Annotated in this window: 60 protein-coding genes and 1 riboswitch (1 of these 61 cut by a window edge); of the genes, 24 read left to right on the top strand and 36 right to left on the bottom strand. The window is 62.2% G+C overall.

The features are described 5' to 3' along the window. Positions 1-110: 110 nt before the first annotated feature. From ACI2KA_RS08415 to ACI2KA_RS08395, 5 genes are all read right to left on the bottom strand, one after another. Positions 111-1202, bottom strand: coding sequence for a bifunctional transcriptional activator/DNA repair enzyme AdaA (locus ACI2KA_RS08415; protein ID WP_404501000.1), 1092 nt, complete (start codon positions 1200-1202; stop codon positions 111-113). 109 nt (positions 1203-1311) lie between these two features. Beyond that, positions 1312-2037 (bottom strand): polysaccharide deacetylase family protein, encoded by a 726-nt coding sequence (locus ACI2KA_RS08410; RefSeq protein WP_404500999.1) that lies wholly within the window; start codon positions 2035-2037, stop codon positions 1312-1314. Between the two features lie 62 nt (positions 2038-2099). Beyond that, complete coding sequence (locus ACI2KA_RS08405) at positions 2100-3008, bottom strand: dihydrodipicolinate synthase family protein (protein ID WP_404500997.1); 909 nt, start codon at positions 3006-3008, stop codon at positions 2100-2102. Positions 3009-3113: 105 nt separating this feature from the next. Next, positions 3114-3515, bottom strand: a complete 402-nt coding sequence (locus ACI2KA_RS08400; protein ID WP_404500995.1) for a DUF930 domain-containing protein — start codon at positions 3513-3515, stop codon at positions 3114-3116. Next, positions 3485-3751, bottom strand: a complete 267-nt coding sequence (locus tag ACI2KA_RS08395) for a hypothetical protein (protein ID WP_404500993.1) — start codon at positions 3749-3751, stop codon at positions 3485-3487. Before ACI2KA_RS08395 ends, ACI2KA_RS08400 begins: the two co-directional genes overlap by 31 nt. Here ACI2KA_RS08395 and ACI2KA_RS08390 point away from each other — a divergent pair. The 5 genes from ACI2KA_RS08390 to ACI2KA_RS08370 all read left to right on the top strand — a co-directional run bounded on the left by ACI2KA_RS08390 (position 3738) and on the right by ACI2KA_RS08370 (position 10278). Continuing rightward, on the top strand, positions 3738-5837 hold the full coding sequence (locus ACI2KA_RS08390; protein WP_404500991.1) for a S9 family peptidase: 2100 nt from the start codon (positions 3738-3740) through the stop codon (positions 5835-5837). The two genes, ACI2KA_RS08395 and ACI2KA_RS08390, sit on opposite strands and share 14 nt — an antisense overlap. Positions 5838-6333: 496 nt before the next feature. Next, positions 6334-7344, top strand: a complete 1011-nt coding sequence (locus tag ACI2KA_RS08385) for an ABC transporter substrate-binding protein (protein ID WP_404500989.1) — start codon at positions 6334-6336, stop codon at positions 7342-7344. A gap of 244 nt (positions 7345-7588) precedes the next feature. Next, positions 7589-8497: an ABC transporter permease gene (locus tag ACI2KA_RS08380; protein WP_404500987.1), complete on the top strand. Its 909-nt coding sequence runs from the start codon at positions 7589-7591 to the stop codon at positions 8495-8497. Then, the gene (locus ACI2KA_RS08375; RefSeq protein WP_404500985.1) at positions 8490-9614 is read left to right on the top strand and encodes a glycine betaine/L-proline ABC transporter ATP-binding protein; all 1125 of its coding nucleotides are present in this window, start codon (positions 8490-8492) and stop codon (positions 9612-9614) included. Before ACI2KA_RS08380 ends, ACI2KA_RS08375 begins: the two co-directional genes overlap by 8 nt. A 376-nt stretch (positions 9615-9990) precedes the next feature. Beyond that, on the top strand, positions 9991-10278 hold the full coding sequence (locus ACI2KA_RS08370; RefSeq protein WP_404500983.1) for a hypothetical protein: 288 nt from the start codon (positions 9991-9993) through the stop codon (positions 10276-10278). Positions 10279-10288: 10 nt separating this feature from the next. Here ACI2KA_RS08370 and dmeF read toward each other — a convergent pair whose 3' ends face one another. After that, on the bottom strand, positions 10289-11287 hold the full coding sequence (dmeF, locus tag ACI2KA_RS08365) for a CDF family Co(II)/Ni(II) efflux transporter DmeF (RefSeq protein ID WP_404500982.1): 999 nt from the start codon (positions 11285-11287) through the stop codon (positions 10289-10291). An 82-nt stretch (positions 11288-11369) separates the two neighbouring features. After that, a complete protein-coding gene (gene dmeR / locus ACI2KA_RS08360; protein ID WP_404500978.1) occupies positions 11370-11642 on the bottom strand; it encodes a Ni(II)/Co(II)-sensing transcriptional repressor DmeR in 273 nt (90 codons plus the stop codon). 127 nt (positions 11643-11769) lie between these two features. On the opposite strand from dmeR, the gene ACI2KA_RS08355 reads away from it, so the two are divergent. The 5 genes from ACI2KA_RS08355 (at position 11770) to ACI2KA_RS08335 (ending at position 14942) form a co-directional block, all read left to right on the top strand. Continuing rightward, positions 11770-12117, top strand: coding sequence for a hypothetical protein (locus ACI2KA_RS08355; RefSeq protein ID WP_404500976.1), 348 nt, complete (start codon positions 11770-11772; stop codon positions 12115-12117). A 109-nt stretch (positions 12118-12226) separates the two neighbouring features. Further along, complete coding sequence (locus ACI2KA_RS08350; protein WP_404500974.1) at positions 12227-12640, top strand: helix-turn-helix domain-containing protein; 414 nt, start codon at positions 12227-12229, stop codon at positions 12638-12640. 82 nt (positions 12641-12722) lie between these two features. Continuing rightward, positions 12723-13670: a prolyl aminopeptidase gene (pip, locus tag ACI2KA_RS08345; RefSeq protein ID WP_404500972.1), complete on the top strand. Its 948-nt coding sequence runs from the start codon at positions 12723-12725 to the stop codon at positions 13668-13670. A 195-nt stretch (positions 13671-13865) separates the two neighbouring features. Next, positions 13866-14354 carry a GNAT family N-acetyltransferase gene (locus ACI2KA_RS08340; protein WP_003509304.1) on the top strand — a complete coding sequence of 163 codons (489 nt, stop codon included), beginning with the start codon at positions 13866-13868 and terminating at the stop codon, positions 14352-14354. Between the two features lie 21 nt (positions 14355-14375). Continuing rightward, a complete protein-coding gene (locus ACI2KA_RS08335; RefSeq protein ID WP_404500970.1) occupies positions 14376-14942 on the top strand; it encodes a type 1 glutamine amidotransferase family protein in 567 nt (188 codons plus the stop codon). 169 nt (positions 14943-15111) lie between these two features. Here the strand turns inward: ACI2KA_RS08335 and ACI2KA_RS08330 are convergent, their stop codons facing one another. The 6 genes from ACI2KA_RS08330 to ACI2KA_RS08305 form a co-directional block, all read right to left on the bottom strand. Further along, a complete protein-coding gene (locus tag ACI2KA_RS08330; protein ID WP_404500969.1) occupies positions 15112-15426 on the bottom strand; it encodes a hypothetical protein in 315 nt (104 codons plus the stop codon). 4 nt (positions 15427-15430) lie between these two features. Then, a complete protein-coding gene (locus ACI2KA_RS08325; RefSeq protein ID WP_404500967.1) occupies positions 15431-16144 on the bottom strand; it encodes a CbtA family protein in 714 nt (237 codons plus the stop codon). A 10-nt stretch (positions 16145-16154) separates the two neighbouring features. Then, complete coding sequence (locus tag ACI2KA_RS08320; RefSeq protein ID WP_404500965.1) at positions 16155-16337, bottom strand: CbtB domain-containing protein; 183 nt, start codon at positions 16335-16337, stop codon at positions 16155-16157. 159 nt (positions 16338-16496) lie between these two features. Next, a riboswitch (cobalamin riboswitch) is annotated at positions 16497-16736 on the bottom strand. A gap of 200 nt (positions 16737-16936) precedes the next feature. Further along, on the bottom strand, positions 16937-17857 hold the full coding sequence (locus ACI2KA_RS08315) for a c-type cytochrome (RefSeq protein WP_404500963.1): 921 nt from the start codon (positions 17855-17857) through the stop codon (positions 16937-16939). Between the two features lie 87 nt (positions 17858-17944). Beyond that, on the bottom strand, positions 17945-18379 hold the full coding sequence (locus tag ACI2KA_RS08310; RefSeq protein ID WP_404500961.1) for a c-type cytochrome: 435 nt from the start codon (positions 18377-18379) through the stop codon (positions 17945-17947). A gap of 117 nt (positions 18380-18496) precedes the next feature. Further along, complete coding sequence (locus tag ACI2KA_RS08305; RefSeq protein WP_404500959.1) at positions 18497-19126, bottom strand: LysE family translocator; 630 nt, start codon at positions 19124-19126, stop codon at positions 18497-18499. A 133-nt stretch (positions 19127-19259) separates the two neighbouring features. On the opposite strand from ACI2KA_RS08305, the gene ACI2KA_RS08300 reads away from it, so the two are divergent. Continuing rightward, on the top strand, positions 19260-19979 hold the full coding sequence (locus tag ACI2KA_RS08300) for a helix-turn-helix transcriptional regulator (protein ID WP_404500957.1): 720 nt from the start codon (positions 19260-19262) through the stop codon (positions 19977-19979). 229 nt (positions 19980-20208) lie between these two features. On the opposite strand, the gene ACI2KA_RS08295 is transcribed toward ACI2KA_RS08300, so the two are convergent. The 3 genes from ACI2KA_RS08295 to ACI2KA_RS08285 all read right to left on the bottom strand — a co-directional run bounded on the left by ACI2KA_RS08295 (position 20209) and on the right by ACI2KA_RS08285 (position 21994). Beyond that, positions 20209-21060, bottom strand: a complete 852-nt coding sequence (locus tag ACI2KA_RS08295; protein ID WP_404500955.1) for a metallophosphoesterase — start codon at positions 21058-21060, stop codon at positions 20209-20211. Between the two features lie 109 nt (positions 21061-21169). Then, the gene (locus tag ACI2KA_RS08290; RefSeq protein ID WP_404500953.1) at positions 21170-21772 is read right to left on the bottom strand and encodes a superoxide dismutase; all 603 of its coding nucleotides are present in this window, start codon (positions 21770-21772) and stop codon (positions 21170-21172) included. Between the two features lie 93 nt (positions 21773-21865). After that, the gene (locus tag ACI2KA_RS08285; protein ID WP_404500951.1) at positions 21866-21994 is read right to left on the bottom strand and encodes a hypothetical protein; all 129 of its coding nucleotides are present in this window, start codon (positions 21992-21994) and stop codon (positions 21866-21868) included. On the opposite strand from ACI2KA_RS08285, the gene ACI2KA_RS08280 reads away from it, so the two are divergent. Further along, positions 21993-22349 carry a hypothetical protein gene (locus ACI2KA_RS08280; protein ID WP_404500949.1) on the top strand — a complete coding sequence of 119 codons (357 nt, stop codon included), beginning with the start codon at positions 21993-21995 and terminating at the stop codon, positions 22347-22349. The two genes, ACI2KA_RS08285 and ACI2KA_RS08280, sit on opposite strands and share 2 nt — an antisense overlap. A 64-nt stretch (positions 22350-22413) precedes the next feature. Here ACI2KA_RS08280 and ACI2KA_RS08275 read toward each other — a convergent pair whose 3' ends face one another. Beyond that, entirely contained in the window at positions 22414-22956 is a 543-nt protein-coding gene (locus tag ACI2KA_RS08275; RefSeq protein WP_404500947.1) for a GNAT family N-acetyltransferase, read from the bottom strand. A gap of 96 nt (positions 22957-23052) precedes the next feature. Here ACI2KA_RS08275 and ACI2KA_RS08270 point away from each other — a divergent pair, with 96 nt between their 5' ends. Beyond that, positions 23053-23934, top strand: coding sequence for a LysR family transcriptional regulator (locus ACI2KA_RS08270; RefSeq protein ID WP_404500945.1), 882 nt, complete (start codon positions 23053-23055; stop codon positions 23932-23934). A gap of 217 nt (positions 23935-24151) precedes the next feature. Here ACI2KA_RS08270 and ACI2KA_RS08265 read toward each other — a convergent pair whose 3' ends face one another. Together ACI2KA_RS08265 and ACI2KA_RS08260 are read right to left on the bottom strand one after the other, a co-directional pair. Then, positions 24152-26509 carry a methyl-accepting chemotaxis protein gene (locus ACI2KA_RS08265; protein ID WP_404500943.1) on the bottom strand — a complete coding sequence of 786 codons (2358 nt, stop codon included), beginning with the start codon at positions 26507-26509 and terminating at the stop codon, positions 24152-24154. A 168-nt stretch (positions 26510-26677) separates the two neighbouring features. Further along, a complete protein-coding gene (locus ACI2KA_RS08260) occupies positions 26678-27559 on the bottom strand; it encodes a branched-chain amino acid aminotransferase (protein WP_404500941.1) in 882 nt (293 codons plus the stop codon). 499 nt (positions 27560-28058) lie between these two features. Between ACI2KA_RS08260 and tam the strand changes: the two genes are divergently transcribed. After that, positions 28059-28829, top strand: a complete 771-nt coding sequence (gene tam / locus ACI2KA_RS08255; protein WP_404500939.1) for a trans-aconitate 2-methyltransferase — start codon at positions 28059-28061, stop codon at positions 28827-28829. Positions 28830-28997: 168 nt separating this feature from the next. Here tam and ACI2KA_RS08250 read toward each other — a convergent pair whose 3' ends face one another. Next, positions 28998-29366, bottom strand: coding sequence for a VOC family protein (locus ACI2KA_RS08250; protein ID WP_404500937.1), 369 nt, complete (start codon positions 29364-29366; stop codon positions 28998-29000). 48 nt (positions 29367-29414) lie between these two features. After that, entirely contained in the window at positions 29415-30122 is a 708-nt protein-coding gene (locus ACI2KA_RS08245; RefSeq protein WP_404500935.1) for a helix-turn-helix transcriptional regulator, read from the bottom strand. Positions 30123-30338: 216 nt separating this feature from the next. Between ACI2KA_RS08245 and ACI2KA_RS08240 the strand changes: the two genes are divergently transcribed. Beyond that, positions 30339-31166: an aldo/keto reductase gene (locus ACI2KA_RS08240; RefSeq protein ID WP_404500933.1), complete on the top strand. Its 828-nt coding sequence runs from the start codon at positions 30339-30341 to the stop codon at positions 31164-31166. A gap of 24 nt (positions 31167-31190) precedes the next feature. Here ACI2KA_RS08240 and ACI2KA_RS08235 read toward each other — a convergent pair whose 3' ends face one another. From ACI2KA_RS08235 to ACI2KA_RS08225, 3 genes are all read right to left on the bottom strand, one after another. Next, positions 31191-31802 carry a LysE family translocator gene (locus ACI2KA_RS08235; protein WP_404500931.1) on the bottom strand — a complete coding sequence of 204 codons (612 nt, stop codon included), beginning with the start codon at positions 31800-31802 and terminating at the stop codon, positions 31191-31193. A 280-nt stretch (positions 31803-32082) separates the two neighbouring features. Next, a complete protein-coding gene (locus ACI2KA_RS08230) occupies positions 32083-32889 on the bottom strand; it encodes an AraC family transcriptional regulator (protein ID WP_404500929.1) in 807 nt (268 codons plus the stop codon). 70 nt (positions 32890-32959) lie between these two features. Beyond that, a complete protein-coding gene (locus ACI2KA_RS08225; protein WP_404500927.1) occupies positions 32960-33718 on the bottom strand; it encodes an SDR family oxidoreductase in 759 nt (252 codons plus the stop codon). Positions 33719-33821: 103 nt separating this feature from the next. Here ACI2KA_RS08225 and ACI2KA_RS08220 point away from each other — a divergent pair, with 103 nt between their 5' ends. Then, positions 33822-34253, top strand: coding sequence for a winged helix-turn-helix transcriptional regulator (locus tag ACI2KA_RS08220; RefSeq protein WP_404500925.1), 432 nt, complete (start codon positions 33822-33824; stop codon positions 34251-34253). Between the two features lie 144 nt (positions 34254-34397). Here ACI2KA_RS08220 and ACI2KA_RS08215 read toward each other — a convergent pair whose 3' ends face one another. Then, complete coding sequence (locus tag ACI2KA_RS08215; RefSeq protein WP_404500923.1) at positions 34398-34790, bottom strand: hypothetical protein; 393 nt, start codon at positions 34788-34790, stop codon at positions 34398-34400. Between the two features lie 315 nt (positions 34791-35105). Between ACI2KA_RS08215 and ACI2KA_RS08210 the strand changes: the two genes are divergently transcribed. Both ACI2KA_RS08210 and ACI2KA_RS08205 read left to right on the top strand, forming a co-directional pair. After that, positions 35106-36677 carry a helicase HerA-like C-terminal domain-containing protein gene (locus ACI2KA_RS08210; RefSeq protein WP_404500921.1) on the top strand — a complete coding sequence of 524 codons (1572 nt, stop codon included), beginning with the start codon at positions 35106-35108 and terminating at the stop codon, positions 36675-36677. A 517-nt stretch (positions 36678-37194) separates the two neighbouring features. Further along, positions 37195-38709: an ABC-F family ATP-binding cassette domain-containing protein gene (locus tag ACI2KA_RS08205; protein ID WP_404500919.1), complete on the top strand. Its 1515-nt coding sequence runs from the start codon at positions 37195-37197 to the stop codon at positions 38707-38709. Positions 38710-38766: 57 nt separating this feature from the next. Here the strand turns inward: ACI2KA_RS08205 and ACI2KA_RS08200 are convergent, their stop codons facing one another. The 3 genes from ACI2KA_RS08200 to ACI2KA_RS08190 form a co-directional block, all read right to left on the bottom strand. Then, positions 38767-39546, bottom strand: coding sequence for a VOC family protein (locus tag ACI2KA_RS08200; RefSeq protein WP_404500917.1), 780 nt, complete (start codon positions 39544-39546; stop codon positions 38767-38769). Positions 39547-39641: 95 nt separating this feature from the next. Next, the gene (locus ACI2KA_RS08195) at positions 39642-40136 is read right to left on the bottom strand and encodes a DUF1579 domain-containing protein (RefSeq protein WP_404500915.1); all 495 of its coding nucleotides are present in this window, start codon (positions 40134-40136) and stop codon (positions 39642-39644) included. Positions 40137-40162: 26 nt separating this feature from the next. Then, positions 40163-40891: a DUF899 domain-containing protein gene (locus ACI2KA_RS08190; protein WP_404500913.1), complete on the bottom strand. Its 729-nt coding sequence runs from the start codon at positions 40889-40891 to the stop codon at positions 40163-40165. A gap of 149 nt (positions 40892-41040) precedes the next feature. Here ACI2KA_RS08190 and ACI2KA_RS08185 point away from each other — a divergent pair, with 149 nt between their 5' ends. Further along, positions 41041-41487 (top strand): MarR family winged helix-turn-helix transcriptional regulator, encoded by a 447-nt coding sequence (locus tag ACI2KA_RS08185; protein ID WP_404500911.1) that lies wholly within the window; start codon positions 41041-41043, stop codon positions 41485-41487. Positions 41488-41588: 101 nt separating this feature from the next. Further along, complete coding sequence (locus tag ACI2KA_RS08180) at positions 41589-42011, top strand: YciI family protein (RefSeq protein ID WP_065115109.1); 423 nt, start codon at positions 41589-41591, stop codon at positions 42009-42011. 109 nt (positions 42012-42120) lie between these two features. On the opposite strand, the gene ACI2KA_RS08175 is transcribed toward ACI2KA_RS08180, so the two are convergent. From ACI2KA_RS08175 to ACI2KA_RS08165, 3 genes are all read right to left on the bottom strand, one after another. Further along, positions 42121-42882, bottom strand: coding sequence for an RES family NAD+ phosphorylase (locus ACI2KA_RS08175; protein ID WP_404500909.1), 762 nt, complete (start codon positions 42880-42882; stop codon positions 42121-42123). Then, positions 42842-43225, bottom strand: a complete 384-nt coding sequence (locus ACI2KA_RS08170) for an antitoxin Xre/MbcA/ParS toxin-binding domain-containing protein (protein ID WP_404500907.1) — start codon at positions 43223-43225, stop codon at positions 42842-42844. Before ACI2KA_RS08170 ends, ACI2KA_RS08175 begins: the two co-directional genes overlap by 41 nt. A gap of 97 nt (positions 43226-43322) precedes the next feature. Continuing rightward, positions 43323-43745, bottom strand: coding sequence for an organic hydroperoxide resistance protein (locus ACI2KA_RS08165; RefSeq protein ID WP_404500905.1), 423 nt, complete (start codon positions 43743-43745; stop codon positions 43323-43325). Positions 43746-43938: 193 nt separating this feature from the next. On the opposite strand from ACI2KA_RS08165, the gene ACI2KA_RS08160 reads away from it, so the two are divergent. Further along, on the top strand, positions 43939-44397 hold the full coding sequence (locus ACI2KA_RS08160; protein WP_404500903.1) for a MarR family winged helix-turn-helix transcriptional regulator: 459 nt from the start codon (positions 43939-43941) through the stop codon (positions 44395-44397). Between the two features lie 58 nt (positions 44398-44455). On the opposite strand, the gene ACI2KA_RS08155 is transcribed toward ACI2KA_RS08160, so the two are convergent. Beyond that, on the bottom strand, positions 44456-45181 hold the full coding sequence (locus ACI2KA_RS08155) for a L,D-transpeptidase (protein ID WP_404500901.1): 726 nt from the start codon (positions 45179-45181) through the stop codon (positions 44456-44458). Positions 45182-45340: 159 nt separating this feature from the next. Beyond that, on the bottom strand, positions 45341-46249 hold the full coding sequence (locus ACI2KA_RS08150; protein WP_404500899.1) for a L,D-transpeptidase: 909 nt from the start codon (positions 46247-46249) through the stop codon (positions 45341-45343). A gap of 167 nt (positions 46250-46416) precedes the next feature. Here ACI2KA_RS08150 and ACI2KA_RS08145 point away from each other — a divergent pair, with 167 nt between their 5' ends. Next, on the top strand, positions 46417-49116 hold the full coding sequence (locus tag ACI2KA_RS08145; RefSeq protein ID WP_404500897.1) for a heavy metal translocating P-type ATPase: 2700 nt from the start codon (positions 46417-46419) through the stop codon (positions 49114-49116). A 44-nt stretch (positions 49117-49160) separates the two neighbouring features. On the opposite strand, the gene ACI2KA_RS08140 is transcribed toward ACI2KA_RS08145, so the two are convergent. From ACI2KA_RS08140 to ACI2KA_RS08130, 3 genes are all read right to left on the bottom strand, one after another. Further along, positions 49161-50126: an alpha/beta hydrolase family protein gene (locus tag ACI2KA_RS08140; protein WP_404500895.1), complete on the bottom strand. Its 966-nt coding sequence runs from the start codon at positions 50124-50126 to the stop codon at positions 49161-49163. Between the two features lie 171 nt (positions 50127-50297). Continuing rightward, complete coding sequence (locus ACI2KA_RS08135) at positions 50298-51923, bottom strand: cisplatin damage response ATP-dependent DNA ligase (RefSeq protein ID WP_404500893.1); 1626 nt, start codon at positions 51921-51923, stop codon at positions 50298-50300. Position 51924: 1 nt separating this feature from the next. After that, positions 51925-52941 carry a ligase-associated DNA damage response exonuclease gene (locus ACI2KA_RS08130; protein WP_404500891.1) on the bottom strand — a complete coding sequence of 339 codons (1017 nt, stop codon included), beginning with the start codon at positions 52939-52941 and terminating at the stop codon, positions 51925-51927. 235 nt (positions 52942-53176) lie between these two features. On the opposite strand from ACI2KA_RS08130, the gene ACI2KA_RS08125 reads away from it, so the two are divergent. Next, positions 53177-53494: a type II toxin-antitoxin system RelE/ParE family toxin gene (locus tag ACI2KA_RS08125; protein ID WP_404500889.1), complete on the top strand. Its 318-nt coding sequence runs from the start codon at positions 53177-53179 to the stop codon at positions 53492-53494. Further along, positions 53475-53598, top strand: partial view of an addiction module antidote protein gene (locus ACI2KA_RS08120; protein WP_404500887.1) — the beginning only. The gene runs 176 nt beyond the window's last position; the window shows 124 of its 300 coding nt (coding positions 1-124); the start codon lies at positions 53475-53477; its stop codon lies off the right edge, out of view. Before ACI2KA_RS08125 ends, ACI2KA_RS08120 begins: the two co-directional genes overlap by 20 nt.

Here is a 53598-nt window from a genome sequence, read left to right as displayed (position 1 = left end):
CACGAGTCGATCTCCCCCCTTGAGGGGGAGATGCCCGGCAGGGCAGAGGGGGGTAAACCCCACGCACCCACCATCAACGGACAACCTCCTGAAACCAGCCCCCCGGCCGCTCAGCAAGCGAGCGGCAGTCCCTGCACCTTCCCCTGCGCGCTCGCCATCCGGCGCTCGTGCTCGATCAGCCATTTCTTGCGCCACAGGCCGCCGCCATAACCGGTGAGGCTGCCATCCGCGCCCAGCACCCGGTGGCAGGGAACGACGATGGCGATCTGGTTGGCGCCATTGGCACGCGCCACCGCACGCACGGCCGACGGTCTTTCCATGGAGGTGGCGAGCGCGGAATAGCTGACGATCTTACCGGCCGGAATGTCCCGCAGGTTGCGCCAGACATCGCGCTCGAAGGGCGTGCCGTGGCCGGCAAGCCGGGTTGCGAATATGGCCGAGCTGCCGGCGAAATAGGCGGCAAGTTCCGCTGCGATCTGGCCGGTCACCGCCGTTCTGCCCAGCACCATGTCCGCGCCGGTACGGGCCTTCAGGCGCTTCAGCTCGGCGGCAAGCGCCGGCCGGTCGGCAAATTCGAGAAGATGCAGGGCGTGATCGTCGGCGACGGCGAGCATCGGGCCGATCGGCGTATCGATCCAGTCGCCCTTGAGAAATCCCCTGCCCTTCATGGCGGCGGGCGAGGCGCCGAAGAACTGGTTGATGGCGGCGCGGAAGCCGCTGCCGGATTCATAACCGGCATCGATCTGCGCACCGATCACCGCATCGCCGGAAGCGATGCTTTCCGCAGCGCCGCCTACCCGCCGCAATCTGGCGATTTCCAGAAAGCTCATGCCGAAACGGCGCTTGAACGTGCGGCGCACGGTGGATGGATCATGGCCGAGCGCCACCACATCCTCCTCACGCCAGCGGCGCGCCGGCTCGTTTTCCAGCGCTGTCAGAAGCGAAGAGACGGTTTCGTCGGCGGTGCCGTAGGACAACATCGGCTTGCAGCGCTTGCACGGGCGGAAACCCGCCTCCAGGCATTCGGCGATGGTTTCGCGGAACCGGCAGTTTTCGATCTTCGGTTTTCGCGCCGTGCAGGTGAAGCGGCAGAATATCCTGGTCGAGGTCACGCAGACATAGGCCACGCCTTCATAGGCGGGGTCCTTGTTCACAAGGGCGGAATAGAGGGTTTCGGTGTCGGGGCGTTTGAACAGCATCATGAAAGAATGCTAGCGCAATTTTCCGGCCCGCGCCGCCGAAAAACGGGCGTGGATGTGGCTCATTTCCCTCATTCCTGTGCTCGTCACAGGAATGAGGAAAGCTTCCCCGTCAATTCCCCGGCGGCGCGAAGGACGGGTCGTCCAGCCGTGCGAAAATCACGCCGCGCGCCTTCAGCGCCAGAAGGCCCTTCACCACACCCTCGCCCGCCTCATGGGTGGGCTGGTTGATGTGGGAGATGATGACATCGCCATCCTTCGCCGCAGCGATGTGTTTTGCCGTCGTGGCCGCTCCCAGAAGCGAGCCGCCGTCGCCGTTGACGGAATAACCGGCCACCCGCATGCCCAGCCGGTTTATGGTGGCCATGGAGGAATTCGTATATTTGGCCGTTGCACCCCGGAACCATTGCGGCTGGAGGCCGGTGGCGGCGACGATCGCCTGACGGCCGCCTTCCACCTCCTGCTCGACCGCCGCCTCAGAACCGGCGGCGGCGATGCCATAGATGGAAACCGGCCTGTCCACCGCCGGCACATGGTTTTCGCCGTGGTTTTCGATCTCGAACAGATCCGGATGCGCCAGAAGCACGGCGAGCGCCTCGCCATTGTGCTTCAGCCAGCGGGCGGTGACGAAGATCGTCGCAGGGATGCGCTCACGCACCAGCGTATCGAGGATGCGGTGATCGGTCTTTCCCATGCAGGCATCGAGCGTCATCGCCACCCGCACCTTGCCGTCACGCTGCGGCGTCATCTTCAGCGTCGGCTCGACAAGGCCATTGCCCGCAAGCGCGGCCGACGCGGCAGAGGCAAACAGGGCGGCAAGGAGGAAGCGACGCATCATTTTGATTTTCCGCAGGGTGGCAGAGTTTAATCCCGTGGCAATCCGCCCGCAAAGCGCCCGAATTATGGCGCGGTCTCCAGCGCGGAGAGCGCCTCCAGCGCCTCTTCCACCCGCTGGCGTTCCGCACTGGTGAGCGGCAGGATCGGCCGGGGCGGTTCGCTGACCGTCAGCGACAGGATATTGGCGGCGGCATACACAACCCGGATGCTGCCGAATTCCTTAAACAGCGCCCAGAGCGGCTGGAAGACCGTATCGATCCGTTTGACCTCCTCCGCATTGCCGGCCTGAGCCGCCCGCATCAGCCGCAGGGCCGGAACCGGCAGCAGGCCGGCAACCACGCTGTACCAGGTGTCGCCGCCGGCAAGCGTGGCGTCGGCGCAGCCCCAGTCGCCGCTGTAACCGATGGCGACATCATCCGACAGCTTGGGGCGCAGCCGTGCAAGCTCACCGGCATAATCGGCATCGGCCGGCAGCGGCATCTTGATGGCGCGGATATTGGGGATATAGGCAAGCCGCACCAGAAGCTCGTCGCTGAAGGTGAAGCGGGTGGTCGTGGGATTGTTGTAGATGGCGAGCGGCAAGGCCGTTGCGCCCGCCACGGCGGCGAAATGGTGATAGGCCTCTTCCTGCGTCAAAGGCGTGTAGGAGACGGGCGCGAGCAGCAGCGCATCGGCGCCGGCCGCTTCCGCATCCTTGGCCAGCGCCACGGCGTCATCGGTGCGCAATGCGCCGACGCCTGCCATCAGTATGCGCTTGCCCCTGAGGATCGCCGCTGCTGCCTCGACGGCGCGACGCCGCTCTTCGCGCGTGAGATACATGTAGATGCCGGTACTGCCGAGAATGCCGACGGAATCGACCGCCGCCGCATTCAGCCGCGCGATCAGGGCGGAAAAGGCCTCGACATCGATCCGCCCGGCCTCATCGGCCGGCGTGATCGGAAAAGCCGAAAGTCCCTTGAATCGCGCCGCCATGTCCGTCTCCCTCGCTGTGATCGGCAAGCAGGGTTACAGAGCCGCCGGCCAAGCGGCAAGAAAAGCGGAGGCTAAACCGCGTCCGGACACCGAAAATTTCGGCGCTCAGTCATAAAGATACAACTTCTTCCACTGCTCCTCGGGAATCCTGTCGCCGACGCGGTAATCGAAGGACTGGATGCTGAGGCTGTCGCTCTTCAGCTGGCACTTGTATTTGAGCTTGTACCATTCGCCGGCGCTTCGAAAGACCGCGCCCGGCGCCTTGATGGAGTTCTTGCCCACCTCGGGATCGCCGAAAGTATAGGCGATGACCTTGTCCGGCCGCATGCCCTTCTGCTCCGTCGCTATCCTTTCCATCGCCTCGATGTCGCAGCGCTGTTCCAGACGCTCTTCGGGGGCAAGCGCGTTCAGCTGCCGCATGACGCTGGCATCGATCGCGAAAGCGGGGGTGAAGGCCTGCAAGCCGAGGAAAAAGGCTAAAAGGGCAGCGGGAAGAAACTTTCGCATGGGATCCTGTCAGTTTTTTCGTTTGTTCTTGGTGATTGCGGCAGGCCGGGCGGCCTGAGCGCATCATCGCCGATTTGCCGGATATTGCCAAAATGTGATCGAAAGCTGACGAAATTGTGCCCGAGCTGCATTCCGCCTGTGGAGATTTGAAACTTGATCGGCCGCAAGGCCCGCTCTACATCTTGGTGCGCATATCGATTTTCATACGAAAGCGAGTTTCCCTTGCCGATTTTCAAGAATCTCCCCGCTGCCCCGACCGCCGAAAAACGGCCCGTTCAGGACACGCATCACGGCATTACCCGCACCGACGATTACGCATGGTTCCGGGCCGACAACTGGCAGGCCATGTTCAAGGACACCTCCATTCTCGACCACGCCATCCGCGCCCATCTGGAGGCGGAAAACGCCTATATGGAAGCAGCGATGGGCGATACCAAGGCGCTTCAGGAAAAGCTGTTCGAGGAAATGAAGGGCCGCATCAAGCAGGATGATTCCTCCGTTCCGGTCCGGGATGGGCCTTATGCCTATGGCACATTGTTCGTGACCGGCGGCGAGCAGCCACATTATTTCCGCACGCCGCGCGACGGCGGCGAAAAGCAGGTGCTGCTGAACGGCGACAGGGAAGCCGAGGGCAAGGATTATTTCCGCCTGTCCGGCCTCGACCAGTCTTCCGATCACAGTCACGGCATCTGGGGTTATGACGACAAGGGTTCGGAATATTTCACCCTGCGCATCCGCGACCTTGAGACCGGCGAGGACCTTGCCGATATCGTCGAAAATACCGGCGGCGGCGGGGCCTGGGCGCCGGATGGCAAAAGCTTCTTCTATACGCTGCAGGATGAGAACCACCGCCCCTCGAAAGTCTTCCATCATATCATCGGCGAGCCGCAATCGGCCGACCGGCTGGTCTATGAGGAAAAGGACCCCGGTTTCTTCATGGGCGTCGGTGCGTCGGTGCTCGACGATTTCATCTTCATCGACATTCACGACCATGAGACCAGCGAATATCGCATTCTCTCCACCAGCGACCTGACGGCCGAGCCGAAGGTGGTGGCGGAACGCGAAGAGGGCATCGAATATTCGATGTGCGAAGGCGGCGATGTCTTCTTCATCCTCACCAATGACGGTGACGCCAAGGATTTCCGCATCGTGGAAGCGCCGGTCTCAGCACCGGGCAAGGAAAACTGGAAAGAAGTCGTGCCGCATGAGCCGGGCCGTCTCATCCTCTCCGTCGATGCCTATGCCCGCCATCTGATCTGGCTGGAACGCCGCGACGGCCTGCCGCGCATCGTCATCCGTGACCGCCGCAGCGGCGACGAACATTCCATCGCCTTTGCCGAAGAGGCCTATTCGCTCGGCCTGCACGGCGCGGCGGAATATGACACCGACGTCATCCGCTTTTCCTACTCCTCGATGACGACGCCGAGCCAGCTGTTCGATTACGACATGGTGACGCGCGAGCGCACGCTGCTGAAAACGCAGGAAGTACCGTCCGGCCACAATCCGGATGACTACATCACCCGCCGCATCATGGCGCCTGCCCATGACGGCGAGCTGGTGCCGGTCTCGCTGCTCTATCGCAAGGACGTGGCGCTCGATGGCTCAGCCCCCTGCCTGCTTTATGGTTATGGCGCTTACGGCATCACCATCCCCGCCTCCTTCTCCACCACCACCCTGTCGCTCGCCGGCCGTGGTTTCATCTATGCCATCGCCCATATTCGCGGCGGCAAGGACAAGGGTTTCGAATGGTACGAAACCGGCAAGATGGAGCACAAGCAGAACACGTTCAAGGATTTCATCGCCGCTGCCGATCATCTGGTTCAGGAAGGCTTCACCTCCTATAAGGGCATCATCGCCGAAGGCGGCTCGGCCGGCGGCATGTTGATGGGGGCCGTCGCCAATATGGCGCCGGAGAAATTCGCCGGCATCATCGCCGCCGTTCCCTTCGTGGACGTGCTGACCACCATGCTGGACGACACTTTGCCGCTCACCCCACCGGAATGGCCGGAATGGGGCAATCCGGTGGAATCGGCGGAGGAATATCAGTGGATCGCCGCCTACAGCCCCTATGACAATGTCGGTGCGAAGCCTTACCCGCCGATTCTGGCGCTATCAGGCCTCACCGACCCGCGGGTGACCTATTGGGAACCGACCAAATGGGTGGCGAAGCTGCGTGAGAAGACGACGGGAGAAGCGCCCATCCTGCTGAAAACCAACATGGCGGCCGGCCATGGCGGCAAGTCCGGCCGTTTCCAGCGGCTGGAAGAAATCGCCTTCGAATATGCCTTCGCGCTGAAGGTGGCCGGCAGGGACACCGTTTGACATTCTGATCGCGGCACGGGCGGCAATAGCGCTGCCGCCCGTGCCGAAACAGTATAAAAATACCATCAAAAAACCTCTTTACGAATATTTTTTCCACAAAATCGCAACCCCGCTTCTTCTTTAAGCACCTCTTTTCAACTACACGGATTTTTGTTTCCAGTTACTGAATTACAAAGTATATTCATGTAAAATTCAAATACATTAAAAGCATTACGCCAGATCGGAAAATGTTCCTGGAATCGAACGCATGGCTGCGATGCGCCATTTCGCGTTGCAATATCACCTTTTGGCCGTATTATGCCGGTCGTTGACATATTCATGCGCCTTTTCGTCGCACTTCCCGCGGCAATCCTGCAGCACGTCCTGCGGATAATCTTTATGCCGTCCTTTTTCGGCTTTCCATGCGCCATGTCAGTTCGCCCTTGGCAATCCGGGCTTTGCAGTGCTCCCGCTTTGCCAAATGATAACACTGCATCAGACTTGGGGGTCTTACACCATGAAGAAACTCCTGGCCTCGACCATTCTCGTAACGGGCTTTACCATCGCTGCCGGTGCAGCATCTTCCGCCAATGCCGCCGATGGCTGCGGCAGCATCTCCATCGCCGAAATGAACTGGGCATCCGCGGGTGTCGCGGCTTATGTCGACAAGTTCATCATGGAAAACGGCTATGACTGCACGGTCAATGTCGTCAGCGGCGACACCATGCCGACCTTCGCCTCCATGAACGAAAAGGGCCAGCCGGACATGGCGCCCGAATTGTGGGTGAACGCCGTGCGCGAGCCGCTCGACGCCGCCGTCAAGGACGGCCGCATGATCGAAGCTTCCAAAATTCTTTCCGAAGGCGGTATCGAAGGCTGGTGGATCCCGAAATTCATCGCCGATGAACATCCCGACATCAAGACCGTCGAGGATGCCCTGAAACATCCCGAACTTTTCCCTGCCCCGGAGGACGCCAGCAAGGGCGCCGTGCACAATTGCCCCTCCGGCTGGAACTGCCAGGTGACGACGACCAATCTCTACAAGGCGCGCGAAGGCGACAAGAAGGGCTTCACGCTGGTCGATACCGGCTCCGCCGCCGGCCTCGACGGCTCGATCGCCAATGCCTTCGAAAAGAAGCAGGGCTGGCTCGGCTATTACTGGTCGCCCACCGCCATTCTCGGCAAATACGAGATGGTGAAGCTGGATGACGGCGTCGAACTCGACCGCGCCCATTTCGACGACTGCACGGCCAAGGTGGATTGCGCCAATCCCAAGGTCAACGCCTATCCGGTCGCCGATGTCTTTACCGTCATCACCAAGGACTTCGAAAGCAAGGCCGGGGTGACGCTGGACTACATCAAGGCCCGCAACTGGAACAACAAGGTGGTCGCCGAAATCCTCGCCTGGATGGATGAAAACCAGGGCACCAATGAGGACGGCGCGGAATATTTCCTCGAGAACCACGAGGACATCTGGACGAAGTGGGTTCCGGCCGAGGTGGCGGAGAAGATCAAGGCTTCGATGTGATTGGCTGATGGGGGAGCCGGCGCAAGCCGCTTACCCCCCTCTGCCCTGCCGGGCATCTCCCCCTCAAGGGGGGAGATCGGCAGGGCGCGCTTTCACCGCTTCATCCTCAACCATCGAGATGGGCGAGACCTTGCCGCAGATCGATCTCCCCCCTTGAGGGGGAGATGTCCGGCAGGACAGAGGGGGGTGCCCCGCGCTCCAACCTCCGCCGCCCATCCCCCAACCCAAAGGGAAAACAACAATAATGGCCCTCTGCACTTACCTGCCGGACATGCTCTGCAAGTTCCCGGCCATCGACAACTCCACGATGCGTGTGGCACGCAAGACCATCGATGACGGTTTTCGCGACATCGTGCGCAATTACGGCGATGCGATCGACGTCATCGTGCATCCGCTGCAGCTCTTCCTCAACGCCTCGGAACGGCTGTTCATCCAGACACCCTGGATCATCACCATGCTGGTCATTCTCGCCATCGTGCATCTGGCCGGTCGCAGCATCAAGATCACGGCCGGCACGGCGGTGTCGCTGCTGATGATCGGCGCCGTCGGCCTCTGGCGCGACGCCATGACGACGCTGTCCATCGTCGCCATCGCCACCCTGATCGCCATCGTCATCGGCCTGCCGCTCGGCATCCTGATGGGACGTTCCGAACGCCTGCAACGCCTCATCAATCCCGTGCTCGACGTGATGCAGACCCTGCCGAGCTTCGTTTATCTCATCCCCGTGGTGGTGATTTTCGGCATCGGCAAGGTTCCGGGCCTGATCGCAGTGGTGATCTACGCCATTCCGCCCGTCATCCGGCTGACCAGCCTCGGCATTCGCCTCGTCGATCGCGAAGTGCTGGAAGCGGCCGACGCCTTCGGCTCCTCCAATGGCCAGAAGCTGTTCAACGTGCAGCTGCCGCTGGCGCTGCCCACCATCATGACCGGCATCAACCAGACCATCATGATGGCGCTCGCCATGGTCGTCGTCGCCTCCATGGTCGGTGTCGGCGGGCTCGGCAAGAACGTGCTGCAGGCCATCAACAACCAGTTCTTCACGGTGGGCTTCCTGAACGGTTTCGCTCTGGTCGCCATCGCCATCATGTTCGACCGGGCGAGCCAGGCTTTCGGCAAGCGCCTGCAGAAATACCGCGAGGTCTCCCATGGCTAAAAGCATCGAAATCAGGAATCTTTACAAGATCTTCGGCAAGCATCCCGAGAAATATCTCGAAGCGGTGCGATCCGGCATGGACAAGGCCGAGCTGAACGACAGGCACAACCATGTGCTCGGCCTCAACAACATCAACATCACCATGCCGGGCGGCAAGATCACCGTCGTCATGGGCCTTTCCGGCTCCGGCAAGTCGACACTCATCCGCCACATCAACCGGCTGATCGACCCGACGGCCGGTGAAGTTCTCTATGACGGCGAGGATATCTGCGGTATGAGCGCCTCGGCGCTCAGGAAATTTCGCCGCCACAAGACGGCGATGGTGTTCCAGAAATTCGGGCTGTTGCCGCACCGCACGGTGCTGGAAAACAGCGTCTACGGCCTCGATATCCAGGGCGTGCCGCGCAAGGAAAGCGAAGAAAAGGGCCGTTACTGGCTGGAGCGTGTCGGCCTTGCCGGTTATGAGGATTATTATCCGAACCAGCTTTCCGGCGGCATGCAGCAGCGTGTCGGCCTTGCCCGGGCGCTTGCCAATGACGCCGATATTCTCCTGATGGACGAGGCCTATTCGGCGCTCGATCCGCTGATCCGCGTCGACATGCAGACCATGCTGCTCGACCTGCAGCAGGAGCTGAAGAAGACCGTGGTGTTCATTACCCACGATCTCGACGAGGCGCTCAGGCTCGGCGACCATATCGCCATTCTGAAGGACGGCGAAGTGGTGCAGCAGGGCGACGGCCAGAGCATCATCCTTTCCCCGGCCGATGGTTACGTCACCGACTTCGTGCGCGACGTCAATCGCGGCCGCGTGCTGCAGGCGACCACCGTCATGGAGCCGCTCGAAAGCCGCCCCGAGGGCATGCCGGTGCCGGAAAACGCGACGCTGGAAACCATTGCCCGCGACATGTCGGAAGCCAACGAGACGCAGGCCCATGTGGTGGACGAGGACGGCAAGCCGGTCGGCAGCATCGGCCTCGACACGCTGGTGGCGGCCATGGTGACGCCCGCGCCGCAGGAGGCGGACGCCTCGCAAGGGGTGGAGGTGAAGGCGGAAGCGGCGGAGGAGCCGGAGAAGCTCCAGGAAACGGTTGTGCCGGTGGAGAAGGAAACGGCATAATCCGACACCGGAACGGATTGGCCGCGTCCGCGAGATTTCCTCTTTCCGTCATACCGGCCTTGAGCCGGTATCCAGCCAGCCCAAGTCCTTGGGCTGAAAGGACTCTCTCGCCGCGCAGACGCGCGTCGGCTGGATTCCGGCTCAAGGCCGGAATGACGGGAGTGAGGTGTTTACGGTGCCAGAAATTTAAACCGGACTGCAATGCCGCGAGGGACAAAGCTGGCAATCTCCTCCTGACCCGTCTTCATTAGGCAAAAACGAAGCACCCCTTCGCCGGCTGTCAACCCTCGACCGTCGCTGCAGCGCAGCAAGCGCAAGCTTCAGACAAGTCGCCGCCGTTAACCATTCGTTAACTTTTGAACGCGGAATCACCGACATGCAGATCGAAAGCAATATTGGCGGATATAATTATCAGGGTCGCATCCGCGACATCGAAAAAGCCGGCGGGGCGCAGACCACGCCGGAAGAGCAGGCCGTCAAACGCGGCCCCGGCAATCCGACCGTTTCCAGCACCATTCTTTCCCATTCGCTGGCCAATGTGCTATGGGCCGTCGGCAATGGCAGCGCGCCCGCCTATCAGGACATGCAGGCCGCCTCCGCCGAGGACAAGGCCGAAGCACAGGCTGAATGGGTGCGCAGCGCCTATTCGGAATATACCGAATAAGAAATTTCCGTCAGCCCCTTGCCGGGCTGACTTCCACCGTCACATGCGACAGCTCATGGATGGCGGCAAGTTTCTGCTTGTAGAAAGCCGGCGCTTTCGGCGCCTGTGACTGGATGGCCACGATGGCGGCGTGATGCCCCGGCCCCACCTGCCAGACATGCAGGTCGGTTATCTGATCCTCTTCCGTTTCCACGCTTTCACGGATTTCCTGCGGCAGATCCTCCGCCTGCGGCACCGCATCGAGCAGCGTCGTCGCCGTGGAGCGGACCAGCCCCCATGACCAGCGGGCGATGACCAGACCGCCGACAATGCCCATCAGCGGATCGAGGAAGGACCAGCCGTTCCATTTGCCGAGCAGCAAGGCGACGATGGCGAGGACCGAGGTCAGCGCATCCGCCAGCACATGCAGATAGGCGGCGCGCAGATTATTGTCCCTGCCGCCCTTTGCGCCATGGCCTCCATGATGTGCGTGCGCGCCGTGATCGTGATGGGCATGGCTGCCATGGCCGTGATGGGCATGCGAACCGTGGCCGTGATCGTGGTGGTGGTCATCCTTCAGAAGCACGGCGCTGACAAGATTGACGGCAAGGCCGATGACGGCGACGAGGATCGCCTGGTTGAAGTCGATCTCGACCGGGTTGACGAGGCGCATGGCGCTTTCGACGGCAATCAGCAGCGCCACCACCGCCAGCACGACGGCACTGGCGAAACCCGCCAGATCGCCGAACTTGCCGGTGCCGAAGGTGAAGCGCGGGTTGCGCGCCTCACGGCGGGCGTAAAGATAGGCCAGCGCCGAAATCAGCATCGCGCCGGCATGGGTGGACATGTGCCAGCCATCCGCCGTCAGCGCCATGGAGCCGAACCAGTGGCCGGCGACGATCTCGGCCACCATCATCACGGTGGTGAGCGCAATCACCATCCAGACGCGCTTTTCATTGCGTTCATGGTTCCGGCCGAGAAAAACATGGTCGTGGGCGGCCGAGGCGGGGAATTCGGATGTCGTCGTCATGTCGCTAATCCTGTTCGATCTTCAAGGTATTTTGTTCCGCGCATGTCTTTTCCCCGACACCGCGGACGCTTCGGCAGAGGTGCTAGCGGATGTAAGTCTTCAGCACCTGGGCCAGCTCCTCCGCCGCCCGCGCCCGCTCGCCTTCATTTTCGGCATGCACCACATGTTCGTGCAGATGCTCCTGCATCACCTCCCCCGTCAGCCCGGACAACGCACCGCGCACCGAGGCCAGCAGCTGCAGCACCTCGCCGCAGGGCTTGGCATCCTCCAATGCGCGCTCCACCGCCTCCATCTGCCCCTTCAGGCGGCGGATGCGGGCCAGAAGCTTGTCCTTGTTGCGGATCGTATGCGACATGAGCACCTCATATAGTATAGGGGGGTATACTATATGAGGACGATTTTGCCTTCAAGCCCCGTGCGACGCAATCCTCGCGAATGTTTCGGTTCTTAAATTACCCATCAGAACTCAGGGGGACTCAGTCATGACGACTATCGCAGCAACCACCAGCAGCCTTTACGCTGCTCCCATCCGCAGCCTCGCGCCGGCGAGGGCAAAGGAAGCCCACTCCGCCACCGAGGCCCTGCTGGAACTGACCCAGGCAGCGCATCGTGCCATTTCGAGCGCCGAGACCATCGCGGCGGCCGTATCGCCCGCCGCCAGCATGTCCGCCGGCCTTGCCGCTGCGCTGTGGAACCTCGACAGCGGCGCAGCCACCACCAAGCCCGCGCTGGAAATGACCGCCACCGCGCGCCCCGAGGCCGCATCCAGCATCGAGGACCAGGTCCTCAAGGCGCTGGCTGAGGCGCTGGGCGTGGAAGACGCCGCCTGAGACCCATTGAACAGCAGGCGAAAAAGCCATATCTCTAGAAACTAGAGCATCGGACGACGAAAGGCGGGGGATCCCGCCCTTCCGGTGTGTGCGGGATATGGAGGAAGCCATGCTGTCCATCGGTGAACTGTCGAAACGCACCGGCGTCAAGGTGCCGACGATCCGTTATTACGAGCAGATGGGCCTCATCCGCGAGGCGGACCGTTCGGACGGCAACCAGCGCCGTTATGAAAAATCCGATCTCGAAAGGCTGGCCTTCATCCGTCACGCACGTGATCTCGGGCTGAACATCGAGGCCATCCGCGAGCTGATCGCGCTTAGCCAGCACCGGCAGATGCCGTGCGAGGGGGCGGATCGAATCGCTGCCGAACATCTGGCCGATGTGCGCGAAAAAATCGCCAAGCTGCGCAAACTGGAACACGAGCTGGAACGCATCGTCGCCCATTGCGACGGCCATTCCATCGAGGATTGCTATGTCATCCGCGCGCTTTCCGACCACGGCATGTGCGGCGGGGATCACTAAGGCCCAGCCGGAACGGGGCTGACATCCCACTGTCATCCGCGCCCTGTATGCGCGCTCTCCTGCTTGAAGAAGGGATTGCCGGATGGCCGAAATATTTCCCGGGGCCAGCCCGTTCGACACTGTTTTCCTCGAGGTTTCCGAAGGCCACAGGCTGCATGTGACGATTGCCGGCAATCCGGCGGGACGGCCGGCGATCCTGCTGCATGGCGGCCCCGGCTCCGGGCTTTCGGCGACGGCCAGACGCTATTTCGATCCCGCCCGCTATCGCATCATCCAGTTCGACCAGCGCGGCTGCGGCAAAAGCACCCCGAACGCCGCCGAGAGCCTGGCGCACAACACCACACATCACCTGATCGACGATATGGAGACCATCCGCTGCGCGCTTGCGGTGGATGACTGGCTGGTTTACGGCAGCTCCTGGGGCGCGACGCTCGCGCTGGCCTATGCCCAGCGCTACCCAAAAAGGGTGCGTGCGATGGTGCTGGCCGGCGTCACCACCACGCGGCAAAAGGAGATCGACTGGCTTTACAAGGGGCTGGCGATGTTTCTGCCGCAACAGTGGCAGCGTTTCATCGCCGCTATCCCGGATCACCTGGCGACAGACGATCCCGTCGGCGCATATCTCCAGCTTTTGAACGATCCTGACCCCGGCATCCGCCGGATGGCGGCGCTTGAATGGCATTTGTGGGAGGCGGGTTCGATCAGCGCGGAGGCCAGCCCCGCCTTTCCAGAGAAATGGCGCGACGGCGATTACATCCTGACCCGCGCCCGCCTCTGCGCCCATTATTTCCACCACGCGGCATGGCTGGAGGACGGCGTGCTTCTGCGCAATGCCGGCCGGCTTGCCGGCATTGCCGGCGTGCTCATCCAGGGCATGCGCGACCTGCAGGGACCACCCGTCACCGCTTACGAGCTTGCCGCCGCATGGCCGGGAAGCGAGCTGATCGCCATTGACGGAGCCGGGCATTCCACAGGGGACACGGGAATGGAAGCCGCGATTGTTGCCGCCATCGCACGATTTGCCGATTGAAGCCGCTTGACAGATCACGGATTCGGGCGCATTGCATTCGCCATGATCAACGAACGCGCACCCATCTCCTGCTCGTACTTTTGGGCCTACCTCTAAGGGCGGCTCGACAGATCATATTGTCAACAAGCCGCCGTCAGGCGGCTTTGTTGTTTTCAAACGTCCTGACGGCACCGATAAGACCAAAGGACCGAAAAAATGACCGAAGATAGCTCCCTTACACTGGAAAGACCTCCCGTCGTCATCATTCGCGGCGCGCGCAAGACGGATTTGCCCGAGCTCAACGAGATGATCACGCTGCTTGCCTCCTACCACGGCGATGCGGCAGCGATCACCCCGGCCAAGCTTGAGCGCGACCTGTTCGGCCCCCTGCCCTGGGTGCATGGTCTTGTCGCCGAAGCCGATGGCGCGCTGATCGGCTACGCGCTGCTTCTGCCGCTCTACAGGGCACAGGAAGGCCGGCGCGGGCTTGAACTGCACCATCTCTTCGTGCGCGACGGCCATCGCGGCCACGGCACGGGCCAGCATCTGGTGTCACGCGCCCGCGATATCGCCAAGCGGCTGGGTTGCGACTATCTTTCCGTCAGCGCCACGACCGGCAATGTGGCGGCGCATCGTTTCTACGAAAACATGGATTTCGCGCCGCGTCCGGTCACAGGCATGCGCTACATGCAGTCGATTGCCTGACCGAAACCGACGGAGACGGCCATGACACGGATCGCCATTGCGCTGGCGCAGGATTTTGCGGACTGGGAACCGGCGCTGCTTGCGGCGGCGGCACGCAGCTATCTCGGCGTCGAGATCGTTCATGCCACCCCGGACGGGCGGCCGGTAACCTCGATGGGCGGGCTGAATGTGACGCCCGACGCCTCCTATGACGCGCTCGATCCCGTTGATTTCGATGCGCTCGTCATTCCCGGCGGTCTCAGCTGGGAAAAGGGCACGGCCGCCGATCTTGGCGGGCTGGTCAAGCGGTTTCGCGAAAAGGACCGGCTGGTTGCCGGCATCTGCGCGGCGGCAAGCGCGCTGGCGGGCACCGGTATCCTGAACCATGTAGCCCATACCGGCAATTCGCTCGCCTCACACAAGGCCTATCCGGCCTATCGTGGCGACGGCCTTTATCGCGACCAGCCGAAGGCGGTCAGCGACGGCGGCGTCATCACGGCCGCCGGCAGTGCGCCGGTCAGCTTTGCGGTAGAAATTCTGAAAAACCTCGGCCTCTTTGGTCCGGAAGCCGAGTCGGAACTTCAGGTTTTTGCGGCGGAGCATCGGTGAGGCGGACCGGCCTTTGCCGTCTTTAATATGCTCTCTCCGTCATTCCGGCCTTGAGCCGGAATCCAGCCGACGCGCGTCTGCGCGGCGAAAAGAGTCTTTTCAGCCCAAGGACTTGGGCTGACTGGATCCCGGCTCAAGGCCGGGATGACGGAGGTGAGAACAGCGATGACTACCGCCGATCAAGCACCCGGCACACACGCGCCGCAAACTCCGGCTCCTCGCCGGCAATCGCACGGCGAATATCGCGGCTGTTCAAATGCAGGCTGCGGCCGGCGGGCAAATTCGAACGTTTGATCTTGCCGAGCGCCGCAGCGATAAAAGCAGCCTCGTGTTCATGAAAACAGGCGAGGGCCGCCTCGCGACCCGGTGTTGCCCCAAGAACAGCCTTGAAGGCAAGGCGGTGCACGGCGCAGAAAGCGCCGTGACCGGGAACGGCAAAACGCAGCGCATCGAGTTCCTCACTCCATTGCGCTGCGTCCTGCATGGTTTCAAGCCTGCTGGAAGCGCTTCAGGAAAAACGCGCTCAACGTACCGATCAGCGCCCAGAAAACGAAGCTGGTGATGGTGGCGGCAACGATGAACTGTCGCTCCAGCGGCAGCGGCGCCAGCGCATGTTCGCCTTCCGGCGGCAATGGCGCGCCCACCACATGCGGCGCGACGATCAACACCAGAGCCAGAATGATGGCCCAGGGTTCGCGGCGAAACGCGATCAGCGCAATGCCGCCCGCGGTTGCGGCGACCGTCGAGAGCCACCAGATCTGCCGCGCCTCAAGGGCTGCAGCCGGGCTGCCCGGCAATTCCGGCGGCAGGCCGATCATCGGCGCCAGCATGACGGCGGCGAAACCGGCGACACCCCACAGAAGACCCTCGCGCCAGCCGGCATCGGCGCCGCGCAGCGAGATGAGGCCGGTCAGCACCAGCGCATAGCCGATGGCGGTCAGCACATTGGCGGCAACGGTATAGGCGGTGCGCTCGAAGCCATCGGCCGGAGCCCAGGCCTCGTCATTATGCTCATGGGCAGGAGCCGCAGCACCGGGCGCCGTCGCATCGTGACTGTGGGCCGCTTCGCCGCCGGCGCTTTCATAGGTTTCCGCCTGAAGGATGAGCGGCGTGGTGCCGAAAGCCTGCATGGCCGAGACGGCGAAACCGCCGACGATGCCGACGAGAACGGCGGTAAAGACGATATTGCGAAAAAACGACATGCCGCGCCCCTCAATGGCAGGGGAAGGCATTGGCATGACGCGTGTCATGCGCGGCATTGTGAACGGCTTCCACATGCGAAAAGCCGACAAAACCGACGACGAACAGGCCCAGCACGATCGCCGTCAACGATTGCGCGACGCTGGCTGTTTTTGCGGAAACGGCGGCATTGGCCGTATTCTGCTGGATTGACATGGTGACCCCTCTCCCGGCGCGACCCCGCGCCATAAGATGCGGCCGAATGGCCGGAGCCACGAGACCACATGCGATACACTTCACCACGGGGATACGAGACTGACACAGGGGCATCGAACCGACGGCCCTGACATTCCGCTCTTCCGGACACCCCGCCGGCATGGACATTTCCGTGATGGCAGGTCTCCTGGCTTGCGGGTCAAAACCTGAAACGCCTTCCCGGTATCGCCCTCGTCTTATTGGAAACCTCGGTTTCCGACGGGATGGCTTGCCAGTGGCATTTCGTTTCAGGCTCTCCGCTCACAGTTGCGGGGGCAGCCACGAATGAGGATTCTCCCTATCGTGTTCCCTTTTCACCTTCCGGAACGTCCGGAAGGAACCATCACAAGGTTGTTATCCGCCGGGCGCGAACGGGAGTCAATGGCACGGTTGGTTTGATCTGCTGGCGGGGGCCGTTGGGCCGCCGTGCTCTCGTCCGTCATCCTCGGGCCTGTCCCGAGGGTTCAATCACGTATCTTACAGTCGATCGGTTGCAGATGCTCGGGACAGGCCAGAGCATGACGTGGAGCGCGTGGCGAGTGCAACTCAGCCATGCCCTTTTATCGCGACGGTATCGCCTTCAGATAGGCAGCAATCGCATTGCGGTCTTCCGCCGTCAGATGCGCCATGTTCTGCTGCACCTTGACCATGGAGCCGCCGACGCTGTCGAATTCCGGGGTGAAGCCGGTTTCCAGATAGCCGGCAATATCGGCCGTCGTCCAGGCGCCGATGCTGTCGGAGCCGGGCGTGATGTCGGGAATACGGCCCTCGCCTTCCGGGTTGGGGCCGCCGGCCAGCCACTTGTCGTTCAGGAAACCGCCAAGCGCATCACGCGGCGTGTGGCACTCGCCGCAATGGCCCGGCCCTTCCACCAGATATTGGCCGCGCAGCAATTCGGCATTGGCGTTGGCAAGTTCAACGCGGGCCGGCGCCGCCGTGTCGAAATAGAGGAATTTCCAGCCGCCCAGCGCCATGCGCAGGTTGAACGGGAACGGCAGGTCGTGATCCGGCGCGTCGTTCTGGCTGGCCGGCAGGGTTTTCAGATAACCGAAGAGGTCGTTGACATCCTTCTGCGTCATGCGCGCATAAGAAGCGTAGGGGAAGGACGGATAAAGATGTTCGCCGTTCTTTCCCACCCCGCGCGTCATGGCATCGCCGAATTCCGCCAGCGTCCAGCCGCCGATACCGTGCTGCGGATCGGAGGAAATATTGGGCACATGGAAGGTGCCGAAGGGGCTTTTGAGCGCCTGTCCGCCGGCGAGCGTCAACAGCGCATCGCCGGTGGCATCCGGCGCGGCATGACAGCTTGCGCAGCCGCCCGCCCAGAACAGCGTTTCGCCATTGGCCAGATCCGGCTCGCCGAGGCTCACCCAATGGCTGGGGGCCTGGCGCTCGGGCGCCGTGACCCAGGTGAAAATTCCGTAGCCCGCAATGGCCGCGACCACGGCCCCGCCCAGAAGCTTCGTCCAAATGGAGGACATACTCCTCTCCCCATTCTCACCCGACCTGACCAGGTGTCTTTCGAAAAGAAAAACGCCGCCGGGAAGCGGCGTTTTGACATTCGCGATTTATTTCTTCAGACGATAGGTCTGGTGGCAGGTACCGCAATCGGCGCCAAGCGTCTGCATGGCGGTGGTGACGCCCGCCTGGTCGGTGGGGAGATTGGCAAGAACCGTGTCGGCATCGGCGCCGAGCTTGGCCGCCTTGGCCTTGAAGTCGTCGAAATTTTCCCAGATGGCGGGAGCGGCGGCGCTGCCGGTCTCGGTGCCGGCGGGGAACTGGTCGGGGAAAGCCTTGGCATTGGTGCTGATGGTCGTCACGGCGGCTTTCACGGCTTCGGCATCGAAGGGCTTCTGGCCCTTGGAGATGGCGGCAAGCGCCCCCATGGAGCCGCCGATCTGCTTCATCATGCCTTCACGCTTTTCGACTTCGCCGGCAGCATAGACCGCTCCGGCGCAAAGACAGCCGAAAAGCATGGCCGCCGCGATGGTTTTCAGTTTCATAAACTCTCTCCTTGATTCCGGCCGGGGCCGGAGGCTTGATGGAACAGCGCGAGGATGCCCTGTCCGCAAGGCGAAAAGAAGTCACATTGCGGTGAATTTTATCGTGAAAACAGAAGTCTAGGACAGGGCCTCCCAAAGTGTCAGCAGGGCTGCGGCAACCAGCATGAAACCGGCGGCGCGGCCGATGAAGATGGTGGCGCCGGGCGAAGACACCAGCCATTGCCGACTTTTATCCGCCGTCAGCGCCAGCGCGCCATAGACGGCAAACTGCGTCGCCGCCACCATCACGCCCATGACCAGCCCCTGCATCCAGATCGGGCCATAGGCCGGTTTGAGGAATTGCGGATAGACGGCCATCATGAACAGATAGGCCTTCGGGTTGGAGAGGCAGGTCAGCACCGCCCGCCAGAACGCCGTTCTCACCGAAGCGCCCGCCTGCGCCTCGCCGCCATTAACGACGATGGCGCTGCGCATCAGGCCGATGCCGATCCAGACCATATAGGCAGCCCCGGCAATCAGAAGCGGCAGGAACAGCGACGGCATCCAGGCGGCGAGCATGCCGACGCCGGCCGCGCCATAAAGCGAATGCACGATGCCGCCGGCGCTCATGCCGCTTGCAGCCGAGAGGCCGGTTTTCCTGCCGCCCGTCAGCGCGCTTGCCAGCACGAACAACATGTCCATGCCGGGCAGGATGATGATGCCGAACAGGACGAGAAAGAAAAGCCAGAGATTTTCGGCGTAACTCATGTCAGTATCTCCCCAGACGATCCATGACACATTCGGGAAAACCCCTGTTTCTCAATGTGTTTTTCCGTTTATAAGAAAACCCAACTGACAGCGTTATGTCAGTTGCCTGGCGGGGCCACAGGGAAAGGCGGCAATGCGCAAGGCATCGAGACTGTTCGAGATCATCCAGATCCTGCGGCTGGCGCGCCGGCCCGTTACCGCCCAGACGATTGCCGAAACGCTGGAGGTGACGGCACGTTCGGTCTATCGCGACATAGCCGCGCTTCAGACCATGCGCGTGCCCATCGAAGGCGAGCGCGGCGTCGGTTATATCCTGCGTCCCGGCTTCAGCCTGCCGCCGCTGATGTTTTCCATCGAGGAAACGGAGGCGATCGTGCTCGCACTCGCCATGGTCGACCGCATCGGCGATACCGAATTGCGGCGGGCGGCAAAAAAGGCCGGCGACAAGATCGTCGCCTCCCTGCCCGAACCGCTGTCGAAGACGCTCTGCGCCAATGCCCTGCACGCCTGGGGCATCATCGCGCCGGCGCCGGCGGGCGTCGATCTTGCCACGGTCAGGCGGGCGGTGCGCGACGAGGAACGGCTGGATATCGGCTATCGCGACGAAACCGGTGCGGAAACGCAACGGCGGATTCGCCCGATTGCGGTGATCTATTATTCGCAGACGGTGAACATCGTCGCCTGGTGCGAGCTGCGGCAGGCCATCCGCAACTTCCGCTCGGACCGGGTGCTGAGCTGCGAAACGACCGGCAGCTTCTTCAAGCTGGAAGGCGAGAAGCTGCGGCAAGTGTGGATGAGCGGCTGGCAAAGCAACCAGTTGGGAAACAGAACTCCGGAACGCGCGGCAGATTGAGCTGGCGGTGCGACGAGCACGAGATTTAGTGCAGCGCGCAGCCTCTGTTATGTGTCGGAGCACCCCTCTCTGCCCTCATTCCTGTGCTTGTCACAGGAATCCAGTCGACGCGCGTCTGCGCGGCGAGAGGACTCTTTTCAGCCCAAGGACTTGGGCTGGCTGGATTCCTGTGACAAGCACAGGAATGAGGGCTTCGAGAGAGGTCCGGCATCACAGCAAGGCAGCACTTCTACCGCAAATACTCCAGCACCCGATCCTCCTCGCGTCCAAAACCGCGAATGACGATCCGGTCCGCAAAGACATCGGCGATGGCGAAGGTGTTCTGGTCGGGCGTATCCACCATGCCCTTGAAATTCACGAAGTGGGTGGCGCCCAGCAGGCCGTAATTGCCCTCGTGATTATGGCCGTTGAACCATGCGGCGACCGACGGATGGCGGCCGAGGAGATCGAGGATGCGCGGCGCGTCCCACATGTTGTGGGCATTTTCCGGATAGACGGGATAATGGCACAGCACGATCACTTTTTCGCCCGCCGCATCCGCCTTTTCCAGAACAGTCCGCAACCATTCGAATTGCTCGTCGCTGAGCGAGGCGTTCCACTCCTGCGCATTGATCGCATCCGCATCCTTGAGACCCTTCAACCGGTCCTGCGCGATTGCGCGGCGCGGATCGCCGGGCGGCGGGGCAAAAAGGCTGACCTCGTTACCATCAAGCACCACGAAGCGGATATCCCCGATGGCGAAATCATGCCAGGGAGCGGACATGCCGAGACGGGCATGGATATCAGGCAGATGCTCGGCGGCGACAGCGAAGTCGTGATTGCCCGGCAGCAGCACCGAGCGGTGTCGAAGCCCATCGTAAACGGCAAGGATTGCATCGAAATTTTCAAAGCCGCGGTCGATGATGTCGCCGAGCGTCACCACGAAGGCGAGGTCTTCTCGGTTGAAGCTTTCTATCGCCTCCGAGAGCTTTTTCGGGCTTTCGGCGTAATAACGGCCCATATCCGGACGGGGATCGGCATCGGCATATTGGGGATCGGCGACGATGCCGAAGGAGAAGAGAGGGAAAGTTTTTTCAGTCATGATGCGCCGCGATAAACCCGGCTGATGACAGGCTTGTGACAAGTGGAGGCGCAGAAAGCAGAACACCCGGCGTAACCGCCGGGTGTTCGAAAATTCCGTTCCGCAGGCCTTACTTCACAGCGGCTTCGTAACGCTCCAGGACGTAGTCCCAGTCGATGAGGTTGTCGACGAAGGCTTCGAGGTACTTCGGACGCAGGTTGCGGTAGTCGATGTAGTAGGAGTGTTCCCATACGTCGACGCCGAGGATGGGATCAGCGCCATGAACCAGCGGGTTTTCGCCGTTCGGGGTCTTGGAGATTTCAAGCTTGCCGTTCTTGACCGAAACCCATGCCCAGCCGGAGCCGAACTGGGTGGTGCCGGCAGCGATGAAATCGGCCTTGAACTTGTCGTAACCGCCGAGATCGGAGGCGAATGCCTGTTCCAGCTTGCCCGGCAGCTTGTTGCCGCCGCCGCCCTTCTTCATCCACTTCCAGAAATGGACGTGGTTGTAGTGCTGGGCCGCATTGTTGAAGAGACCGGCATTGGTGCCAAAGGACTTCTTCACGACTTCCTCGAGCGACAGGTCGGAAAGACCGGCTTCGGCCGCAAGCTTGTTGCCGTTGTCGACATATGCCTTGTGGTGCTTGTCGTGATGGAACTCGAGCGTCTCGCGCGACATGTAGGGTGCAAGCGCGTCGTAGTCGTAGGGGAGTTCGGGAAGTTCGAAGGCCATGGTTTTTACTCCTTTTTGCAGCGGGTTACCGCTCCTAGAAACCGTGTGAGCGGACCATAGGAGCGAACCTCAATTTGGGCAACCTGCGAAATATCAAAATGTTCCGACAAAAGAGAAAATTCCTCTCAACAGCGCCGCCACCATATTTGTTTCACAACCCTGGCGTACCGTTTTCCACCCTATCGGTTCTCTTTTGCCGAAATTGCAGGAAGGAAATTCCATGACCCGTCTCCTCCCACGCCTCGCGATCCGCTCCGTCATCCTCGTCGGCGCCTTGTCATCGCTTGCGCTCCCCGCCGCGGCGTCCTCCGATGAGGCGTGGAAGGAATTCGTGGCCGATGTGCAGACCGCCTGCCTTGCCGGAGCAAAGGACATGATCGAGGACTCCAAGGCGGTGGTCGATCCCGTCGGCAGCGAGAATTACGGTCTGGCGATCCTTACCGGCAAGGCGAAAGGCACGGATGCGACGGTCAGCCATATCTGCGTCTATGACAAGAAGACCAAGGCCGTGGAGCTGGGCAGCGAGCTTGCCGGCGATACGCTGAAGGTTGAAATCCCCGGCTCCACAAAGCCCTGAGCCATCAGGTGACGGCGACATTTCAGGTGAAACCTTTCGCGTTTTTCGCCGTCCCGCCCGGGATTCAGAAACGCGGCGTGGTGTCGCCCTCGCCGAGAGCGCGCTGCATCAGCACCGTATCCAGCCATTGACCGTGTTTCCAACCGATGGACCGGAAGGTGCCGACATGCTCGAAACCGGCGGCGCGGTGGACGCCGACTGACGCCGCATTGGCGCTGTCGCCGATGACGGCGATCATCTGGCGGAAGCCACGCGCGGTGGCCGCCGCGATCAGCGCCTCGAGCAGCTTGCGGCCGATGCCCAAGCCTTTCATGGCCGGATCGATATAAACGGAATCCTCGACCGCCGCGCCATAGGCCGGGCGGGCACGATAGGCACCGGCATAGGCATATCCGGCTACCTTTCCGTCGCATTCGGCGACGAGATAGGGGTAATTGCCCTCCACCAGTAGGCGGCGGCGCTCGGCCATCGTCTCCACCGCCGGCGGATCGATCTCGAAGCTGGCGCGGCCATAGAGTACGGCATCCCGGTAGATTTCGGTAATGGCTGGAATATCCGCCTCTTCACAGGGGCGGATCAAAAGGCTGGAGGCGGTGGAAAGGGTCATTCTCTTGTCCTGCGGATCATTCACGCCGTTATTGTGCATTGCGACGCAGCCAAAATAAAGATTATCTGTCTTATACAAACGATAAGGTTTTCTTTGATGATGGACCTCGATCTCAGGCAGGTGCGCAGCTTCATGGATGTGGCCGATCTCGGCAGTTTTTCCGCTGCCGCCGACAAGGCCGGGCTGACGCAGCCGGCCATCAGCTTGCATATCAGGCTGCTTGAAAAACAGCTCGGCGTGCGGCTGATCGAAAGGGTCGGCAGGCGTGCGCAACCGACGGCGGCCGGCCGGGATTTCCTCATCCATGCAAGACGGATTGCCGAAGAGGTGGCGCATGCCATCGAGACCGTCGCGCCGCATCGCAGCGGCGCAACCGGACGGCTGCGCATCGGCACGGGCGCCACCGCCTGCATCTATCTCTTGCCGCCGGTGCTCAGCCGCATCCGCCAGGCGATGCCCGGCATCGACATCGTGGTGCAGACCGGCAATACCCACGATATACTTCGGCTTCTGGAGGCCAATACGATCGACGCGGCGGTGGTGGCCCTGCCCGCCAGCGGCCGCAGCCTCGATATCCGCGAAATCCACCTTGACGAGCTCGTCGCGGTCTTCCCGCGCGGCGAAGGCGAAAAGACGCTGAATGCCGAGACGCTGTCGACACAGCCGCTATTGCTCTACGAAGGCGGCAATACGCGCCGGCTGGTGGACCAATGGTTTTCAGGGAGCGGCCGAACCGTGCAGCCCGCCATGGAGCTTGGCAGCGTCGAAGCCATCAAGAAACTCGCGGGTGCGGGGCTTGGGGTCGCCATCGTACCGCGCATGGCGATGGAGCATGAAGGCGCGGCATCCGGGCTTGAATGGCGCGCGCTGGAGCCGCCGCTGGAGCGCCGGATCGCGCTGGCGATGCGGCGTGACAAACATATGACGGCGCCGCTCAGGGCACTTGCCGCCGCGCTGCCGGATGTGCGGAAAGTCTGAGGCCGATGTTTCTGAAGGCCGCCAGCCGCCGTTGAACGAGACTGACGCCATTGCGGGGAAGCAGGGGGAGCACGGTCCGTTGTCACCACCTCCGCCGTCTTCCTCGGGCTTGACCCGGGGATGACGGCGGAAAAGTTTCCATACACCGCCTTTGGAAGCGAGGACGGCGAGTGTGGCGAACCCGCGCCATCGGATGACGGGGGCTGGATTTGCGAAGTCAGAACTCCGTCCAGTCATCACCCTTCACGGCCAGCGCCGCATTGCCATGCTTGGCCATGGGGCGGGGCCGCGGCGGCGCGGCGACCGGTGCGGCCGGAGCGCGCACAGGACTTGCGGCGCGCCGCATCTGCCGGGCCGTCTCCCGTAACGTCAAGGTCTGCTGGCCGAGCTGGAATTGCGCCAGCAGCGCCTGCAGGTTGGCGCATTCCTGCGCAAGCCCCGCTCCGGCGGCATTCATTTCCTCGACCATGGCGGCATTCTGCTGCGTGGCCTGATCCATGTGATTGACGGCGGTGTTGACCTCGGAGAGACCTGCCGACTGTTCCTGCGCCGCCGTGGCGATGGCGTCCATGTGGCTGTTGACGGAGAGCACCAGCTGCTCGATCTCGGAGAGGCCGATGCCGGTATCGGCGACCAGCTTCACGCCTTCGCCGACGGCGACCGCCGAGGCGTTGACGAGCTGCTTGATTTCCTTTGCGGCATTGGCGGAACGCTGCGCCAGTTCGCGCACTTCCTGCGCCACGACGGCAAAGCCCTTGCCGGCCTCGCCCGCCCTTGCGGCCTCGACGCCGGCATTCAGCGCCAGCAGGTTGGTCTGGAAAGCGATCTCATCGATGACGCCGATGATCTGGCCGATCTGGCGCGACGAATCTTCGATGCGTTCCATGGCGGAGACGGCGTTACGCACCACCTTGCCGGAAAGGTCGGCCTTGGTGCGCGCTTCACGCACCGTGTCGCGCGCGGCGCTCGTGCGCTTCGAAGTGGCGGTGACATTGGCGGTGATCTCCTCCAGCGCCGCGGCGGTCTCTTCCAGCGAGGCGGCCTGCTGCTCGGTGCGGCGGGAAAGGTCGTCGGATGCGGACGACACTTCGTGCGCGCCGCCATTCACCGCCTGCACGGAGTTGCCGACGCTGGCCAGCGCCTCGCGCAGCTGCACGACGGAGCTGTTGAAGTCATGCCGCAGCGTCTCGAATTGCGGCGCCAGCGGCGTGGCGATCTCGCAGACCATGTCGCCGGAGGCGAGACGGCGCAGGCCGCCCGCCAGCGAAGCGGTTGCCTGGTTGAGCCGGTCCTCGGCTTCGGTCTCGGCACGTCGCTGCAATTCGAAACGGTCACGCTCGGCCCTGTCGCGATTGGCATCCGCCTGCGCCTCCAGCTCGCGGTTGCGAATGGCAGCCTCGCGGAAGACTTCCACCGCGCGGGCCATCTCGCCGATTTCGTCGCCCCGCCGGGCGCCGGGCACATCGATGGTGAGGTTGCCGCTGGACAATTCCATCATCGCCCGGGTCAGATGGCTGATCGGGCGGGTGACGCGGCCGATAATGACGCCGAGGCAGAGAATGCAGACGCCGAGGGTCAGGAGGAAGGCCGCGAGATAGATCAGCGCGCCGACAAAGGCGTCCTGCCTGGCCTTTTCGGCATTGGCATTGAGAATATCCATCGCTTCGGAGGCGATCTTCGCAACCGTATCGAGATTGGCCGTGACGGTATTGCGCCAGGTGTCGATGGTGAAGGCCGGCGGGCGGCCATTATTCAGGTCGTCGATCAACTTCGCACGCTGCGTGACGAAATCGCCTTTGAAATAGGTCCGGTCGGCCACGGCATAGATATCCTTCAACGCCTGCGGCGTCGATTCATGCGCGACGAGGTCGCCGGTGGCTTTCCAGGCAAAGGCCGCACCGGCATCGAAATTGCCGAGCTGCTGGGTTTCCTGCGGGGTCAGCGGCCGCTGCTGGGCCACGACCGCATTGATGACGACGGTGGCGCTGCCGCCGAGCGCGCGCGCCGACCAGCCGTAAGACCGCAACTGGATGAGCCCGGTCAGGCCCTGGTCCAGCGAACGGACCTCGCCTTCCACCGCCGTCGATCCCGTTTCAAGCGCGGTGAGAAACTCCTGACCGAGTGAAAGCACCGTCTTGTCCAACCCGTTCTCGCGACGGTCGAGCGGCAGGGTGACGTTAGCGTCGACCTTTTTGCGCAGCTCCAGGAATTGCGCGTAAATATCCTTCACGCGGCCGAGCGGCGTCTGAAGGCCGGTCTGGTCGAGCGCGGCGGACTGTTCAAGGAAGGCCTGCATGGCCGCATCCACCTTCTGGCGCGACGCCTGGACGCTGGCGATGGTATTGGCCGTCTTGGCCGGATCGACGGTCAGCGCCGAGGCGCTGTTGCCGCGCTCGCTGCGAAAGTTCAGCAAGGCGTTAAAAAGCAGCCTGTCGAGCGAAACGAGCTGCGCCACCTCTGAAAAACTGCGGGCGCGCTGCACGGATTGCAGCATGCCGTTGCCGACGAAGCCGGCCAGCGCGATGCCGACGAGGAGAAAAAAGCCCACAAGTATATTGCGTATGCTGAAAGACATTTGGCGGCCCCCACTAGCCCAAATCGATAATGCCGCAAGCTAGCGCGTGGTCCTCTAAAATTGGATTAAATTCCCCCTCGATTTTTACGGGAAATCATGGACTCTCCAAACGAGAGGCCGCGGCAGGCAAGCCCGCCGCGGCCTCTCGAAAAACGGATTTACCCGACCTTAAACGTCTGCGCCGAGACGCGCCCAGTCCATGTAGAGATCGAGCGCCTTGCGGGCGACGGGGCCGGCCTGCAATTCGCGGTCATCGAGCTTCACCACCGGCGACACCTTCGAATAATTGCCCGAGCAGAAGATTTCGTCCGCCTCGCGGAAATCCTCGACCGAAAGCGTCGCTTCCCGCACTTCGAAACCGGCCTGGCGCAGGAGGCCGATCACGCGCGAACGGGTGATGCCGGCCAGAAAGGTGCGGTTCGGAACCGGGGTCAGGACGACGCCGTCCTTGACCATGAAGATGTTGGCCGAAGCGGATTCGGCGACATTGCCGTTCATGTCGCGCATCAGGGCATTGTCAAAACCGCGCGAGCGGGCTTCCAGAATGGCGCGGCCGCTATTGGGGTAAAGGCTGCCGGCCTTGGCGTCGGTCATGGCGGTTTCCGGCGACGGACGGCGCAATGGCGACACCGTCAGCGTCAGCGGCTTGCCGGCATCCATCGGCGCCTCGAACAGGCACAGGGCAAAACGCGTGGAATTGGCGTCCGGCGCAACGACGCTGCCGGGCATGCCATGTTCGGCCCAATACATCGGCTTGATGTAGATCGCCATCTTGCCGTCGAATTTCTTGACGCCTTCCAGCGCCAGCGCCTCGATCTCTTCCGCGGTCATGGTCGGCTTCATGCCCATATTGGCGGCCGAGCGGTTGATACGCTGGCAATGCAGATCGAGATCGGGCGCCACGCCATCGAACCAGCGCGCGCCGTCGAACACCGTGGAGGCCAGCCACATGGCATGCGAGGTCGGGCCGATGAGCGGCGGATTGCCGGGCAGCCATTGACCGTCAACATAGGTCCAGGTGGTTGATCGGGGGGCGGTATCGACGCTCATTACGGTCTCCTGTCTTCAGCGTTTGCGCCTGGCGAAAACGCTCCGTCTTTTTCTCTGGTCGCATTTCCGGGCGCAAAACGGTTTTACACTTCTGCCGGAAATGGGTTGTTTCTTCCCTGCGCATCTCCGGACGTAAAACCGTTTTACACTTTGCTGGACATGCTTTGGAAAATCGGCCGGAGTGAATGCCTCCGGCCGGGCGAGGTCAAGTTTTAATTGCCGCGATTTCTGATTTTGATGGAAAATAACAAAGTGACGCCCCGGAAAAGATGTTTTATGAGGCGAAACAAAAGGTTGATGAATAGGTTCATCACAATAATTCATGCGTCGGATGATGGCGGGTAGATTTCGCCCATGCGATGCTTGAGGGGCCGCAACGCTTCGGCGCATCTCCGCTTCAAGCGGAATCGCCGGCCGTATTGCGGTTTTTATTCTTACGCATTGTCCGGACGTAAACCGCCGCGCCGATTTACCCGACATGCTCTGGCAGGAGGAAATCATGGCATGGTCGGCCCAGCAATATCTGAAATTCGAGGACGAGAGGACGCGTCCCGCGCGGGACCTTCTGGCCCAGGTGCCGCTGGAGCGGGTGCTGAACGGTTATGATCTCGGCTGCGGGCCGGGCAATTCCACCGAGCTTCTGACCGACCGCTACGGCGTCAATGTCATTACCGGCATCGACAGCGACGACGACATGCTGGAAAAGGCGGCGGACCGGCTGCCGAATACGCGCTTCGGCAAGGCCGATCTTTCCGACTGGCGGCCGGCGCAGAAGGCCGACCTGCTTTACGCCAACGCGGTTTTCCAATGGGTGCCCGATCATCTTGCCGTGCTTGCGCAGCTGATGGACCAGCTGGAAAGCGGCGGCGTCCTGGCGGTGCAGATGCCGGACAATCTCGACGAGCCGACACATCGCGCCATGGAGGAAACCGGTGCGGGCGGCCCGTGGAAAGACACGTTTGCCGGCGGCAGATTGCGGCGCAAGCCGCTGCCCGCGCCGTCCGACTATTTCAACGCGCTGGCGCCGAAATCATCCCGTGTGGATGTGTGGCACACCATCTACAATCATCCGATGAAGGATGCCGGAAGCATCGTGGAATGGGTGAAGGGCACGGGGCTGCGCCCCTATCTGGCCGCCGCCGGCGAGGAAAACCGTGACGCTTTCCTCGCCGATTATACGCAGCGTATCAAGGCGGCCTATCCGCCCATGGCCGACGGCCGGCTGCTGCTGCGCTTCCCCCGGCTTTTCGTGGTGGCGGTGAAGGCGTAAGGCATAAGATGCGGCAAGCGATTGTCGCATTCGGGTGCATCCCACCCTCATTGCGGTGCGCGTCGGCCGGCGCGCGCCTGCGACATCCTTAGACTTGTTGCGGGGAACAGCGATGAGGAGCGCGCGGAGGCCTGCCCTGGATCTGGCCGAGGCCTGAACTCAGCCTGCCTAGCCAGCGAAAGCATAGACCCGGAGGCGATGGCTGTCGGGGTCGGTCGCGGTGAAGGTGTAACCGAATTCCATGCGCGTCGGCTGTTGTGGAATGGCGATGCCTCTAGCCTTCCAGTCCGCAAAAATCCTGTCCACCTGCGCATCGTTTTCGACCCGGAAGGCAAGCTCGCCGCCGCCGCCCGTCACCGCCGCCTTCGGCTCCACCGTGTGCCGCGACCAGAGGCCGAGCTTCATGCCATTGGCAAGCACGAACAGGGAAAAGGTCGGGGAGGATTCAACGGGATCGGCCCGCAGAAGAGCCTTGTAAAATTCCGTGCTGGCCGGCGGATTGTCGACATAGAGAATGGTGAAATCGGGGTGGGTCATGGTCGTTCTCCTGTGTTGCGAATGAACGGTTTCTAGACCCCTATGCTGTCAGTTTTTGTCAGCATGACCGCGTCGCCGCTGTTTTTCGCGCTCGCGCCATTCTTTCAGCAGGGCCTGGCGGCGGCGGCCGTAGCGGGCGTCCAGAGGACGGAAGCTTTCAATGCGGTCGGCCCGGAAGCTGCGGAAATCCTGCCGTGTCTCGCACCACGCCAGCACCACCCGCACCAGATCAAAAAACGCGAGCGCAAACGGCCAGATCACCCGCTCCGTCAGCTCTCCCTTTTCATCGCGATAGGTCATCGCCACCTTGTCCTGCCTGCGGATGGTCTCGCGAATGGCCGCCAGGTCGACATGGACGGCCACCGGACCCTGTCCCGGCCCGACGAGAAGCGTGGAATTGTCGAGTTCCTCGCGCAGGCCATCGGGCAGAACGGCGGCGATCTTGACGAGCGCGGCGCAGGCGGCCTCGGCCAGCCCGGCATCGGCGCGGCCCGCGACCCAGCGCGAGCCCAGCACCAGCGCCTCGATTTCCTGCCCGGAAAACATCAGCGGCGGCAAAAGGAAGCCGGGGCGCAGCACATAACCGACGCCCGCCTCGCCCGCGATATCGGCGCCCTGCGCCTGAAGTGTCGCTATGTCACGGTAGAGCGTGCGCAGGCTGACACCGGTCTCGGCGGCAAGAACCGCGCCGCTGACCGGCATGCGGCGGGAGCGCAGGACCTGCAACAGGTCGAGAAGCCGTTGTGAGCGCGACATGCGATATCTCCTCCCGTCCGCCTGTTCAAATCCACACCGCACTATGATCTTCTGCATCCGACTGTTATCGCCGCGCAGCACCGCCCGCAATGGCACGCCTGGACAATTGCGTCGAAACGCTTTGAAACCGATCGCTTCGATACCAGTTAATGGAAGACGGCTTCCCGCCCGGCATTTTCCACCGGCCATGTTTTCAGCAAGCAGGAGAGACATCCCATGTATGACGTCAGCGCGAATGGCGCGAATATTCCCGCCCTGGGTTTCGGCACCTTCCGCATTCCGGAAGATGATGTGCGGCGCATTTTGCCGGCAGCGCTGAAACTCGGTTTCCGCCATGTCGATACCGCGCAGGTCTACAAGAACGAAGGCGCCGTCGGCGAGGTCATCGCACAGTCCGGCATTTCCCGGCACGATATCTTTCTCACCACCAAGGTCTGGGTGGACCGCTTCCGCCACGACGATTTTCTCGCCTCCGTCGATGAAAGCCTTGCAAAGCTGAAGACCGACCATGTCGATCTGCTGCTTTTGCACTGGCCGAAAAGCGAGGTGCCGCTTGCCGAGCGGATCGGCGCGCTGAACGCGGTGCGCAAGGCCGGCAAGGCGCGCAATATCGGCATTTCCAACTTCAATGTGGCGCTGACCGAAGAGGCGGTGACACTGTCCGATACGCCGCTTGCCACCAACCAGATCGAATATCACCCCTATCTCGACCAGACGAAGGTGATTTCCGCCGCGCGCAAGCACGGGCTTTCGGTGACCGCCTATTATCTGATGGCCGACGGCAAGGTGCCGAACGATCCCGTGCTCAAGGATATCGGCGCGAAACACGGCAAGACCGCCGCGCAGGTGACCCTGCGCTGGGCGGTGCAGCAGCCCGATATCGTGGCGCTTTCCAAGACGGCGACGGAAAGCCGCCTGAAGGAGAATTTCGATATTTTCGACTTCGCGCTGTCGGACGAGGAAATGCGGGCGATCCATGCGCTTGCAAAACCGAATGGCCGCATCGTCAGCCCGGGCCACCTCGCGCCCGATTGGGACGACTGAGGCGGCGGGGCCATTCGGTCCCGTTTATCTCTCGATCAGGGCCAGCTTCGCACCCAGCGCCACGAAGGCGGCGGCGAAGCTGCGCCTCAGCCAGGCGAGGACGGCCGGGCGGGATATCACCTGACGCCGGACCGAGGCGGCAAAACAGCCATAGAGCGCAAAGACCAGAAACGTCATGGCCATGAAGATCAGCCCGAGATCGATCATGCGCCCCGCCGGCGAAACCTCGTCAGGCGCGATGAATTGCGGCAGGAAGGCGAAAAAGAAGATCGACAGTTTCGGATTGAGGAGGTTGATCAGGATCGCCTCGCCGATGACGCGCGCGGCTTTCCGGGGCTCCCCGGTATCGTCGATCGTCAGCGCGCCGTCCTGCCGCAGCGTGTTCCACGCCATGTAGAGCAAATAAGCGACCCCCAGATATTTGACCACGCCGAAGGCCAGCGCACTGGTGTGCAGGATCGCGGCAAGGCCGGTGATGGCGGCGAGCAGATGCGGCACGATGCCGAGCGTGCAGCCGAAGGCCGCGATGACGCTCGCCCTCGCCCCCTGCGAAAGACCGGCGGCCAGCGTGTAGACCACGCCGGTGCCGGGAGAGGCGGCGACGATGAAGGAGGTGATGAGGAATTCGGGTGTCATGATGCGAGATTGTCCTTTTGGGGTGAAGGACTGGAGCATGATGATGCGCCGGGCGGGTGTCTTGGATGAAATTGCAGCATTGGTGCTTGGAAGCCGGTGCCAAAGTGGCAGGCTACGGTGCCGACCTAGTCCGGTCCCGTCCGGTTCCGTTCATTCCAGCTCACTCCTCTCCCCCTCATTCCTGTGCTTGTCACAGGAATGAGGGGGAGAGGTGCGTCCCGCGCTTCCCTTGGAACCCAAGGCTGCTGCACAAGGCCGTTCCCCTTTTGCCTAACCTGCCTTACGAAAGCGCCGCCCGATAAACCGCCGGCGTCACCCCGAATTGCCGCACGAAAACCCGGTTGAGATGGCTCTGGTCGGCAAAACCGGCGGCAAAGGCTGCCTCGGCGGGCGGCGTGCCGCCGGCCAGCGCGTGGCGCGCCAGATGGATGCGCCGCTGGAGAAGATAGCTGTGCGGCGTGAGCCCGGTGGTCCTGGCGAAAGCGCGCAGGAAGCGGAACTGGCTCATGCCGGCCTGCCCGGCCAGATCGGTGAGCCGGAACGGCCGGGCGGGGTCGTCATCGATACTGCTTTTCGCGCGTCTTATGGGGTCGGGCGCAGCCATGGCAGGCGATTTCGCCACGGTCTCCATTGCTCCCGCCAGAAGCATCAGCAGGGTCTCGTCGCCATGAAGCGTTTCACCCGGCTGTTCCTTTGCCGTCATGGCTGAAAACACAGCGTTGAACCGCCTTGCCAAAGGCCTTGCATCAACGGGATAGGGAAATTCGAAAGAGCCGTGATCCTTCTCGCAGACATCGGCAATGGCATCGCGGACGATATCGATGTCGAGATAGAGCATGCGCCAGGCGCGGCCACCCTCCCCGAGCGGAATGCCGTCATGGACCTCGCCCGGATTGACGGTGATGACATGGCCGGCGCCCGCCTCCACCATGCCGCGGCCGGACAGCGATTTCTGCGCGCCGCGTTCGATGAGGCCGATGCCGAACTGATCGTGCATGTGGCGCGGAAAGGCGCGATCGCTATCCGCCGCCACGGCGGCGACGCCGGGCATGGTGGTTTTCGGCATCAGGAACCGGCCTTGGGCCATGAAAGCGCGCGCTCCGCGGATAAGAGCGCGACGCTATCACAGGATGTACCTATGCGACAGATGCCGGCGCTCAAGGATGCATATGGTTGATCATGGCGAAGACCTGATCGAAATTGCCGTTCTGCGCGGCAAAACGCAAAGGCTTGCAACGTTCGACCACCACTTCCTTCTCATCCGGGCGGTTCTTGAGAATATCCATCACTTCGGCAATGAAGGCGTCGAGCGGCATGGCCCTTTCATCGCTCGCCTGGCCCTCGCCCATCAGCGTCGTCTGCACATAGGGCGGCACGATTTCGATGACCTCCACCGGCGTCTCCCTCAGCTGCTCGCGCAGCGCGACCGAATAGGCGTGGATGGCCGATTTGGTGGCGCTGTAGGTGGGGGTCAGCACCATGGGCACGAAAGCGAGACCGGAGGAAACCGTCAGCACGGTGGCGGCGGGCTGTTTCAGGAAATGCGGCAAAAGCGCCGCCGTCAGGCGGATGGGTGCGAGGAGATTGGTGGCTATGGTTTCTTCGGCTGTCTCCAGATAGTCCGGCGCGGCGGCGATGTCTTCAGGCCGCATGATGCCGGCATTGTTGATGACGGCGTTGAGGGTGGGATGGGCCTGCACCAGAGCTTCGGCGAAAGCGCGGATGCCCGCGGCATCCGTCGCATCCATCACCATCGAGGCCATGCCGGGATTGGCGGCCGTCACCTCGTCCAGCACGCTCTGGCGGCGGCCGGAAATGATGACCCTGTTGCCGGCCTGATGAAAGGCTTCCGCCAGCGCCCGGCCAATGCCGGAACCGCCGCCGGTGATGAGAATGGTGTTATCCGCGATTTTCATGGGAGCATCCTTTGCTTGTTGGCTGAAAGGAAGTTAGCTATTATACTCTCCAATCGAAAGTAGGCACCCAAAAGATTTATACTTACCCAATGGAGAGTGTAAGATGAAACGGCACGCCGCCGACCCGGCCATAGAGAGCCGGCGCAAGGTTCCGCCGCCCACGGATACCGATCCGGTGATAGAGGCGCTGGTTCAGGACATCATTGCGAAAGTGGCCGACAAATGGACGATGCTCATACTGGAAGTGCTGGAAGAGCACGGCACGATGCGTTTCACGCAGATCGGCAAGCAGGTGGGCAATATCAGCCAGAAGATGCTGACGAAAACGCTCCGGCAAATGGAAAGCGACGGGCTGGTGCGCCGCACCGTGCATCCCGTCATTCCGCCGCATGTGGATTATGACCTGACTGAACTCGGCCGCACGCTGGGCAGCGCCTTTTGCGGCGTGTGGATATGGGCGGAAACGCACCATGCCGAAATAGAAGAGGCGCGGCGGCGGTTCAACGAACAGCCGCCGCGCCCTGCTATTGAATAAATCGCACACGTGCGGGCGCGTCAAAGCGAGCCGCTGTAAACGACACAAAAGGTGGATACGTCAGCGCAGCCTCCCCCACCCTCATTCCCGTTCCCCGGAACAAGCCCGGGGATGTCACAGGGATGAGGGAAGTCGAAAAATACCTCAGGCGAACTGGCTGAGGCCCGGAACCGAGGCGATCACCTGATCGACAACCTCATCGCCCGCATGCTGGCGGGCCACCGCGATGGTTTCCTTGGCGAGCGTGGAAATCTCGCTCATGCCGAGGCCTTGGCTCATCAGCTGCTGGCCAAGACCCATGATGCCGCCGCCGCCGATGGCGCTCATCAGGCCGCCGAGCAAACCGCCGCCGCCGCTGCCCTCGCCATTATACTGGGCGACCAGATCGCTGGCGCCGGGGATGGCTTCGATCATCCGGGCGATCGGGCCGTCGGCCGCTTCGCGCTGGAGAAAACCGAGAATCATGCCAACGGCCTTTTCGGCCAGTTCAGGGTCAATGCCCGCCTTTGCGGCGATCTGATCCACGACTTCGTTCATTCTTGCCTCCTGTTGAAAAACGACGCCAACACCGAATAACTGACGTTAACGTCAACGTAAAACAATATGATGCCGCATTCAAGCGGCGGGCGGGCGGGCGCCGCAACTTTCATCCGGCGGTTTTTCTTCATCGCCATCAAGCAGTTGTTGCGCCTTGAAACTGTCCTTATAAGATCATCACAACCAAACTATGAAAAGGCCGCTTCCGCGAGGAAGGGTCACGGAATGCCAGTTACGCTTTTAATTGGGACATGGCCGTTGCGAAATCCACCGGGATTTTGAGGGTCATGCGTCAGCCGCAGGAGAAAATGGTCGATGTTGCAGGACGGACAGCTCTATATCGGCACCAGCCGCAATCCGGACGACAGCCTGAACAAGGGCGAATATCTGGAACTGAAATTCGGCAACCGCCATGGCCTCATCACCGGCGCGACCGGAACGGGCAAGACCGTGACGCTGCAGGTTCTCGCCGAAGGTTTTTCCAAGGCCGGCGTTCCGGTCTTCTGCGCCGATATCAAGGGTGACCTTTCCGGCATCGCGGCCGAGGGCGAAGCGAAAGACTGGGTGCAGAAACGCGCCGAGCAGATCGGCTTCACCGATTTTTCCTACGGCAAGTCGCCCGTCATCTTCTGGGATCTCTACGGCGAAAAAGGCCATCGCGTGCGCGCCACCATCGCCGAAATGGGGCCGCTGCTGCTCGCCCGGCTGATGGACGCCTCGGAAGCGCAAGAAGGCGTGCTCAACATCGCCTTCAAGATCGCCGATCAGGGCGGGCTGCCGCTGCTCGATCTCAAAGACCTGCAATCGCTGCTGAACTACATGGGCGAAAACGCCACGGAGCTTTCCAACCAGTTCGGCCTGATTTCCAAGTCCTCGGTCGGTTCGCTGCAGCGCGGGCTGCTGGTTCTCGAACAGCAGGGTGCGGCCAATTTCTTCGGCGAACCGGCGCTGAAGATCGCCGACATCATGCGTGTGGGTACGGACGGACGCGGCACGGTTTCGGTTCTCGCCGCCGACCGGCTGATGATGAACCCGCGCCTTTACGCCACTTTCCTGCTCTGGATGCTCTCGGAACTGTTCGAAGAACTGCCGGAAGTGGGCGACCCGGAAAAACCGCGTCTGGTGTTCTTCTTCGACGAGGCGCACCTGCTGTTCAACGACGCGCCGAAGGTGCTGGTGGAACGCGTGGAACAGGTCGTTCGGCTTATCCGCTCCAAGGGCGTGGGCGTCTATTTCGTGACGCAGAACCCGCTCGACGTGCCGGAAACCGTTCTCGCACAGCTCGGCAATCGTGTGCAGCACGCGCTGCGAGCCTATACGCCGCGGGAACAGAAGGCGGTGCGCACCGCGGCCGACACCTTCCGCCAGAACCCGGCCTTCAACACCGCCGACACCATCACCACGCTCGGCACCGGCGAGGCGCTGATTTCGACCCTGCATGACAAGGGCGCGCCTTCCATCGTGGAACGCACCCTCGTGCGCCCGCCATCGGGCCGTGTCGGGCCGCTCACCGATGCGGAGCGCAAATCGCTGATCGATGTGAGCCCCGTCGCCGGCCAATATGACAAGGATATCGACCGGGAATCGGCCTTCGAAATCCTCGCCGCCCGCGCCCAGAAAGCAGCCGAAGCAGAGGCCGCCAAGCGCGCCGAAGAGGAAAACGCCGCCAACCAGTCCGACAACGCTTCCGGACGCTGGCGCCTGCCCGGTTTCGGCGACGAAGAGCCCAAACAGGCCTCCACCGGCGCGCGCAATGGCGGCACGCGCAAGACCGGCTACCAGCGCGAAACGGTGATCGAGGCGGCGATGAAAAGCGCCGCCCGTTCAGTCGCGACCTCGGTGGGACGCGCGATCGTGCGCGGGATTTTGGGGAGCTTGAAGCGGTAAATATGGCTTGAAGCACCTATAAGGGTCGGGTGCGCGCCGCGTGTTTCCTCTCCCTGAGGGGAGAAGCCCGCGGCAGCGGGATGAAGGCGCCGAGCTCTGCGCATATCTCTGCCGTCGCCCCGTCATCCGACCCTTCCGGCCACCGTCTCGCCGGCGGGGAGAAGAAACATGCCGCGCCGTGGCGCCGCCCGATCACTCCGGCCGGCCGCAAAACCCATTGCCTCCCGTCGCCGCCGCTGCTAATCATCCAACAGTTCAACCCGTATCGGAAAGGAGGCTTCGCATGGATATTTCCTGCTTTTGGCGCTACCGCCAGATCCGCCACCTTTCCGCCCTGCAGATGCGTTTGCAGGGCTGACCGGACGGACGACATCTCTGGTTTGCCCTAAAGGCCGCGCGGAACGCAGCTCGTCTGCCATCGCGCCTATTTTCACGACGGATCATCGCGAACCGGTCGCCCCTGCCCGCACGGCGCAGGCGCGCCTTCGTCGATGGCCCGTGCCGCCAGAGATAAATCATGACCCTCATCACGCTTCGAAACCTCGGAATCATTCTGGGCAAACCGCTTTTTTCCAATCTCAGCCTCACCATTCATGCGGGAGACCGTATCGGCATCGTGGCCGCGAATGGCTGCGGCAAATCCACCCTGCTCAATTGCCTGGCCGGGGAACTGGATGCCACCAGCGGTGATATCACCCGGCTGCGCGGGCTGACGCAGTCCATCGTCCACCAGCACCTGCCCCCGGCCCTTCTGGAAACGACCATGCGCGAGGCGGTGCTGTCCGCCCTGCCGGCGGATGTGATCGACAGCGACAGCTGGCGCGCCGATATCATCCTCGACGACATGGCGGTGCCGGAAAGCTATCGCCACCGCCCGCTGCAGGCGCTGAGCGGCGGCTGGCAGCGGTTCGCCATGCTGGCGCGGGCATGGATCACCGCGCCGGATATTCTCCTTCTCGACGAGCCGACCAACCATCTCGACCTCGAAAAGATTAGGATGCTGGAAGGGTTTCTGCAACAATTGCCGCGGGATACGGCGGTAGTCACCGTCAGCCACGACCGCGCCTTTCTCGACAATGTCACCAAAACCACGCTGTTCCTGCGGCCGGACAATTCCTCGCTCTTCCGCTTGCCCTATGGCCATGCGCGAAGGGCGCTGGAAGAGGAGGACGCCGCCGATGAACGGCGTTTCGAACGCGACATGAAGACCGTGCAGCAATTGCGCCGGCAGGCGGCGAAGCTCAACAATATCGGCATCAATTCCGGCAGCGATCTCCTGACCGTCAAGACCAGGCAGCTGCGCGAGCGCGCCGAGAAGCTGGAGGAAAAAGCGCGGCCCGCCCATCAGGAGCGATCCGCCGGAAAGATCCAGCTCGCCAATCGCGGCACGCACGCCAAGGTTCTGGTGACGCTGGAGGATATCCCCGTCTCGACACCGGACGGAACATTGCTGTTGCGCACCGGCCGGCAGTTCATTCGCCAGGGCGACCGCATCGTCATTCTTGGCCGTAACGGCGTCGGCAAGACGCGGCTGGTCTCGCTTATGAAGGCAGCGGTGGCGGCTGACGGCGAGGCGGTCGAGGGCATCAAGGCCACGCCCTCGCTGGTGGCCGGATATATCGACCAGTCGCTCGCCGACATCGACGGCGAGCGCACGCCGCTTGCGCTCATCACACGCCGCTTCGACCTTGGCGACCAGCGTGCGCATGGCTTGCTGGCGGGTGCGGGCATCGACATGGAAATGCAGAAACGCCGTGTCGCGTCGCTCTCCGGCGGGCAGAAGGCGCGGCTCGCCATGCTGATGTTGCGCCTGACCGAGCCGAACTTCTATCTGCTGGACGAGCCGACCAACCATCTCGACATCGAGGGGCAGGAAGCGCTGGAGAGGGAAATCACCGGGCGTGAGGCCAGTTGCGTGCTTGTCTCGCACGACCGGAGCTTCGTGCGGGCGGTCGCAAACCGTTTCTGGCTGATCGACAAACGCCGGCTGGTGGAGGTCGATGATCCCGAAGCGTTTTTCGCCTCCGCCTGACGCGTCCCGAAACGATTGCCCCTCCCGCCGGCTGAATGGCGGGAGGGGCGGATATTCTTATTTCTTCTGCGATACCAGCGAGAAATAGGCGCCCTGCGGATCAATGCAGTTGACGATCCAGCTTTCGCCGGGAACCTCCATCGGACCGTTGAAGACCTTGCCGCCACCGGTGCTGACACGGGTAACGGCGTCCTCGATGCCATCGACATTGAAATAATAGCCCCAATGACAGACGGGCATTTCCGCCATGCGTTTCATCATGCCGCCAACGCCCTTGCCGCCATGGGCGAAGATGCGATACGGCCCCATCTCGCCCATGTCGAAATCATGGTCCCTGGTCCAGCCGAACACATCGGCGTAAAAGGCCATGGCCTCATCGACATTGTCGGTGAAGAGTTCGTACCAGCCGACATGGCCCTGCTTGGCCTGCATATCCTCGGGAAAACCGCCGGTGTCCATCGGCAGCGGCGTCATGATGCACAGCACCGCACCGAAGGGATCGGCTACCACGGCAAAACGGCCGATTTCCGGAATATCCTGTGGCGGGCGGCGGATGGCGCCGCCCTTTGCCGCAAATTGCGCCGCCGTCGCATCCACATCGTCGACATCGACATAGGCGGTCCAGTTCGGCGGGATGCCCTGCCCCTTGTGCTCCTCGATCAGTTCCATGACGCCGCCCATGCCTTTGCCGTCGGCCTCCAGCACCAGATAGGGCATTTCCGGCGAACCGAAATCCTTGGTCTGCCAGCCGACGACATGACCATAAAAGCGGGCGGCCGCCTCCATGTCAGGCGTCATCAGCTCGACCCAGATGAATTTTCCATGTGTATCGGACATTGTCGTCTCCTCCGGAGATTTGGGCGTCTCTGTTTGCGGCATCGCCCGCCGCGGGGTGCGGCGGCGCCTGCGCTTCCGGCAAATTCCGGCAGGCCCTATGCCTTGCGCCGGAATTCGGATGTCATGAAGGTCTTGAAGGTGCCGTCCGGCTGCCTGACGCTGCCGGAAAAGCTACGGTGATTGTCATCATGCAGCACCAGCACGTCGTGATAGGTGTCGGTGCGGCCGGAACCGTCGAAGGCCGGGCCTTCGGCTTCCAGCGTCAGGGTCTTGCCGTCCTCTTCGAGCCAGCCGCGGTAGACCCAGAGATTGGTCATCATCGAGCCGACCCAGCTGCCGACGAAATTGCCCTTGGCGGGATCGAAGCCGACCGTGATCACGGCCGTCATCTCGGTCCCGTCCGGCATCTTGCCGGCGCCGTCACCGATGATCCACAGGCCGCCGACGGAACGGACCGTCTCGGTGAAGCGCTGTTGCGGATCATCGGGGTCATATCCCTCATGGCCGGAGCTCGAAGTCATGACCCAGTCGCCGACGATCCTCGACAGGAATTCGTGTTCCTTCTGCGGCTTGGCGCTTTCCATTTCCATTGTTGTCTCCTCCTCTTGCGTCCGTTTCAGTGGCAGCAGGACGCAGCTTTCGGCGCATCCTCATATTGGTCGTGCCGGCGCACCCAATCCATTACGCCCTCTTCGTTACGGCCTTTTGGCACCAGATCGAGCAGCATCAGCGTGCCGAGCGTCTGCTCCGCGCCGCGGGCATAGGTGGAATAGGTGTGGTAGATCTTGCCGTCCTCGCCCCTGGCGAAAACGCTGATGCCGTGCAGGTCCTTCAGATCGCCCATCGGCTCGATCTCACGGTAATTATAGGTGATCGCCCCGCCCTCGATATCCTCGTCGCGGAACGAAGCCTGATAATCATAGTTGAAGTCGCTGTCCGCCGCCGAAACCCAGGGGAATTTCCAGCCCATGCGGTTTCTGTAGGCCTCGATCTTTTCAAGCGGCGCGCGGGAGACGGCGACGAAACCCGCATCGCCGTGGTTGAGATGGATCAGCGCGCCGTCGACATGGTCGGCGAAAAAGGAACAGCCGGTGCAGCCTTCCTCCCAGTCGGGCGCCAGCATGAAATGATAAACGATGAGCTGGCTGCAATTGCCGAACAGTTCCTTCAGCGATTTCGGGCCGGAAGGCGCGTCGAAGATATAATCCTTCGTCACCTCTTCCCAGGGCAATGCGCGCCGGGCTTCGTTCAGCCGGTCACGGGCGCGGGTCAGTTCCTTTTCCTTCACCAGCAGATCGCGGCGGGCCGCAAGCCACTCCTCCTTGGAAACGACGGGATGAGACATGATCTTTCCTCCTTGAATCCGTCTTTCACCGCGGCACCGCTCCGCTGTCCCGGTGGGCGCCGCCTATGTCTGCATTGAAAGCCAATAAACCGTCAGCAGAGCATCAAGTTCCTCTTGACTAATTAGGTTGATATCAACATATTTATCCCATGTCAAACGCCAGCGTGATTCCTTTTTCGACGACTCTTTTCGTGCGGGACGCCTGCCTCTGCCTGCATGCGCAGCGTGCAGCGCGGGCGCTGGCGCGACTGTTTGACAACGCGCTGAAGCCTGTTGGCATCAATAACGGCCAGTTTTCCCTGCTGATGTCGCTCAACCGGCCGGAGCCGCCGCCGATGGGGCCGGTGGCCCATCTTCTCGCCATGGACCGCACGACGCTGACGGCGGCATTGAAGCCGCTCACGCGGCGCGGGCTGGTCAGCATCGAACAGGACCCGAAAGACAAGCGCGGCAAGCGGTTGCGGCTGACGGCGGATGGCATGGCCGTGCTTGCGGCGGCCTTTCCCATCTGGGAACAGACCCATGCCGAAATCGAGGCGAAAATCGGCAGCGGCGACCCTGACCGGCTGCGCCGCGATCTTATCGATCTCGGCTGACAGGACGACGGCGTGACGCCACTTTTATCGGCCAGAATGTCATCAGGCCGTCGCGCCGGAGGATGAAACTATCCGAGAAGCGCAATCCAGGAGGAAAGATCATGCGTGCAATCGTTTTTGTAAAAGCCACCAAAAGCAGCGAAGATGGCGTCATGCCAACGACTGAACTCATGGAGGCAATGGGAAAATTCAACGAGGAACTGGTCAATGCCGGCATCATGCAGTCCGGCGACGGCCTGCACCCCTCCTCCAAGGGCAAGAGGGTCGTTTTCGATGGCGACAGCCGCACGGTCGTCGACGGCCCCTTCCCGCACACCAACGAACTGGTCGCCGGCTTCTGGCTGTGGAATGTAAAGGACATGGATGAGGCGGTGGCCTGGGTGAAACGCTGTCCCAACCCGATGCTGGAGCGCAGCGAAATCGAAATCCGGCCATTGTTCGAGATGGAAGACTTCGGCGATGCGGTGACACCGGAAATCGCAGCACATGTGGAAGAACTACGCGCCCGGGTGGGCAAGCAGTAGCGAGGCTCGGGCTTACGGCCGGACCCGAACAGGCCGAAGAATGCCGCTTGTTTCCTCTCCCGGGCTGGGGAGAAGAAACGAACGGCGGCCTCTGCTTAACCAGCGGCCGTCACCCCAGCAGGCTGGCCAGACGCGGATCACCGGCAAAATCCGAGACGGAAAAACCGGCCCGCCGCATCGGAAATTCGCACAGGGCCTGCACCCCGGTTTTCGAGAGGTGAATGCGCCAGCTCATTCTCTCCACCGGCGTTTTGGCGGCGAAGGCCTTCGGCGACAGGATCGCGATATTCAGGCCGCCTGCCGGATCGCGCACCGAGCGATAAAGGATAGCCTCCACCTTAGCCTCGCGCGCCTGTTCCGCAAGCGCCTGGCAGGGCTCGTAACGGGTGAGATCGGTCCACAGCCGTTCGTCGCGGTTCAGCTCCGGTTTCGTCAGATCAAGCGCCGCATCGGTGGCGACACGGGCGGCGAAGGCGGAATATTCGGCAGGATTGGCGGGCAGCGGCGTACCGGGCGATTCGGCATAAAACAGCAGCCGGTAAAAGGCCATTTCGGCGAGCGCCGTCTCCACTTTCGCCGCGGCATAATAAACACCTTCGGTGAAACCCGCCCGGCGGAAACGCGAACCGTGCGGATAGGCGGCGCCATAACGGAAAGGCGTGGCGAGAAGATAGTCGAGACCGGCGCATTCGGGCGGAAACGGCCGCTTGCTCGCCTCGAGAATATCTTCCAGCAGCGACTGCTCCTCCACCGTATCCACCAGCTTCATGGTGGAAACCTGATGCTGCGCTTCCACCAGCCGCCAGTATTTTCCCGATGCGACGCGTTTTTCAGACAGGAGCGCGTCGGGCGTCCAGATAGGAGAGGACATCGATCAATCCGGTAATGGTGGTCAGCTTGTCGGCAGGCACGGCGTTCAGCGCAACATTGTGATTGCGCAGCCAGTTCTTCGCAACGGCCTCGTCACCGCCGGCAATCGCGTCCAACGAGCGGAAAACCCGGATCAGCAGCACCGCCAGTTCGAACGATTTGGCGCCCGGCTCCAGCAGGAAATCCAGTCTTTTCATGCGCGAGACGGTAGGGGCGGAAACGCCGAGAATATCCGCCATGCGGGCGGCATTCAGGCCCAGCCGCTCGGCAGCGGCGATAACGGCCTTGGTGACGACCCTGCCCTGCGCTGCAGGATCCATGGCAGTATTGGCATGAATATTCATGGCACACATCCTTTCCTCAGAAAGAATATAGCATATTTATTTCCACAAACAAGAAGGCCGGGGATGAACCCCGGCCTTGCTTTTCATGTCTGCAATATCAGGCCACCGACACCGGCACTTCCGTGGAGGTGCGCATGGCGTGGCTGTAAGGGCAAACGATATGGGCGGCAGCCACCAGTTCCTCTGCCTTTTCGCGTTCCAGGCCGGGAATGTTGACCTTCAGCGCCACTTCGATGCCGAAGCCGGTGCCATCTTCGCGCGGGCCGATGCCGACGGTTGCCGTCACAGTCGTGTCTTCGGGGATCTTTACCTTCTGCTTGCCGGCGACCGCCTTCAGCGCGCCGAGGAAGCAGGCGGAATAACCGGCGGCGAAAAGCTGCTCCGGATTGGTGCCGCGAGCGCCGTCACCACCGAGTTCCTTCGGAACGGTCAGCGTGACATCGAGAACGCCGTCTTCCGACTTGGCGTTACCGGCGCGGCCACCGGTGGCGGATGCTTTGGTCGTGTAGAGAATGGGCATGGCATTTACTCCCTTCGGGTTGGTGTTGAATGTTTTATAGCGAACAATTAAATTGTGCGCAATATGATTTTGCGCGTTGAATAGAAATTTGTTTTTTGCGATAGTTTTCACGAAATTTCGCCGCGCATCCATGCGGCAGGAACCGAAAGCGGGGGCTGATTGTTCCCTCCCCGGTTTATTTTGGAGCAGGACAATGGGTGCAGAGGGCAACGACACGACGATGGAAAGCCTGTTGAGGCTGGACCAGCAGATATGCTTCGCCCTTTATGGCGCGGCGCACGCCTTCACGCGGGCCTACAAGCCGCTGCTCGATCCGATCGGGCTCACCTATCCGCAATATCTTGTCATGATGGCGCTGTGGGAAAAGCAGACCTCCACCGTCAAGGCGCTCGGTGAAATGCTGGGGCTCGATTCCGGAACGCTGTCACCGCTGCTGAAAAGGCTCGAACAGGCGGGCCTGATCACCCGCAAGCGCGGCACCGTGGACGAGCGGCAGGTGCTGGTGGCCATGACGCCAAAGGGCGCCGACCTCAAGAAAGAGGGTGTGAAGATCATGGCCGCCATCGGCGGCGCCACCGGCTGCGGGCTGGAGGAACTGGCGCAGCTGCGGGACCGGGTGAATGCGTTGAAGGACCGGCTGGCCCGCACCTGATCCTCAAAAAAGCAAAGGCGGCACGAGGCCGCCTTCGTGTATGCGAATGCTCTTGGGCTTATTGCCAGACCACCACGCGCGCCTTCTGCGGCACGCGGTCGTAGAGGTCGATGATGTCCTGGTTCATCAGGCGCACACAGCCGGAGGAAACGGCCTTGCCGATGGAATTCCATTCCGGCGAACCGTGCAGGCGGTAGAGCGTGTCCTTGCCGTTCTGGAAGATGTAGAGGGCACGTGCGCCAAGCGGGTTCTTCAGGCCCGGCGGCATGCCGCCATTCTTGGAGGAATATTTGGTGAGTTCCGGCTGGCGGGCGACCATTTCGTCCGGCGGGGTCCATTTCGGCCATTTCTGCCGCCACTGGATGACGCCTTCGCCCGACCAGGCGAAACCTTCGCGGCCGATGCCGACGCCGTAACGCATGGCGCTGCCGCCCTGCTCCACCACATAGAGGAAGCGCGAGCGCGTATCCACAACGACGGTGCCGGGGCGCTCGCCGGTCGGGTCGACGACCCGCTGGCGATAATAACGCCGGTCGATTTTCTGATAGGGTACGGCGGGAATGACGTAACCGCCGTCCTCAACCGAGCCGTACATGACGGCCAGTTCCGCATCGCTGACGCCGGGCGAGAACATCTGGCGGAAATCGCTGCCGATGGCGCTCGCCTGCTGGCGGATGGCATCCCCCGTGCCGGACGAGGCGCAGCCCGCCAGAAGCGAAGCGGAAGAGATGCCCAGCAGGGAAAGGAAAGTACGTCTGGAAAGATCTGTGTCGGTGCTCGTCATAAGTCCGGATTGTCCCACATTTCGAACGGCCTGGATCGCCGTTGTACGTCGTTTGTTCCACGTCTCAGGCGTATTGCGAAAATAGTTAACCAACCGCTAAAAGCCAGCGACAAGCCGCTGGAGAAGCCGCCCGTCACAGCGCTTTCTTTTAGAAAGTGGTCAGATAACCACAATCTGCGCCCCTTGCGGCACGCGCTCGTAAAGGTCGATGACGTCCTGGTTGAGCATGCGCACGCAGCCGGACGAGGTGGCCTTGCCGACCGATTGCCAGTCCGGCGTGCCGTGCACCCGGTAAAGCGTGTCCTTGCCGTCCTTGAAAATATAAAGCGCGCGCGCGCCGAGCGGGTTGTTGAGACCCGGCGTCATGCCGCCATTGGCGGCGGAAATCGAAGCGAGTTCCGGCTGGCGCTTGACCATTTCATCCGGCGGCGTCCAGCGCGGCCATTTCGCCTTCCACTGGATCTTGCCGCGGCCCGACCAGGCATAACCGTCACGGCCGAGGCCGACGCCATAACGGATCGCCTTGCCGTCGGGCTGGACCAGATAGAGAAAATGCTGCCTGGTATCGACCACGATGGTGCCGGGCGCTTCCGCCGTCCGGTAACTCACCTCCTGCCGCAGGTAACGCGGGTCGATGCGGCTATAGGGGATGGCCGGCAGCGACCGGTCCTCATCGCGGATCGGGCCGTACATGACCCGATGCAGCGGATTGGAGACCGGCAGGCCATAGGCCATCGTCTGGCCCTGCGGCTGCGCGGCGTTGGAACCCTGCACCTGCGGTGCGCTCAGGCCCTGCCCGCGCACCGGCGGGCCGTATTCCTGATGGAAACGGGTGCGGAACAGGTCCGGCGGGCGCGTCGAAAGCTGGCCCGGCTGCGGCGGCAGTTCCGGCTGACGGTTGGAACTGACGGAGTTGAAATTGAAGACCGGCGCCGTTTCCTGCACGAAGACATCCGGGTTCATCCGGCTCGTATCGGTCACGAAAAGGCAGCCGCTCAGCAGCGGCAGAACCGCAAGGCCCGCCAGAGAGGCCGCCCGGCGGCAGTGTTTCAAAAGGAGTGCTGTCATCTGAACCGCTTCATGGAATCCAATATGCCGGCATGATGAACCGCGCGGCTGGCGCGAAGCTGGCGTCGGTTTTCTTAAAAAAAATCGGGAAGCTGCATTTTTGCCCTTGAACCTCTAGTTGCTAGAGGTGCCAGATTGGCTGTCGACTGGAATTCAGGAGCAAAACCATGAATATTTCGACACGCGGCAGTTTGAACGGGGAATCGGAGGAGCTGACCTTTTCGGTCGGCGGCATGGATTGCGGCAGCTGTGCGGCGAAGATCGAAACCGCGCTCTCGCGCCTGCCCGGCGTTGCCGACGTCAAGGTCTCGGTAGCGCGCGAAAGGCTGAACCTGTCGCTGGCCGAGAACAGAACGTCGGTCGAAAAAATCGAGGACACGCTGCGCAAGCTCGGCTTCAAGCCCGCCTTGCTGCCGCGCGAAAAGGCTGCCCAGGCAAAGGTGGAAGCCGATCATCACGACCACTCCTGCTGCGACGGTCACCATCATGACGCGGCCGAAGCGGTCGCTGACAAGAATCATGCGCTGAGCTTTTCGGTCGGCGGCATGGATTGCGGCAGCTGCGCGGCGAAGATCGAAACCGCGCTCTCGCGCCTGCCCGGCGTTGCCGACGTCAAGGTCTCGGTGGCCCGCGAAAGGCTGAACCTCTCGCTTGTCGAGAACAAAACCCCGGTCGAAAAAATCGAGGATACGCTTCGCAAGCTCGGCTTCAAGCCCGCCTTGCTGCCGCAGGAAAAGACCGCCCGCGAAAAGACGGCCGATCATGATCATGACCACGCGACATGCGGCGGCCACGATCACTCTGGTCATGACCACTCCGGGCATGACCATTCGGGACACGATCACCCGTCCTGCAAGGGGCATGACCATGACCATTCCGGCCATGATCATTCAGATCACGATCATTCAGGCGGCGAGCATGCGGGCCATTCCCATGGCCCGGCCTCTGCCGCCGCAAGCCAGGGCGCCGATGCGGGTCATGCCCATGGCGCCGATGAAAAAGGCGCCTGGTGGCGCACGGCCAAGGCCCGCAACACCTTTACCGGCACCATTCTGGTCGCGGTCGCCTATGCGGCGGAACTGGCCTTCCCGGCCTGGGGCGGTTACGCCTTCATCATCGCCACGCTGGTGACGCTGTTTCCGATTGCGCGCAATGCCGTCAACGCCGCCCGTTTCGGCGCGATCTTCACCATCGAGATGCTGATGACCATTGCCGCCATCGGCGCGATCTTCATCGGCGAGGCGGAAGAGGCCGCCATCGTCGTGCTGCTCTTTTCGATCGGCGAACTGCTCGAAGGCTTTGCGGCCGCGCGGGCACGTTCCGGCATCAAGGCCCTCGGCTCGCTGCTGCCGAAAACCGCGCTGGTGGAAGAAAACGGCGCGCTGCGGCAGGTGCCGGCCGATCAGGTGCGCATCGGCCAGGTGGTCGTGGCGCGTCCCGGTGACCGCATCGCCGCCGACGGCGTGGTGATGGAAGGCGAATCGAGTGTCGACGAATCGCCGATGACCGGCGAGAGCATCCCGGTCGCCAAGGAAAAGGGCGCCCGCGTCTTTGCCGGCTCGATCAACCATGACGGCTCGCTGCGCATCCGCGTCGACCGCGCGCCGGAAGACAACACCATCGCCCGCATCATCACGCTGGTCGAGGAAGCGCAGGATGCGCGCGCGCCGACCGAGCGCTTCATCCAGAACTTCTCGCGTTATTACATGCCGCTGATCGTGGCGATCTCCGTGCTCACCATCATCGTGCCACCGCTTGCCGGCCTCGGTGACTGGGATACGTGGATTTACCGCGGCCTGGCGCTGCTGCTGATCGGTTGCCCCTGCGCGCTGGTCATCTCCGTTCCCGCGGCCATCGCCTCCAGCCTTTCGGCCGCGGCCCGGCACGGCATGCTGGTGAAGGGCGGCGCGGTCATCGAGATGCTGGCGCGCACAGAAACCGTCGCCTTCGACAAGACCGGCACGCTGACACTCGGCGAACCCGTCGTGACGGACGTGGTGGCGCTGGACGGCAACGAAAACGGACTGATCGCCGCGGCCGCAACCATCGAGCACGAATCGAGCCATCCGCTGGCGCGAGCAATCGTCAATCATGCCGTAAAGGCGGGTGTGAAGCCTCTGCCCGGTTCCGATATCAAGGCCATTGCCGGCCGTGGCATGCAGGGCACCGTTGGCGGGAAGAACCTGTTCATCGGCGCGCCGCGCTTTGCCACCGAGGTGGGCACGGTTGCGCAGGATGTGGCAGACCGCATCACGGCGCTTGAAAGCGAAGGCAAGACGGTGGCCGTGGTCATGGCCGGCGGTGCGGCAAGCGGCCTCTTCGCCATGCGCGACGAACCGCGCAAGGATGCAGCCGAGGGCGTCCGGGCGCTGAAGGAGATGGGGATTTCCTCGCTGATGCTGTCGGGCGACAATGCCCGCACGGCGCGTGCCATCGGCAACGCGCTGGGTCTTGAAGCGCGCGGCGAACTCCTGCCGCAGAACAAGGTCGAGGAAATCCGCAAGCTTGCAGCGAAAAAGACCGTGGTGATGGTGGGCGACGGCATCAACGATGCGCCGGCCCTTGCCGCCGCCAGCGTCGGTGTCGCCATCGGCTCGGGTACGGATGTGGCGATGGAAGCGGCGGATGCGGCGCTGATGCGCAACAATGTCGGCGATGCCGCCCGCCTCATCGGCCTGTCGCGCGCCACCATGAGCAACATCCGCCAGAACGTGACCATTGCGCTCGGCCTGAAGGCGGTGTTTCTGGTCACCACCGTCACCGGCCTTTCCGGCCTGTGGCTCGCCGTCTTCGCCGATACCGGCGCGACGGTTCTCGTCACCGCCAATGCCATGCGGCTGCTCGGTTATTTCAAGAAGAGCGCCTGACCCCGGAAGCGGGCTGAAAGCCGCCGGCGCGGTTTTCAGCCCTTTTATGCAAATTGGTTGAAGAAGCGGACGCTTTCCGCCACCGCGCCCGGGACGACGCCGTTATGCGTGCCGGGCAGGAGTTTTTTGTCGACCCTGAACCCCGAAGACAAGGCGCGATCGACGAAAAGCTGGTGATCGGCGTCGAAAGGCCGCTCCTCTTCACCGCGCAGCAGCAGGGCCGGGCATTTGAGGCTCGGGCCGAAACAGACCGAGGAGCGCATGATGAATTCGCGCTCGTCGGTCTCGTCGAAACAGATCTCGTCGGTATAACGGTTGAAATAACGCCAGGAATTGACGCCGGCCGAGATGGGGCTCGCGGCACGGAACCTGCGGCTCATGGAGGCCAGAAGCGTCAGCGTGCCGCCATTGGAATGGCCGGCGATGAAGAAGCGCTTGCCGTCTATGCCCGGCAGGCTTTCCAGATAGGCGGCCGCCGCCAGCGCATCCGCCGTTTCGTCGTAAAAGCCGGAATAGTTACCGCTCTGGCCGTTTTCGCCACGGAAGGACGGCAGGAGCACGACGAAACCGGCGTCCCAATAGGGCTTCATCAGCGCCCAGTGGCCGTCGCCCGTGGCATTGCCGCCATGGAGAAACAGGACCGCAGGTTTCAGTGTCTTCGATGGCTGATAGTGCGAGAGCCAGGCCACCAGCTCGATGGAACCATCCGGCCCGCCGGGATAGGTCACGCGCTGCGCCCCTGGCGGTGTGCCGAGCGCGGAGGATTTCTCCGGCGCCGCCATTTTTCGCAACAGGCGCGTATGGAAGTGCCGACGCGCCTCCGCATAATCCTGCCGCTCCAGCGGCAACACCTCGGGCGTGACAATGCCCGCTCTTGCGCCCTGCGACAGGATGGCCGCCGCCGACAGGCCGACGGCGCCGGCCAGCAGGCTGCGCCGCGTCAGGCCGGGGAAATTCATATCGCTCTCTTCCTGTCCGAAGGCTGAGGAAGGAAAGCGCTTGTCTGCCATGGGTGCACCTGACGACGGAGTAGGAATAATAGCAGTTCAGCACTGCGGCGGGAGGCTGTCCAATCACGGATTCGCGAATGACACCAATGTATTCGCAGCATTCATGGCAATTTCTGGACAATGCCTTTTTCTGCACCGGCAGCCGCGCCGGCGCACGATTGCTCCCCTGCCCTATCCTTCCGAGCCATCGATCATCGCAACCAGCGTCGAAAGCCGGTCCGCTTCGACCGGCAGCTTGTCGGCCCTGAGCCTCGCAATGCGCGGGAAGCGCATGGCGACACCCGATTTATGGCGGGTGGAGCGGTTGATGCCTTCGAAGGCCACTTCCAGCACGAAACCGAAATCCGGCGTGGCGCGCACCGCCCGCACCGGGCCGAAACGCTCGACGGTATTGTCGCGCACGAACTTGTCCAGGACTTCGAGTTCCGCATCGGTGAAGCCGAAATAGGCCTTGCCGACGGGCACGAGCTGTTCGCCATCCTCGCCTGCCGCCCAGACGCCGAAGGTGAAATCGGAATAATAGCTCGATCTTTTGCCATGGCCGCGCTGGGCGTACATCATCACCGCATCGATATTATAGGGATCGCGTTTCCACTTGAACCATGGTCCCTTGGCGCGGCCGGCCTGATAGGCGCTGTCGCGGCGCTTGATCATCACGCCTTCGATCACCGGGTCAGGCGGGGCGGCACGCAGCGTATCGAGTTCGGGCCAACTGGAAAAGCCGATCAGCGGCGACAGGTCGAAACGGTCATGCGGGGCATGTTCGATGATGTCGGACAGCCGGCCGCGGCGTTCCAGATAGCTCTTGGCGCGGATGTCGCTTTCGCCGTCGAACAGCAGATCGTAAGCGCGGATGAAGGCCGGGTAGTCGTCCAGCATCTTTGCCGTCACCGTCTTGCGGTTCAGCCTCTGTTGCAGGTCGGAAAAGGTGCGGGTGAGATTGTTGGAGCGCACTGTCCCGCCAATCAGCAATTCGCCATCCATGACGCCTTCGAAATCGATCGCCTCCAGGACATCCGGGAAAGCGCCGGAAATATCGTCGCCGGAGCGGGAATAGAGTTTGCGCGTTTCGCCGGCGCGCGACAATTGCACACGAATGCCGTCCCATTTCCACTCCGCCGCGTAATCGGCCGGGTCCAGCCCGTCGAGATCGCCATCGGCCACCGGCGTGGCCAGCATCACCGAATGGAAGATCGCCGGCGTCGCCAGCACCGGCCGCTCGGACCTGCCCTCCAGCCAGGCGAAAAGCGGCCTGTAGGGCGGTGTGAGCCCATGCCAGAGAGTCTCGATTTCGGTGATGTCTTTCCCCGCAAAATCCGCCAGCGCCTGACGCGCCAGCCGGGCCGAAACGCCGATGCGCAGGCTGCCGGTGGCGAGTTTGAGGAAAGCGAAACGCGAGGAGGTGTCCAGCCGGTCGAGCAGATCGCGCACCGCGCCGCGTACCTCGGTTCGGCCGAGCGAATTCATCAGCGTCACAACATCGCCGAGGCGTGGATCCTGCGCTTCCGAATCGTCGGCGCCGCCGATATTGCCCCAGACCAGCGAGATGGTTTCGGCCAGATCGCCGACATAGTCGTAGGAGTAACGGAACAGCACCTCGTCCATGCGCTCCAGCACCAGCTCGCGCAGCATGGCCGGCTTGACGCTTTTCAGGTCCAGCGTGCCGGCAATCGCCGCCAGCCCGTAACCCCGGTCGGGATCGGGCGTATCGCGGAAATAATCGGTGAGCAGCTTCAGCTTGCCATTGCGGGACGGCGTAAGGACAAGGCGGTCGAGAAGAGTGGCGAAGGCTTTCATCTCAATCCCCCTCATCCTCGTAACCGACGAGATGCAGCGGCTTGGCGGCGATACCCTGCAATTCGCACCAGCGCACCAGCGCCTCTTCGCGGCCATGGGTGACCCAGACGGCCTGCGGGCCGATTTCCCGGATGGTTTCCAGAAGTTCCGGCCAGTCGCAATGGTCTGATATGACCAGCGGCAGTTCGACACCGCCCTGCTTGGCGCGCTGCCGCACCATCATCCAGCCGGAGGCGAAGGCGATCAGCGGCTCGTTGAAGCGCCGCGCCCAGCGCTCCTGAAAGGCGGATGGCGGACCGACGACGATGGCGCCCTTGAAGGCGGCGGGATTGCTTTTTTCGAGCGTGGCGGGTCTGAGATCACCGAGATCGATGCCCTGCGAGACGTAATAATCGCAAAGCCGCGCCAGCGCGCCGTGGATGTAGATCGGATCGGCATAACCATTGTCGCGCAAGAGCCGGATAACCCGCTGCGCCTTGCCGAGAGAATAGGCCCCGACCAGATGGGTGCGTTCGGGAAACTGGCGGATGGAGATCAGCAGCTTGCCGATTTCAACCCGCGGCAGCGGGTGGTGAAACACCGGTAGGCCGAAGGTTGCCTCGGTGATGAAGACATCGCAGGAAACAGCCTCGAAGGGCGCGCAGGTGGGGTCGATACCGCGCTTGTAATCGCCGGACGCGACGATGCGCAGGCCGTTCGTTTCGACGGAGATTTGCGCGGAGCCCAGCACATGGCCGGCGGGATGGAACCCGACAGTGACGCCGTTCACCTCCACCGTCTCGCCGAAGGCAACCGCCTGCTCGCTGCCGCAGAAATCCTCGCCGTAACGGATACGCATGATATCCAGCGTCTGGCGCGTGGCCAGCACCGCGCCATGGCCGGCGCGGGCGTGATCGGAATGGCCGTGCGTGATGAGCGCCCGCGCCACGGGGCGGACGGGATCGATATAAAAATCGCCCGCCGGGCAATAGAGGCCCTTGGGCGTGGAATTCAGGAGCTGTTCCGGCTTCATATTCATTGAGATAGGGCCGCCCGCGCGAATGTAAAGTGCTGCGAGCATAACGCGGAACGGGCGTTAAATTTCCAGTGGGGGCGTTTTTGTTTGGCCCCCACCTCCCTGTCATTTCGATTTTGGGCCGGGCCTGTATCAGCGTTGCATTACAAAGTTCGCAGGCGCAACGCCCGCGCGCGGCCGGCTGGAGGGTGGCCATGGGATTGGTGCTTGCGGAAATGTATCCAATCGGATACATTTCATGACGAACAGTTTCGAGAAATCGACAGAGTTCGACGAATGGCTAAAGGCTTTGAAAGATCGCACCGGAAAGGTACGGATTCTTCATCGCCTCACGGCAGCCGAGCATGGGAATTTCGGCGATTGCGCGCCGGTGGGTCGAGGCGTTTCAGAGATGCGCATCCACTGTGGTCCGGGTTATCGGGTCTATTTCACGCGTGTCGGAAGGAGGGTTTACTTCCTTCTGATCGGCGGGAATAAGTCGTCGCAGAAGTGGGACATAAAGCGCGCAATCGCGATGGCGCAAACAATAGGAGGGGATGGTCATGACGGAATTTAGCAAATTCGATGTGTCGGACTATCTTGATAGCGACGAAGCCATGATCGAATATCTGGCAGTGGCGATGGAAAACGAAAACCCCGATGTGTTCATCGCCGCCCTTG

This window comes from Agrobacterium sp. NPDC089420, from assembly GCF_044900305.1.
GTDB lineage: Bacteria > Pseudomonadota > Alphaproteobacteria > Rhizobiales > Rhizobiaceae > Agrobacterium.
This window is presented reverse-complemented; position numbering and strand designations above follow the sequence as displayed.

Bases quoted from the DNA above. Each gene is read 5' to 3' on its own strand.
- ACI2KA_RS08415 (WP_404501000.1), bottom strand. From the start codon at position 1,202: ATGATGCTGTTCAAACGCCCCGACACCGAAACCCTCTATTCCGCCCTT.
- ACI2KA_RS08410 (WP_404500999.1), bottom strand. From the start codon at position 2,037: ATGATGCGTCGCTTCCTCCTTGCCGCCCTGTTTGCCTCTGCCGCGTCG.
- ACI2KA_RS08405 (WP_404500997.1), bottom strand. From the start codon at position 3,008: ATGGCGGCGCGATTCAAGGGACTTTCGGCTTTTCCGATCACGCCGGCC.
- ACI2KA_RS08400 (WP_404500995.1), bottom strand. From the start codon at position 3,515: ATGCGAAAGTTTCTTCCCGCTGCCCTTTTAGCCTTTTTCCTCGGCTTG.
- ACI2KA_RS08385 (WP_404500989.1), top strand. From the start codon at position 6,334: ATGAAGAAACTCCTGGCCTCGACCATTCTCGTAACGGGCTTTACCATC.
- ACI2KA_RS08380 (WP_404500987.1), top strand. From the start codon at position 7,589: ATGGCCCTCTGCACTTACCTGCCGGACATGCTCTGCAAGTTCCCGGCC.
- ACI2KA_RS08375 (WP_404500985.1), top strand. From the start codon at position 8,490: ATGGCTAAAAGCATCGAAATCAGGAATCTTTACAAGATCTTCGGCAAG.
- ACI2KA_RS08370 (WP_404500983.1), top strand. From the start codon at position 9,991: ATGCAGATCGAAAGCAATATTGGCGGATATAATTATCAGGGTCGCATC.
- dmeF (WP_404500982.1), bottom strand. From the start codon at position 11,287: ATGACGACGACATCCGAATTCCCCGCCTCGGCCGCCCACGACCATGTT.
- dmeR (WP_404500978.1), bottom strand. From the start codon at position 11,642: ATGTCGCATACGATCCGCAACAAGGACAAGCTTCTGGCCCGCATCCGC.
- ACI2KA_RS08355 (WP_404500976.1), top strand. From the start codon at position 11,770: ATGACGACTATCGCAGCAACCACCAGCAGCCTTTACGCTGCTCCCATC.
- ACI2KA_RS08350 (WP_404500974.1), top strand. From the start codon at position 12,227: ATGCTGTCCATCGGTGAACTGTCGAAACGCACCGGCGTCAAGGTGCCG.
- pip (WP_404500972.1), top strand. From the start codon at position 12,723: ATGGCCGAAATATTTCCCGGGGCCAGCCCGTTCGACACTGTTTTCCTC.
- ACI2KA_RS08340 (WP_003509304.1), top strand. From the start codon at position 13,866: ATGACCGAAGATAGCTCCCTTACACTGGAAAGACCTCCCGTCGTCATC.
- ACI2KA_RS08335 (WP_404500970.1), top strand. From the start codon at position 14,376: ATGACACGGATCGCCATTGCGCTGGCGCAGGATTTTGCGGACTGGGAA.
- ACI2KA_RS08330 (WP_404500969.1), bottom strand. From the start codon at position 15,426: ATGCAGGACGCAGCGCAATGGAGTGAGGAACTCGATGCGCTGCGTTTT.
- ACI2KA_RS08325 (WP_404500967.1), bottom strand. From the start codon at position 16,144: ATGTCGTTTTTTCGCAATATCGTCTTTACCGCCGTTCTCGTCGGCATC.
- ACI2KA_RS08320 (WP_404500965.1), bottom strand. From the start codon at position 16,337: ATGTCAATCCAGCAGAATACGGCCAATGCCGCCGTTTCCGCAAAAACA.
- ACI2KA_RS08315 (WP_404500963.1), bottom strand. From the start codon at position 17,857: ATGTCCTCCATTTGGACGAAGCTTCTGGGCGGGGCCGTGGTCGCGGCC.
- ACI2KA_RS08310 (WP_404500961.1), bottom strand. From the start codon at position 18,379: ATGAAACTGAAAACCATCGCGGCGGCCATGCTTTTCGGCTGTCTTTGC.
- ACI2KA_RS08305 (WP_404500959.1), bottom strand. From the start codon at position 19,126: ATGAGTTACGCCGAAAATCTCTGGCTTTTCTTTCTCGTCCTGTTCGGC.
- ACI2KA_RS08300 (WP_404500957.1), top strand. From the start codon at position 19,260: ATGCGCAAGGCATCGAGACTGTTCGAGATCATCCAGATCCTGCGGCTG.
- ACI2KA_RS08295 (WP_404500955.1), bottom strand. From the start codon at position 21,060: ATGACTGAAAAAACTTTCCCTCTCTTCTCCTTCGGCATCGTCGCCGAT.
- ACI2KA_RS08290 (WP_404500953.1), bottom strand. From the start codon at position 21,772: ATGGCCTTCGAACTTCCCGAACTCCCCTACGACTACGACGCGCTTGCA.
- ACI2KA_RS08280 (WP_404500949.1), top strand. From the start codon at position 21,993: ATGACCCGTCTCCTCCCACGCCTCGCGATCCGCTCCGTCATCCTCGTC.
- ACI2KA_RS08285 (WP_404500951.1), bottom strand. From the start codon at position 21,994: ATGGAATTTCCTTCCTGCAATTTCGGCAAAAGAGAACCGATAGGGTGG.
- ACI2KA_RS08275 (WP_404500947.1), bottom strand. From the start codon at position 22,956: ATGACCCTTTCCACCGCCTCCAGCCTTTTGATCCGCCCCTGTGAAGAG.
- ACI2KA_RS08270 (WP_404500945.1), top strand. From the start codon at position 23,053: ATGATGGACCTCGATCTCAGGCAGGTGCGCAGCTTCATGGATGTGGCC.
- ACI2KA_RS08265 (WP_404500943.1), bottom strand. From the start codon at position 26,509: ATGTCTTTCAGCATACGCAATATACTTGTGGGCTTTTTTCTCCTCGTC.
- ACI2KA_RS08260 (WP_404500941.1), bottom strand. From the start codon at position 27,559: ATGAGCGTCGATACCGCCCCCCGATCAACCACCTGGACCTATGTTGAC.
- tam (WP_404500939.1), top strand. From the start codon at position 28,059: ATGGCATGGTCGGCCCAGCAATATCTGAAATTCGAGGACGAGAGGACG.
- ACI2KA_RS08250 (WP_404500937.1), bottom strand. From the start codon at position 29,366: ATGACCCACCCCGATTTCACCATTCTCTATGTCGACAATCCGCCGGCC.
- ACI2KA_RS08245 (WP_404500935.1), bottom strand. From the start codon at position 30,122: ATGTCGCGCTCACAACGGCTTCTCGACCTGTTGCAGGTCCTGCGCTCC.
- ACI2KA_RS08240 (WP_404500933.1), top strand. From the start codon at position 30,339: ATGTATGACGTCAGCGCGAATGGCGCGAATATTCCCGCCCTGGGTTTC.
- ACI2KA_RS08235 (WP_404500931.1), bottom strand. From the start codon at position 31,802: ATGACACCCGAATTCCTCATCACCTCCTTCATCGTCGCCGCCTCTCCC.
- ACI2KA_RS08230 (WP_404500929.1), bottom strand. From the start codon at position 32,889: ATGGCCCAAGGCCGGTTCCTGATGCCGAAAACCACCATGCCCGGCGTC.
- ACI2KA_RS08225 (WP_404500927.1), bottom strand. From the start codon at position 33,718: ATGAAAATCGCGGATAACACCATTCTCATCACCGGCGGCGGTTCCGGC.
- ACI2KA_RS08220 (WP_404500925.1), top strand. From the start codon at position 33,822: ATGAAACGGCACGCCGCCGACCCGGCCATAGAGAGCCGGCGCAAGGTT.
- ACI2KA_RS08215 (WP_404500923.1), bottom strand. From the start codon at position 34,790: ATGAACGAAGTCGTGGATCAGATCGCCGCAAAGGCGGGCATTGACCCT.
- ACI2KA_RS08210 (WP_404500921.1), top strand. From the start codon at position 35,106: ATGTTGCAGGACGGACAGCTCTATATCGGCACCAGCCGCAATCCGGAC.
- ACI2KA_RS08205 (WP_404500919.1), top strand. From the start codon at position 37,195: ATGACCCTCATCACGCTTCGAAACCTCGGAATCATTCTGGGCAAACCG.
- ACI2KA_RS08200 (WP_404500917.1), bottom strand. From the start codon at position 39,546: ATGTCCGATACACATGGAAAATTCATCTGGGTCGAGCTGATGACGCCT.
- ACI2KA_RS08195 (WP_404500915.1), bottom strand. From the start codon at position 40,136: ATGGAAATGGAAAGCGCCAAGCCGCAGAAGGAACACGAATTCCTGTCG.
- ACI2KA_RS08190 (WP_404500913.1), bottom strand. From the start codon at position 40,891: ATGTCTCATCCCGTCGTTTCCAAGGAGGAGTGGCTTGCGGCCCGCCGC.
- ACI2KA_RS08185 (WP_404500911.1), top strand. From the start codon at position 41,041: ATGTCAAACGCCAGCGTGATTCCTTTTTCGACGACTCTTTTCGTGCGG.
- ACI2KA_RS08180 (WP_065115109.1), top strand. From the start codon at position 41,589: ATGCGTGCAATCGTTTTTGTAAAAGCCACCAAAAGCAGCGAAGATGGC.
- ACI2KA_RS08175 (WP_404500909.1), bottom strand. From the start codon at position 42,882: ATGTCCTCTCCTATCTGGACGCCCGACGCGCTCCTGTCTGAAAAACGC.
- ACI2KA_RS08170 (WP_404500907.1), bottom strand. From the start codon at position 43,225: ATGAATATTCATGCCAATACTGCCATGGATCCTGCAGCGCAGGGCAGG.
- ACI2KA_RS08165 (WP_404500905.1), bottom strand. From the start codon at position 43,745: ATGCCCATTCTCTACACGACCAAAGCATCCGCCACCGGTGGCCGCGCC.
- ACI2KA_RS08160 (WP_404500903.1), top strand. From the start codon at position 43,939: ATGGGTGCAGAGGGCAACGACACGACGATGGAAAGCCTGTTGAGGCTG.
- ACI2KA_RS08155 (WP_404500901.1), bottom strand. From the start codon at position 45,181: ATGACGAGCACCGACACAGATCTTTCCAGACGTACTTTCCTTTCCCTG.
- ACI2KA_RS08150 (WP_404500899.1), bottom strand. From the start codon at position 46,249: ATGACAGCACTCCTTTTGAAACACTGCCGCCGGGCGGCCTCTCTGGCG.
- ACI2KA_RS08145 (WP_404500897.1), top strand. From the start codon at position 46,417: ATGAATATTTCGACACGCGGCAGTTTGAACGGGGAATCGGAGGAGCTG.
- ACI2KA_RS08140 (WP_404500895.1), bottom strand. From the start codon at position 50,126: ATGGCAGACAAGCGCTTTCCTTCCTCAGCCTTCGGACAGGAAGAGAGC.
- ACI2KA_RS08135 (WP_404500893.1), bottom strand. From the start codon at position 51,923: ATGAAAGCCTTCGCCACTCTTCTCGACCGCCTTGTCCTTACGCCGTCC.
- ACI2KA_RS08130 (WP_404500891.1), bottom strand. From the start codon at position 52,941: ATGAATATGAAGCCGGAACAGCTCCTGAATTCCACGCCCAAGGGCCTC.
- ACI2KA_RS08125 (WP_404500889.1), top strand. From the start codon at position 53,177: ATGACGAACAGTTTCGAGAAATCGACAGAGTTCGACGAATGGCTAAAG.